We start from the raw sequence: 56,178 nt of genomic DNA, 5'->3' as shown, positions 1-56,178 counted from the left end.
CATCGGCGTACTCTCCCAGCTCCGCCAGCAGGGGCGGGAAGGTCTCCGGCGCACCCTGGGCATAGATCTTGCTCAGGGGCAGCCCCTCCCGCTCCAGGACAGCGCCGGGGCTTCCCTCCACCCGCTTGCACCGGTGGAACCCGGCGCTGGGATAGGTGCGAAAAATCTCATCCCCCTTGGGATTGACCAGCAGCTCCTCCCCAGCGAAGAGCATAAGGCCCAGCTCCTCCCGCTCCAGCCGCTCCACCAGGGCCAATCCGGTCTCCCGGGGCATGTCCCACCGGCGGGTGTTGCGCCGCAGACCCAGATCGGCCAGGGCCGCGCCCCCCTGGCAGACCAGCACGCGGTCGCACCCGGCCTGGTCGGCCACATCCTCCGACTCCTGCCAGGAGCGGCCGGTGCACAGCACGACCTTCATCCCCGCCGCCCGGGCCCGGGCGATAGCCCCCCGATTGGCGGGACTCACCCGGCCGTCCGGACCGATCAGGGTCCCGTCAATATCCAGTGCGATGAGCCGATACATACCCCACGTCTCCTTTTCTCCGCTCCGTGCACTCAGGCCACGGCCAGCGCCAGCAGGCCGATCACCCAGAGATGCAGCGGGTAGAATCCATAAAACAGATATTTGGACGCCGCTGTTTTGGGTCCACGCTCCCCATTATAGAGCATCAGAAAGGGAATCGCCAGGACAAAGAGAAAATCGGAATTATATCCCAGCATGACCAGCGTCTCAAACCGGGTCGGATAGGGCACATAGGACAGCGCCAGCAGCACGGCCGAGCCGGCCAGCCACAGCCCGTTGCGCAGAGCGACCCGGTCCCGCAGGACGTAGGCCGTGAGCATAAAGGGCAGGACTATGATCCCTCCCTCTGCCAGAACGGCCCCCAGGACCAGGACGGCGGCCACACCGCCGATACACAGGACCTTTTTCCCCCGGTGCGAGGTGCTCCTCCCCTGCTCCAGGATGTTCAGCATCAAAACGCCCAGCGCCAGTGTGAAGAAAATGTTATTGGATATATACAGCCCCTTCGAAGCGCCCAGCATGTGATAGAGCGCATTTCCCGCCGCAGCGCGCAGCAGGGCCGATTGTAACAGGTCCGGTCATGCTCCGTCAACACACCCAAGGGAATCCATCGCTTTTCTTTATGAAAACGTAAGACATTCTCCCTCCACACGAAAAAACTGCCGCTCCCCGGAGTGTTCCGGAGAGCGGCAGTTTTGCTTCAGCTTCTCATGTTGGCGGCCTGATCCCACCCGGTCGGGAGGGCTCAGCGCATGGTATAGAGCATGGTGGCCACTTCGCCGCGAGTGATGGACTGGTTGGGATTGAGCTTGTTGCCGTATCCCGACACCACGCCCTGGCCCACCAGGATGCGGACATAGTCCAGGGCCCAGGCGGGCACGTCTCCCGCGTCGGCCGCGGTGAGGGCGGGGGCCTCATATCCCTTGGCCTGAGTCCGGCCCAGAATGGTCATGACCTCCACACGGCTGATGTTGGCATTGGCGTTCAGGTAGAGCTTTCCGCCGCTCTCGCTGCCGCTGAGGATGCCCAGGCTGTACATGGCCTTGATCTCCCCCAGGGCCCAGGCGGGCGCCTGATCGGCGTCGGCAAAGGGCAGCTCCACATCGGCGTACTGCTCCAGATCCAGGTCCAGCCAGCGGGCCACCAGGGCGAAAAACTCACCCCGGGTGATGTTCCGGTCGGGGGCAAAGGTGAGGGGCTCGCCCGGCGCCCCGGTGCCGGAGGTCACGCCGGTATCATAGAGGTAGGTGGCGTACTTGGCCGCCCAGTGTCCCGTCATATCGGTAAAGACATTGGCATGCGCTGCGTCGGGGGCGATGTCCGCCGAGGCCCGGGCCAGATTGCCGCTGGCGTCGCTGGCGGTCACGGTGACCCGGTGGGCCTTCCCATCCGAGGCGGGCAGGGTGGCGCTCACGCTGTTGGTGCTCTCGTTCCAGGTCACCTCCAGGGGCGTGCCGTCATAGGTGGCCTCCACGTTTTTGGCGTAAATGGTCTTATCCACATCGTCGGTGACGGTGGCGGTGAGCTGGCTGCCCGAGACCTTTACCGTCACATTGGGTGCGGCGTTGTCCTCCATCTGCTGGTTGGCGGTGGTCAGCTGGTCCACCCAGATGGTGCCCTGGCTCTGCGCTCCGCCGCCGTAGATGATGTTCAGTCCGCTCAGCGCGGTAGCGCCCTGCGGCAGCTCCACCGAGATCTTCTTCCAGCCGGTGAAGTCCAGTCCGGTGAGAACCACAGGCTCCACCGCGGCTCCCTCGCCGCTGCCCACGGTCACGCTGGCGGTCAGGCTGTTGCCCGAGCCGTCGCCGTAGACCCACAGGTCCAGTCTGCGCTCCCCGTCGGTGATGGGCAGGTTCACGCTCAGGGCGGCGGTGCCGTTCTGGGCGGCGTCATAGTCCAGACGCACGCTCTGGCGGCCAAAGCGCACGTGCTCCAGTCCGGTCTCGGGAGAGGCGGTGACGGTCTCGCCGCTCACAAAGGCGGACAGGTCGCCCTCACAGTTCTCCAGGGGCAGGATGTGTCCGGCCACGCTGACGGGGATGCTCACGCTCTTCCCGCCGGCGCTCACGGTGAGGGTGCCGCTGGCTCCCTCGCTCCCGGCGGTAAAGACGCCGTTGGGGTCCACGGTGCCCACCGCCGGATCACAGGTCCAGGTGTAGCTGCTGTCCTGGGAGACCAGGGAGAGCTTCCGGTAGACCGCGTCGGCCTTCAGGTTGACCTGCTCTCTGGGCGCCACATTGAGGGAGGTCACAGACTTTCCGCTGCTCTCATTCCGCAGGGAGATGGAGTCGGGGGTCTTGACCACCGTCATGGTGGCGCTTCCCTCCGCGCCGCCGCCGCTGGCGGTGACCTGGGTGGTGCCGCTCTCACTGCCGGCGGTAAAGAGGCCGTCTGTGGTGACCAGTCCGTCCCCATTCTGGATGAAATAGCTCACCGGTGTGGTGTCGCTCATGGGGTAGTAGGCGGTGTCCAGGGCCTGGGCGGAGAGCTGGATGCTGCTGCCCGCCAGGAGCATAGCGTCGCTGGGGGTCACATAGTAGGAACCCAGGACTCCGGTGGCCGTCAGGGTGGTGGTGAGGAAAATGGCGGTGCTGTTGGCCCGCTGGGAGCCGCCCGAGGGCTTGTTCACCACGCCCAGGGTGCTCTCGCCGGGATAGGTGGCGCCCAGGGTGGTGGAGCCGCCGCCGTCCAGAGCCACTGCCTCCACGCAGCCCAGCTCGATCAGGCGCATGGCCACCTGCTCCAGCGTCGCGCCCACGCTGTACCCGGACTGGTCCCCGTCAATGGTGTAGAAGACGACGCTGCCGTCTGCCTTCAGACCGATGGCGGTGCGGGCCCGGCGGGTCTTGGCGTTGGGGTCGTTGATGAAGCTGGCGTAGTCCACCTGTCCGGCGTTCACCAGGCGGCTGGGGGCGCCGGTGGCCGCCACTGCCTCGGTCCAGCGGGTGTCGCTGGTGGCAAAGTCCACCTCCACCGTGTCTCCGGCCTTGAGGGCCTTGAGGGGGGCGGTGGCCGCCTCGCCGCTCTTATTGTTGACCGTCAGGACATATTTCCCGCTGGGGATGGCGATGGAAGAGTTGGATTCCAGCACCTGGTCCACGGTGAAGGTCATGCGGCTCATCACCGCGGGGGCCTCCCGCCGGGTGAGGACCGCTCCGTCCTCCCGGGTGACGGTCTCGCCCACTCCGTCCAGCACCGGGGTGAGGATCACGTCCACGCCCGCGCTGGTGTTGTTGGTGGTGCTGCCGAAATCACTGTTGAGGAGCACATACCCGCCCGTATCGCTGCGCACCTTATTGAGGCCGCCGGCGATGTTGTAGGTCTGGCCCCCGAAGTTGGCCCGGACGGCGATCTTGGGCTGGCCGATGAAGGCCGTCCCGTCCTCCCGGAAGCCGATGCCGTAGTACCAGGAGCCGCCCCCCTGGGAGCTGTCGGCCGACGGGGTGGAGCGCAGGATGCCATCGGTGATGATGACCCCCTCGGGCGCTCCGGTGGAGAAGGAGTAGTAGCCCCCGTTGATGCCGCCGACCACCCGTTTGCCCTGACTCTCCAGGGTCTTGGCCATGGTGGTGAGGGTCTCCCGGCTGGTGATGCTCTTGCCGTAGGCCATGGTGGGCCGCACGTCGGCGTTGGGGGTATAGGTCAGATAGTTCTCGGTGCGCAGGTCGGAATAGGTGTCGCTCCAGAAGATCTGGAAGTCCACGCCCGTCCCGGGGGAGAGTCCCACGCTGCCGCTGTGGATGTCATGTCCCAGCGCCACCGACGCAGAGGCCGCGGTACTCCCCACCATGACCAGGGCCATGGCCGCGGCGGCGGCGCGCTTGCTCCAAATGCTCATGTACAAAAAACCTCCTTGGCTGTTCACAGCCGGTCCAATCCCGATTCCTCACCGGCCGGAGAGGCCCCCTCCGGCCAGGAAAAGGCGCCCGGGCAAACCGCTCCGGGCGCGCCAATACTTTGTTATGTTAACACATCGCCGCTCATTTGTAAACCGAAAGCCGTCTTTCTCCCCGATTTTCTCAGGATTGGCCCGGTTCCGTGTCCCGGACGTTCCGGCGCAGGCGGGGAAGCAGGGTGTCCAGGGCCGCCTTCTCCTGGATCTCCAGCAGGGCGCCGATGAGCTGGTTGGACACCAGGAACCCCTGGGGCGTAAAGTACCACCGCCGGTCCTGCCGGGCGGCCCAGCCCCGGCGCTCGTACTCCTCCAGCTTCTGTTCGATGGGGTCGAAGTTCATAAAATACTCCCGCCGGTACTCCCACTCCTCGATGCCCCGGGTGGTGCGCAAGCGGAGCATCAGATACTCCCCGCCCCGCTCCCGCTGGGGGATGAGCTCGGACTCGTCCACGATGTTCCCGCCGTGGAGCACCCCCTCGATATAGGCGTCCAGGTCCCGCACGAAGGAGTAGCGCCGTCCTCCGAAGTCGGAGTGGGCCCCCGGCCCGAAGCCGATGTAGGGCCGTCCCATCCAGTATTTCAGGTTGTGCCGGGACTGGAAGCCGGGCCGGGCGAAATTGGAGATCTCATACTGCTTGTATCCGGCCTTGGCCAGCCGCTCCACCATCCACAGGTACATGTCGGCCTGCATGTCGTCGTCGGGGAGGATCTCCCCCCGCTCCACCCGGGTGTAGAGGGGGGTCCCCTCCTCCACCTTCAGGCCGTAGCAGGAGAGGTGCTCCGGCTCCAGGGCCAGGGCGCTCTCCACGCTCTCCTTCCAGGCCTCCATGCTCTGGTGGGGCAGGCCGTAGATGAAATCCAGGCTCACATTTTTGATCTTGGCCTCCCGGGCGGCCTGGACCGCGGCCTTGGCCTGGGCAAAGGTGTGGGGCCGGTGGAGCCCCTCCAGGTCCCGGTCGCAGCAGGACTGCACCCCCAGGGAGATGCGGTTGACCCCCGCCCGGCGCAGGCGGCAGAGCATCTTCTTCTCCACGCTGTCGGGATTGCACTCCACGGTGACCTCGGCGTCCCGGGCCACGTCAAACCGGCGGCAGACCTCGCCCAGCAGCTCCCGCAGGCGCTTCTCGCCGTAGTAGCTGGGGGTGCCTCCGCCAAAATAGATGGTATCGACCTGATGGCCTCGGGCCAGAGGGGCCGTCTCCCGGATGTGGGCGATCAGCGCCTTCTGATAGTCGTCCATCCGCCCCTCCCGTCCGGCCAGGGAGTAAAAGTCGCAGTAGTCACATTTGCTGCGGCAGAAGGGGATGTGGATATAGATTCCGAGTTTTCCAGCCATACAGGTACACCTTCCGATCAGGGTCTTTCTATTTTCTATATTTTTTTATTATACCCTTTTTCTCCCCAGTTGAAAAGCGTTTCCAGCTTCTTCCGTATCCGGCAGGGCGGCGGCCTTGACTTTTCCGCCCCCCCTGCTATACTTCATATACCCGCTCCCGCTCGGCCGGGAGCCCTTTGCACACAGGAGGAATCGGCATGGAAGATCATTCTCCCCGGCGGCTCACCCTCACCGTCTCCCCCGCCCAGGAGGGGAGCACCGTGGACACCCTGCTGCGGCGGACTCTGGGCCTGTCGGGCACCTCGGTGAAGCGGGCCAAGCGCGTGCCCGGCGGCATCCAGCTGGACGGCGTGCCCGTCTTTGTCACGGTCCGGGCCCGCTCCGGGCAGCAGCTCTCCGTCCTGGTGGGGGACACCGAGGCGGATGAGACCCTCGTCCCCACCCCCGGCCCTCTGGACATCCGCTATGAGGATGCGGATATTCTCCTCCTCAACAAGGCCCCCGGGGTGGCGGTCCACCCCAGTCCGGACCACTTTGACCATACGCTGGGTAATTTTGTGGCCTATTATTACAAAACGTCAGGACAGATCGCCCGGTTTCGCCCGGTCAACCGGCTGGACCGGGGGACCTCTGGCCTCATGTGCGTGGCCAAGCACGCCCACGCCCACGAGCTTCTCAAGGAGCAGCTCCACACTCCCGCCTTCCGCCGGGTCTACCTGGCCGTGTGCGAGGGGTGCCCCCCATCCGACCGGGAACGGGTGGATGCCCCCATCGGCCGGGCGGAGGACTCCCTCCTCCGGCGGGAGGTCCGCCCCGACGGCGCCCCCGCCCGCACCCGGTATGAGGTGCTCTCCCGGGGCGAGGGTCGGAGCCTGGTACGCTTGGAGCTGGAGACCGGGCGCACCCACCAGATCCGCCTCCACATGGCCCACCTGGGCTGTCCGCTGACGGGGGACTTTCTCTACGGGCGAGAGGACCCCCACCTCATCCCCCGTCCCGCCCTCCACTCCTGGCTTCTCTCCCTGCGCCACCCCATCACCGGGGACGTGCTGGAACGGACGGCCCCCCTGCCCCCGGACCTGCTCCGCCTGCTGGAGATTTCTTCCCTCTCTCCCTCTCTTGAAGGCCCGGAGCGGGTATGATAGAATAAGGGGCAAACTCTTTCCCCGGAGGACAATCGTGAATCAACTTGAACAGCTTCCCATCCCTCTGCTCCAGTGGTTTCAGGAGCACGCCCGGGTGCTCCCCTGGCGCAGCGACCCCACCCCCTACCACGTGTGGATCTCGGAGATCATGCTCCAGCAGACCCGGGTGGCGGCGGTGCTGGACTACTACCACCGTTTTCTGGACGCCCTCCCCACCGTGGCCCATCTGGCCGCCGTGGAGGAGGATACCCTTCTCAAGCTCTGGCAGGGGCTGGGCTACTATAACCGGGCCCGCAACCTCCAGAAGGCCGCCCGGCAGATCATGGAGGAGTTCGGCGGGGTCTTTCCCGCCTCCTACGAGGAGATCCTCTCCCTGGCCGGGGTGGGGGAGTATACGGCAGGGGCCATTTCCTCCATCGCCTTCGGCATCCCGGTCCCCGCGGTGGACGGCAACGTCCTGCGTGTGGTGGCCCGGATTACCGGTGACCGGGGGGACATTCTGAACGCCGCTACCAAGGCCCGGATGCGCGCCGCCCTGCTGGAGACCATGCCCAAACAGTTCCCGGGGGCCTACAACCAGGCCCTCATGGAGCTGGGCGCCCTGGTGTGCCTGCCCAACGGCGCGCCCCTGTGCGAGCAGTGCCCCGCCGCTTCCTTCTGTACTGCCTATCAGGAGGGGCTCACCGGCGAGCTCCCGGTCAAGGCCCCCAAGAAGGCCCGCCGGGTGGAGAAACGGACCGTGTTTCTCCTCTTCCACGGCGGCAGGGTGGCCCTCCGCCGCCGCCCCAAACGGGGCCTGCTGGCGGGACTCTGGGAGTACCCCAACGAGGTGGAGGCCGGCCCCGCCGCGCTGGAGGCCTGGGGCGTCACCCCCCGCTCTCTGGAAGCGGGGGGCGCAGGAAAGCACATCTTCTCCCACATCGAGTGGCACATGCATGCCCTGTTGGCCGAGACGGCGGACGACACCCTCCCCGACGGCTGGGTCTGGGCCGACGGGCGGGAGCTGGAGGAGGTCTATGCCATCCCCAACGCCTTCCAGGCCTTCTCGGATACCGTATCCGCCCGGCTGCGTTCCATTTAAGGCGGTGAATCACTTCCATGCAGACATCGATGGATAAGGTCGCAATTGGACTGCAAAAATATTGCAATATTATGTCCACACTAAACAGGACAGATGTATCTTTGGACCGCGACTTTCAAAGACGCTTCAACGGCTTTTATCGAATTCGGCAGCGGTCTGCTCTGTTCTACACTTCTTTTTTTCAGTTTCTTGAATTACACAAACAGGATGCCGCTCTTACCTTCGAAGCAGTCATACGCTATCTTTTTGAAACGACCGGCTCTGTCTGCCCCTCCTTTGCCAGCAAACTGGTCGCCACTGTACGTCCGGAATTGCCTGTATGGGACCGGTATGTCCTTACAAATCTCGGTCTCAAAGCCCCCGGCTATTACCTGCCTCCCAGTACACGCATACAGCGGTGCGTTGATCTGTACGCCAAAATCTGTGCCTGGTATGAAACGCCGGCGGCGCAGGAAAAGCTGGAACTCTTTGAGTCAATCTTTCCAAATTGCCCGATTAGCAATGTAAAAAAGATCGACCTGATCCTATGGCAGACACGTGATATATAACCTTTCGCACCGTTCCATTTTGGGAGCGGTATGCCACCTACCAAAGGAGCGACTATGAATTTTACCGCCTTAATCGCCGCCCAGCGGCGCTACTTCAACGAGGGCCTGACCCGGAGCATCTCCTTCCGCCGGGAAATGCTCCTGCGCCTGAAACGGGGCCTGGAGAAACATGAGGATGCCCTCCTCTCCGCTCTGGAGCAGGACCTGGGCAAGTCCCGCTTTGAGGCCTACGAGACCGAGCTGGGCATCGTCCGCTCCGAGCTCCGGGACGCCTGGAAGCACCTGGAGAAATGGGCCCGCCCCCGCCGGGTACCCACCCCCCTCTCCCAGTTTCCCGCCGTCAGCCGGGTCTACCGGGAGCCCTTCGGGGTGGCCCTCATCCTCTCGCCCTGGAACTACCCCCTCCAACTCACCCTGGTTCCCCTCATCTCCGCTCTGGCGGCGGGGTGTACCGCGGTGGTGAAGCCCTCGGCCTATGCCCCCGCCACCTCCCAGGCGGTGGCCGACCTGCTGGGGGAGGTCTTTGAGGAGCGCTATGTGGCCTGCGTCCAGGGCGGACGGGCCGAGAACGCCGCCCTGCTGGAGGAGCACTTCGACTTCATCTTCTTCACCGGCAGCACCGAGGTGGGGCGCACCGTCATGGCCGCCGCCGCCCGGCATCTGACCCCGGTGGCCCTGGAGCTGGGGGGCAAGTCCCCCGTCATTCTGGCCCACGACGCCGATCTGGACCTGGCGGCCCGGCGCATCGTGTGGGGCAAGTTCCTCAACGCGGGCCAGACCTGTGTGGCCCCCGACCATGTTTGGGTCCCCGCCGAGGCCAGGGACTTTTTTGTGGAGAAGCTCAAGACCTGTATCACCCGCTTTTACGGGGAGCGGCCCCTGGAGAGCCCCAACCTTCCCCGCATCATCAACGACAAGCACTTCGAGCGTCTGCTGGGCCTGATGAAGTCGGGAACCACCGCCTGCGGCGGCGCCTGGGACGCCTCTTCCCGGCGCATCGAGCCCACCGTCCTGGTGGACGTCACCGAGGACATGCCGGTCATGGGGGAGGAGATCTTCGGCCCCATCCTGCCGGTGCTCACCTATGAGGATCTGGACGAGCTCGTCCTCCACCTGCAGAGCAAGCCCCGGCCCCTGGCCCTGTACCTCTTCACCCGCAACCACTACCGGATGGACCGCATCAGCGCCCTACTTCCTTTCGGCGGCGGATGCGTCAACGATACCATCGTCCACCTGGCCAACGGAAACCTGCCCTTCGGCGGCATCGGGGAGAGCGGCATGGGCCGCTGCCACGGGGAGTGGGGCTACCGCACCTTCTCCCACGAGAAGGGCATCCTGCGCAAGTTCTCACTGGACATTCCGGTGCGCTACCCGCCCCACAAGGGCAAGAGCCTGAGCACGCTCAAGAAACTCATGTGACCATATCAGAACCTATACAGAGAAAAACGGGGGAATGGAACGACCATGGCAAAGCTGTATTTTCGCTACGGCGTGATGGGGTCCAGCAAGACCGCCAACGCCCTGATGGTGCGCTATAATTACGAGGAGCGGGGGCAGGACGCCCTCCTGGTCAAGCCTGAGCTGGACCAGCGGGACGGGGCCCGCTTCGTGGCCTCCCGGGCGGGACTGAGCCATCCGTGCATCTATTTTACCGACCTGATGAAAAAGACCCCGGAGGAGCTCAAGGCCTACGCCTGTATCATTGTAGACGAGGCCCAGTTCCTCACCCGGGAGGAGGTGCGCTACCTCACCGACCTGGTGGATGAGCAGAACATCCCGGTCATCTGCTACGGCCTGCGGGCCGACTTCAAGGGGGACCTCTTCCCCGGCTCCCAGGAGCTGCTCTCCTGCGCCGACATCATCGAGGAGATCAAGACCATCTGCTGGTGCGGCAAGAAGGCCACCTGCAACGCCCGCTTTGACGAGCATGGCAACGTCCTCAAGGAGGGCGAACAGGTGGTGCTGGGGGCCAACGACCGGTACATCGGCCTGTGCCGCAAGCACTGGAAAGAGGGCAATCTAGGGCCGAAGTAACTCCCCGGCGGTGCTCTCCAGCATGAGGAGTACCCCCAGCCGGAATCCCTCTTCAAAGGCGTAGCGGCTGTGTCCGGCCACGGGGTTGTCCCGCAGCTCCTCCGGCCAGCGCTCCGGCTTGGGATAGCCCACAAAATAGTCGTAGAGTAAGTTAATCATCAGCGACATATTTATCCCTCCACAATATACAGTCAACTGTGTATTGTGATTTTAACACACAGTTAACTGTGCGTCAAGGAGGCCGCATATGTTTTCACAGCGGATTCGTCAGCTCCGCCAGGAACGGGGACTGACGCAGACTGAAGTGGCAGAGGAAGTTCACCTCTCCATGCGGGGGTATCAGGACCTGGAATTGGGCCGAAAGCCAAAATATGATACCCTCCTCCACATCGCGGATTTTTACGGCGTATCGGTGGACTGGCTGATGGGCCGCACCGCGCGCCGGGAGGTCTGGAAGGAATGAGAAAGGAAGGAGCGCCATGATCTGCAATCTCTGTCCCCGGAAGTGCGCCGCCCTGCGCACCGACACCCGCGGGGAGGGACGCTGCGGCATGCCCTCCCTTCCCGTGGTGGCCCGGGCCGCCCTCCACCAGTGGGAGGAGCCGCCCCTCTCGGGCACCCGTGGGGCGGGCACCGTCTTTTTCTCGGGCTGCCCGCTGGGGTGTGTGTTCTGCCAGAACGAGTCCATCAGCCACGAGAACTTCGGCCGCCCCATCTCGGTGGAGCGGCTGCGCGCCATCTTTCAGCAGCTCATCGGCCAGGGTGCCCACAACATCGACCTGGTGAATCCCACCCACTTTGCCCACGCGGTGCTCCAGGCCCTGGAGGAGCCCCTGCCCGTGCCGGTGGTGTGGAACTCGGGGGGGTATGACGCGCCGGAGACCCTCCGCGCCCTGGAGGGGAAGGTGGACATCTACCTCCCCGACCTCAAGTACCTCCGCCCCGAGACGGCGGCGCGCTACTCCGACGCCCCCGACTATCCGGAGGTGGCCTGTGCCGCCATTCTGGAGATGTACCGCCAGACCGGCCCCTGTGTCTATGACGAGGAGGGCCTGCTCCGGCGGGGGGTCATCATCCGCCATCTGGTCCTCCCGGGGCGGCTCAGTGAGGCCAAGGCCGTCATGGACTGGGTGGCCGAGCACTTTGAACCCGGTCAGGTCCTCTTCTCCCTCATGAGTCAGTACATCCCCTGGGGCCGGGCGGCGGAGTTCCCCGAGATCAACCGGAAGCTGCGCCCCTCTGAGGCCCGCAGCGCCCGGCAGTACATGGATGCCCTGGGCCTTTCGGGCTTTACCCAGGAGGACTCCTCGGCCGCCAGTACCTTCATCCCCTCCTTCGATCTCACCGGGGTGGAGAAGCCTGCCCTCTGATTTTCCCGCAATTCCCGAAAACGTTTCGTATATTCGACTTTATTTTCAACTGTTAGGAGTGAATTTATGGCCCTGAGTCGTTTCGGCTCCAACCCGCGTATGAAGGTCATGTGGCATCTCTCCTGGCCTGCCATCATCGAGCAGGTGCTGGCCACCATGGTCAGCTATGTGGACACCGCCATGGTGGGCGTGCTGGGCGCGGCGGCCACCGCCTCGGTCTCGGTGAACGCCTCCTCCATCTGGCTCATCAACGGCATTCTGGCCGGGATCGGGGTGGGCTATTCGGTGCAGGTCTCCAACGCCATCGGCGCGGAGGACGACGCGCGGGCCCGGCGCATCATCCGGCAGGGCATCCTGGCCACGGTGGTATGTGGTATGGCCGCCCTGCTTCTCTTCCAGCTGCTGGCCCCCTTCATTCCGGTCTGGCTGGGCGCGGAGCCCTCTGTCCGTCCCACCGCCACCGCCTATCTGCGCTGGTACACCCTCTGTATGCCCTTCGCCGCGGCCAGTGCCATTTTCTCGGCCATCCTGCGCTGCATGGGCAACACCAAGACCCCGCTGATCTTCAACTTCTCGGCCAACCTCATCAACCTGATTCTCAACTTCTTCCTCATCTATGAGACGCGCACCGTCACCGTGGGCGGATTCTCCCTCACGGTCCCCGGTGCGGGACTGGGGGTGGCCGGAGCGGCCATTGCCTCGGCGGTGGCCTGGGCCTTTGCCGGGTCCATGCTGCTCTACGTGGGCATCCGCCAGGGCCCCCGCTTCCAGGTCCGGTTCCGGGAGGGCTTCCGGCCCGACAGCAGCATCATCCAGATGGCCCTCCACCTGGGCCTCCCCTCCGCCCTGGAGCGTGCCACCATCAACCTGGGCCAGATCGTCATGACCGCCCTGGTGGCCTCCATCGGCACGGTGGCCCTGGCGGCCAACCAGATCGCCACCACCGCCGAGGGCCTGTGCTATCTCCCGGCCTACGGTATCTCCTACGCCAGTGTGGCCCTGGTGGGCCAGTCGGTGGGGGCCCGCTCGGCGGAGAACGCCCGGGCCTACGGCTCCCTCTCAGCCAAGGTGGCCCTGATGCTCTGCACCGGCCTGGCCGTCCTGCTCTTCCTCTTCGCCCCGGCCCTGGCCTCCCTCTTCAACTCCGATCCCCAGGTGGTGGAGCAGTCCGCCCTGATGCTGCGCATCGTCTGCTTCGCCGAGCCCTTCTTTGCCCTGTCCATCGTGCTCTCCAGCAACCTGCGGGGCGCCCACGATGTGCGCTATCCCATGGTGGTGGGGCTCATCTGCATGTGGGGCGTGCGCATCGTCCTGGCCCCCATTCTGGTGATCTACGGCAAGCTGGGCCTGGCCGGCGTGTGGATCGCCATGAGCGTGGACCTGATCCTCCGGGGCATCCTGTGCACCCACCGCTGGCACAGCGGAAAGTGGGTCCATATCGCCGGACTGGACGCCCAGCCCGCGGTCCACACCACGCCCTCCTGATGTGGATAAAAAGAAAAAACACCGCCCGTCTCCTGTTGTGAAGAGACGAGCGGTCTGGCTGTCGATAACGTGTATTTCTGCGCTTTGTGCTGCAAGCGCCTCGCAGAGTTCCGCCGTCCGCAGACGGCGGAAGAGGGTCAAATCGTGTTTTCCGGCGGCATGTACGTCGGAAAACACACTTCTCAGGCCACAAGTGTGCGAGCGAAAGCGAGTGCGCGCAGCGGCCTGTATCCCCTCGAAAAAATGCTTGCATTTTTGAGAAGCGTGTCGAAGTTTTTCGACACGCTAACTGCCCGTCTCCTGCTGCACAGGAGGAGACGGGCGGTATTTTTATTTCATCCGGTTGCGGAGCGGTTCTCCGGCCAGATAGCGGCGCAGGTTGTCCAGCGCAATTTCCACCAGCCGGTCCCGGATGGCGGGAAGGTGATCGCCCCCCGCCACGTGGGGGGTGATGAGGCAGTGCTCGGCCCGCCACAGGGGATGGTCCTCGGGCAGGGGCTCCGGGGAAGTCACATCCAGGCCGGCCCCCCAGAGGTGTCCCTCCTCCAGGGCCTGGGCCAGGGCGTCGCAGTCCACGGCGCTCCCCCGTCCGGCGTTGAGGAGGATGGCGTCCTCCTTCATCCGCCCGATGCGGGCCCGGTCCATGAGCCGGTCGGTCTCCGGGCTGTGGGGGAGGACCAGGGCCACCACGTCCGCCTTGGGCAGCCACTCGTCCAGCGCGGACAGGGGGTGCATCTCGTCGATGCCCTCCGCCCCCCGCTCGGGGGAGCGGCGCAGGCCCACGGTATGTGCCCCCATCCCCTTGACCAGCCGGGCAAAGGCGGAGCCGATGTCCCCGGTGCCCGCCACCAGTACGGTGGATCCCGCCAGGGTCTTGACCTCTCCCAGCGGGGCCCAGCAGTGCCGGTTCTGGGCGTCCCGGTACTGGTGCAGGCGCTTGCACAGGGCCAGAAGGGTGGCGAACATATGCTCGGACACCGCCTGCCCGTAGGCCCCCACGGCGGAGGTGAGCATGGCCCCCTCCCGCAGCACCCCCTCCTTCAGATAGGGGTCCACCCCGGCGCTCCAGGTCTGGAGCCAGCGGAGCTGTCCGGCCTTTGCCACCCGGTCCGTGGGGGCACAGCCCAGAATGACGGTGGCCCGGGCATACTCCTCCTCGGGGGCCTCGGGGGAAAAGCGGGTGGCCGCCACCGGGCGGAATATCTGTTCTACGCCGGGCGCGGCCGCTGCAAAGGCCGCGCGCTCCTCCCCGGTCAGGGGCAGAAAATTCAAAATCGTTTCCATGACGGGACCTCCTCCCTATGATGCGTCCTGATGGCGCAGGCGGGATATTTACTCTTCCAGCAGGTCCTGGAGGATCTCCACCGCGTCGTAGACCATCCGGTCGCAGTGGGGCTTGCGCTCCTCGCCGTTCTCCTTGGCCCGCTGAAGGAGCCCCGCGCAGTCCAGCACCTGGTTCTTCTCCCGGAAGCGGCGCAGCAGCTCCCGGCTCTCGGCCTCTCCCTTTCCGGCCATACCCAGCACCATGAGCGCGCCGGTCACGGCCCCGCAGGTGGAACCGTGGCGCATCCCGGCACCGAAGTGGGCCCCCAGCTGGAAGGCGGCCTTCTCATCCAGGCCGCACTGATCTGCAAAGGGCAGGAGCACCGCCTGGGCGCAGTTATAGTGTACGTTGGTATCGCCCCGCAGCGCGCGGCAGGCTTCCATTCGATCCATACAATGATTCTCCTTTTCTCACAATTGGCTTAGGCCTGGAGGTCGCCCTCCAGCACCATCTGGCGGTAGTCCAGGAACTGGAATCCCAGCCGCTGGTAGAGCCGGATGGCCCCCTCGTTCACGTCGGTGACCTCCAGACGGATGCGGGGGTAGTTGGGGTACTGCTCCTTCACCCAGCGGAACACGGCGGTGCCGTAGCCCTTGCCCCGGCAGGCGGGGGTGAAGTACATCTCCTCAAAAAAGACGCAGCGGCCTCCCACCTCGCCGGAGTAGCACTCGGTGAGGTAGGCATAGCCCACGGCCTGCCCGTCCTCCACCAGGAGCATACCCCGGAGGAGAGGCTCAGCCGGGTCCACCGCGTCCCGGAAGGTGCGCTCCAGGACGGCGGGGTCGGTGTCGTGGTCCACGGCGGGACTCTGGTAAAAGGCCTGGACCATGGGCATGACCACATCGTGGTCAGCGGCGGTCATGGCGCGGATCTCAAACATATGGATTTCCTCCTGTGTGATCGTGATTTGAATTTGTTGTTCGGTCCATCAATTAAAGATGTCGGCGTGCTCGGTGAAGAGCCGCCGGATCTGCTCCTTCAGGGGCTGGTGCTCCGGCCGGTCCAGGGTGGGGTCCTCGGCCAGCAGGGCCTGGGCGGCCTCCTGGGCCTCCTTGAGCAGGCGGGTATCCCCGGCCAGGTCGGCGATGCGCATCTGGGGCAGGCCGTGCTGCCGCTTGCCGAAGAAGTCACCGGGCCCCCGGAGCTTCAGGTCCTCCTCCGAGATGCGGAAACCGTCGGTGGTCTGGGTGAGGACTTTGAGCCGGGCACGGGTCTCCTGGTTCCGGTTGGAGGTGATGAGCACGCAGTAGGACTGGTGCTTTCCCCGGCCTACCCGGCCCCGGAGCTGGTGGAGCTGGGAGAGGCCGAACCGGTCGGCGTTCTCCACGATGATGAGGGAGGCGTTGGGCACGTCCACCCCCACCTCGATGACGGTGGTGGAGACCAGCACATCCAGCGCGCCCCCCGCAAAGGCGGCCATGGCGGCCTCCTTCTCCCTGGGCTTGAGCCTGCCGTGGACAAAGCCCACCCGCAGGTCGGGAAAGACCCCCTCCTGGAGGTCCTTGGCGTAGGCAGTGACCGCCTTCAGGTCGGCAAAGCCGGGGGGCGGCTCCACCCCCTCGGGGGAGGGCTGGGCCTCCTCCACCGCGGGACAGACGATGTAGACCTGCCGCCCCTCGGCCACCTGCCGCCGGACGAACTGATACATACGCGCCCGCTTGTCCTCCCCCACCAGGAAGGTCTCCACCGGGGTGCGCCCCGGGGGGAGCTCGTCGATGACGCTCACATCCAAATCCCCATAGATGATGAGGGCCAGGGTGCGGGGGATGGGGGTGGCCGACATGACCAGCACATGGGGGGAGAGCCCGCCCCCCTTGGCCGCCAGGGCGGAGCGCTGCCCCACGCCGAAGCGGTGCTGCTCGTCGGTGATCACCAGGCCCAGCCGGGCAAAGTCCACCCCCGCGGAGAGGATGGCGTGGGTGCCCACCAGCAGGTCGATCTCCCCGGCGGCCAGGGCGGCGCGGACCTTCTTCTTCTCACTGGCGCGCATGGAGCCGGTGAGGAGTCCCACCCGCAGACCCGCCGGGGCGAGCACCCCCGACAGGGTGCGGAAGTGCTGCTCGGCCAAAATCTCGGTGGGGGCCATCAGGGCGGCCTGCCACCCGGACTTCCAGGCCAGGAAGCAGCAGGCCGCCGCCACCATGGTCTTGCCCGAACCCACATCGCCCTGGACCAGCCGGTTCATGGGGCGGCCCGAGGCGCAGTCCTCCGCCGCCTCCCGGATGGCCCGCTGCTGGGCCTGGGTGAGGGCGAAGGGAAGGAGCGCAAAAAAGGGCTCCAAGCTCTCCCGCCGGAAGGCGGGGCCGGACGCCCCCTCCCGCCGGGAGCGGAGAAAGGCCAGACCGCAGGAGAGGTAGAAGAGCTCCTCAAAGATGAGCCGCCTCCGGGCCAGATCCAGTGCCTCCTCGGAGACTGGAAAGTGGATGTTCTGGTAGGAATAGCCGCAGGCGGCCAGGGCGTGCTCCTGCCGCACCCGGAAGGGGAGGATCTCGGGCATCTCCTGGGCGCAGTCCTGGGCGCACCGGAGGGTGAGCCCCGAGAGCAGGTTGTTGGAGATCCCCGCCGTCAGGGGGTAGATGGGCATGATCCGCCCGGTGAAGCGGGGGCGGTCCTCCGGCTCAAAGACCGGGTTGGTCATCCTCCGGCGGGGAGGCAGGCCCTCCACCATACCGTAGAAGATATAGCTCTCCCCGGGGACCAGGGCGTTTTTCACATAGCCCTGGTTGAAGAAGGTGATCTCCATGGAGCCATGGGCGTCCACCACCCGCACCTTGGTCAGCTCCAGCCCCTTGCGGACGTAGGAGCGGCGGGGCGGCTCGGCCACCATGGCGGCCACGCACACGGGGATCCCCACCGGGGCCGCCGCGATGGTATAGTGCTTCCGCCGGTCCTCATAGTCCCGGGGGAAATAGCGCAGCAGATCCTCCACCGTGGCCAGGCCCAGCTTCTCCAGCCGGGCAGCCCGCGCCTCCCCGATCCCGGGCAGCTCCCGCACGCCGGAGCCCAGGGTCAGTTCCATGCCGATCACTCCTCTCCCCGGGCAATATCTTTTAGTTTACCACAAATCATCGGACAGCGGCAAGGCCGTCCCCACCGCCGGAAGACTCTGGTGGTTTTTCCCAAGGGTTTCTTCCTTCGGGCACGGAATCCTGTCTCTTCTGCCAAAAATGCAATTTTGACATAAAAGGATTGCAAAACCAAGAGTCTAGACTTATAATATTCGTAAAACAAATGGCTGTTTTGAAGGAAATAAAGGCAAATTCACCGAAGCATCCCAAGAATGCACAGCAAGGTATTGCAGGAATTCCTTCATATTAATGCAAGAAAGGACGGTATTCCCCATGGCAGAACACTCCTTCGGAAAAGTCCTGGTGGCAAACCGCGGCGAGATCGCCATCCGCGTCTTCCGCGCCTGCTACGACCTGGGACTTCACACGGTGGCCATCTATTCCAATGAGGATACATACAGCCTTTTCCGCACCCGTGCGGACGAGGCCTATCTCATCGGGGAGAACAAGAGCCCCCTGGGCGCTTACCTGGACATCCCCGCGATCATCGACCTGGCCAAGCGGCGCAATGTGGATGCCATCCACCCCGGCTACGGCTTCCTGAGCGAGAACGCCGACTTTGCCCGGGCCTGTGAGGAGGCGGGGATCGCCTTCATCGGCCCCTCCTCCAAGATCCTGGGCCAGATGGGCGACAAGCTCACCGCCAAGGCCATCGCCCACGCCTGCAACGTCCCCACCATCCCCGGCTCCACCCAGCCCCTGAAGGACGGGGACGAGGCGCTGGAGAAGGCCATCTCCTACGGCTTCCCCATCATCCTCAAGGCGGCCGGCGGCGGCGGCGGCCGCGGCATGCGCCGCTGCGACAGCCCCGAGGAGGTCAAGCCCGCCTTTGAGCTGGTCAAGAGCGAGGCCAAGAAGGCCTTCGGCAACGAGGACATCTTCATTGAGAAGTACCTGGTGGAGCCCAAGCACATCGAGGTGCAGATCCTGGGCGACCAGTACGGCAATGTGGTCCACCTGGGCGAGCGCGACTGTTCCCTCCAGCGCCGCTACCAGAAGGTGGTGGAGTTCGCCCCCGCCTGGTCGGTGCCCGAAAAGACCCGTCAGGCCCTCTATGAGGATGCCGTCAAGGTGGCCAAGCACGTGGGCTATGTCTCGGCCGGCACGGTGGAGTTCCTGGTGGACAAGGACGGCAACCACTACTTCATCGAGATGAACCCCCGCATCCAGGTGGAACACACGGTCACCGAGATGGTCACCGGCATCGACCTGGTCCGGGCCCAGATCCTCATCGCCGAGGGCAAGCCCCTCTCCACCCCCGAGATCGGCATGGCCAGCCAGAGCGATCTGAAGATGAACGGCTACGCCATCCAGTGCCGCGTCACCACCGAGGACCCGGCCAACAACTTTGCCCCCGACACCGGCAAGATCACCTCCTACCGCTCCGGCGGCGGCTTCGGCGTGCGTCTGGACGGCGGCAACGCCTACACCGGCGCGGTGATCTCCCCCTACTATGACTCCCTGCTGGTCAAGGTGACCTCCTGGGACTCCACCTTTGAGGCGGTCTGCCGCAAGGCCCTGCGCGCCATCAGCGAGGAGCATGTCCGCGGCGTCAAGACCAACATTCCCTTCGTCACCAACATTCTGAACCACCCCACCTTCCGGGCTGGCAAGTGCCACACCAAGTTCATCGACGAGACTCCCGAGCTCTTCGAGTTTGAGAACAGCCGGGACCGTGCCACCAAGGTGCTCAAGTACATCGCCCAGATCCAGGTGGATAACCCCTCCGCCGAGCGGGTCCAGCGGGACATCCCCCGCTTCCCGCCCTTCGAGCAGACCCCGCCCAAGTGCACCGGCCTCAAGCAGCTTCTGGACGCAAAGGGCCCCGAGGCCGTGCGGGACTGGGTGCTGGATCAGAAGAAGCTCCTCATCACCGACACCACCATGCGCGACGCCCACCAGTCCCTCCTCTCCACCCGGGTGCGCACCCGGGATATGCTCAAGGGGGCCGAGGGTACCGCCGAGATCCTGAACGACTGCTTCTCCCTGGAGATGTGGGGCGGCGCCACCTTCGATGTGGCCTACCGCTTCCTCCACGAGTCCCCCTGGGAGCGGCTGGAGATGCTGCGGGAGAAGATCCCCAACATTCCCTTCCAGATGCTTCTGCGCGGCGCCAACGCCGTGGGCTATACCAACTATCCCGATAACCTCATCCGGGCCTTCGTCCGGGAGGCCGCCCGCACCGGCATCGACGTGTTCCGCGTCTTTGACTCCCTGAACTGGATCCCCGGTATGGAGGTGGCCATGGACGAGGTCCTCAAGCAGGGCAAGCTCTGCGAGGCCACCCTCTGCTACACCGGCGACATCCTGGATCCCAAGCGGGACAAATACACCCTGGATTACTATGTAAAGATGGCCAAGGAGCTGGAGCGCCGGGGCGCCCACATGCTGTGCATCAAGGATATGTCCGGCCTCCTGAAGCCCTACGCCGCCAAGAAGCTGGTCACCACCCTCAAGAACGAGGTGGGCCTGCCCATCCACCTGCACACCCACGACACCTCGGGCAACCAGGTGGCCGCCTACCTGATGGCCGCCGAGGCCGGCGTGGACATCGTGGACTGCGCCATCGACTCCATGTCCTCCATGACCAGCCAGCCCTCCATGAACGCGGTGGTCTCCGCCCTCCAGGGTCAGGAGCGGGACACCGGTCTCGATCCCGAAAAGCTCCAGAATCTCTCCGACTACTGGGCCGACGTGCGCCTGCGCTATGAGAACTTTGAGGCCGGGATTAAGAACCCCTCCACCGACATCTACCGCTACGAGATGCCTGGCGGCCAGTACACCAACCTCAAGAGCCAGGTGGAGAGCCTGGGCCTGGGCCATCAGTTCGAGGACGTCAAGGAGATGTATGTGAAGGTCAACCACATGCTGGGCGACATCGTGAAGGTGACCCCCTCCTCCAAGATGGTGGGCGACCTGGCCATCTTCATGGTGCAGAACCAGCTCACTCCCGAGAACGTCGTGGAGCGGGGCGAGGCCCTCACCTTCCCCGACTCGGTGGTGTCCTACTTCAAGGGCATGATGGGCCAGCCCGCCTGGGGCTTCCCGGAGGATCTCCAGAAGGTGGTCCTCAAGGGCGAGGAGCCCATCACCTGCCGTCCCGGCGAGCTGCTGGAGCCCATCGACTTCGACAAGGCCCGGGAAGAGGTCCAGAAGTTCTACCCCGAGGCCTCCGAGCGCACCGTCATCTCCTGGTGCCTGTATCCCAAGGTGGTGGAGGAGTTCTGCCGCCACCGGAAGGAGTACGGCTACATCATGCGCATGGGCAGCCATGTGTTCTTCAACGGTCTGGCTCTGGGCGAGACCAACAAGATCAACATCGAGGACGGCAAGACCCTGGTCATCAAGTACCTGGGCCTGGGCGACCTGAACGAGGACGGCACCCGCAACGTGCAGTTCGAGCTCAACGGTATGCGCCGCGAGGTGGCCGTGCCCGATAAGCACGCGGTCTCCCAGGTGCGTCCGGTCACCATGGCCGACCCCGAGGACAAGAGCCAGATCGGCGCGTCCATCCCCGGCATGGTCTCCAAGGTGAGCGTCAAGCCCGGCGACACCGTGGAGGAGAACCAGGTGGTGGCCGTTATCGAGGCCATGAAGATGGAGACCAGCGTGGTGGCCCGCAAGGCCGGCACGGTGGACCAGGTCCTCATCCAGGAGGGCTCCTCCGTCAAGGCGGGCGAGCTGCTCATGACCATCAAGCTCAAGTAAATCGATCTGTCCATAAAAGTGGGGCATGGCCAAAAGGCCATGCCCCTTTTGTCGTTCTGCTCCGCTATTGCAGCGTGACCTCCATGGGCTGCTCCAGCGTATTGCGCCGGGAGAAGTGCAGGTCGATCTCCACAGTGTCCGGGCAGTCCTCCAGATTCCAGATCTCCGCAAAATAGCCCTCCGGGCAGGGTGTCCCGGGCCAGATCTCCCCTCCGCTCCTGCTGCTGTGGCTCCAGGCGGTCTGCTCTGCGCCGCTGACGTCCTTCCAGCGCACCTCTTGGGCCACCTGGTACAAGACGATGTTTGTCTCGCTGCTCTCCGGGGGATTGGGGGCCAGGAAGGCCACCTCGGCCTCCTTTTCGCCGACCCGGCGGGCATATACACTCACCCCTTCGGGCGGCACGCCCTCCACCGTTCCGGTCTCCAGATCCACCGTCACACGCTCCCGGCCCTGGTCCAGCCATTCTAGCCGGGTGATGTAGAGCGTCAGATGAGCGGGATCGGAAAAATAGGTGGTGTCGCACATGCGGCGGCTGCCGATGGCCGCTACCGAACCGGCGGGATCGTCCTCGTACCGCCGCCCGGTCTCATCCTCCAGATAGAAGTCCATCCCGGCCAGACGGGCGGTGTTGTCCGGGTGCTCCTCCACCGTCAGGCGGCCGTGGGTGGGATAGCTGTCCAGGCCAAAGCGCAGGCGCTGTCCGTCCACCTCCACCCAGTCCCCCACAGGGAGGGAACAGCAGTCGTTCAGGCTTTGGGTGTCCATCGGGAAGGTAAAGACGAAGGTGGCCTCCGGCTCTTCCCCATCCGCACTCCCCGTCCCGGGCGCTGCCTCCGGAGCGATTCCGTCGGTCTGGCGCTGCCCTTCCACCCGACACTCCATCCGCATCTCCTCCGGGAACTGGAAGGAGTCGTCGGCCACCAAGCTCACCGCATTGGCCAGGGTATCTCCCGCAAAACTGACGCTGGAGATCCCCAGTCCCCCCTGGAGTTCCTTCCCCGCTCCATCCAAACATTTGGCCTTCACCAGGTAGCTCTCATAGGGCCCCTCCGCCTCCATGAAAAAGCTGATCTGCCCCTGGTCCAGGATCAGGTATTCCAGACGCAGGGTAATGCCGTTGTCGGTCTGGCTCTGGCCGATATACTGGGCGTAGTCGTGCTCCACTGCCGCCTTCAGGCTGGGCGAGAGGGCCACAGCCGCCATCAGCTCCCGCAGCCCCGGCACGCCGCTGCACGCCATGGCAAAGGGCATGGAGGTGTTCACCAGCACCACAAAGGCGGTGAACACACCTGCCAGACTGGCCGCCGGGATCCCCAGTCTCCTCCCCCAGCGCCGGCGGCGCCGGCGGGCGAGTGAGCGCTGCACCGTGTACTCCAGCGCGGGCGGGATCTCCTCCAGCTCCCGGAGGAGGGCCTCATATTCCTGTCTCCGATCCATGCTCACACCTCCTGTTCACTCAGTTCCAGCCGCAGCAGCTCCAGGGCCCGCCGCTGCCGGGTGGATACCGTTCCCGCCGGAAGCTCCAGCGCCCGGGCGGTCTCCGCCAGGGTATACCCGGAGAAATAGCGCAGCACGATGACCGCCCGCAGCTCCCGGGGGAGTCGCTCCACTGCCTCCCGCAGCGGAAGGGCGTCAAAGGCCTCCACCGCCGTCTCGGGCAGCTCTTCCATGGCCCGCTCCCGCTTGCGCCGGCGCAGCTCGCTGTTGCACACGTTGATGAGGATGCGGGTGAGCCAGGTGTCGAAGTAGGCCGGCTCCCGCAGCTTTCCACAGGCCAGCAGGCCCTTGTAGACCGCCTCGTCCACCGCGTCCAGAGCGGCGTGCTCCCCGCCCAGATAGAGCCGGGCCGTCCGGTAGAGCCGCACCTTGAGCTCCTCAGCCCGCCGGATGTATTCCGCTTCCTTCACAGCCCTTCCCCCCTTTCACCCATTAGACGCGGTTCCGGCTCCCTTTCATTGCCCTCAAGCAAAAATTTTCTTCCCGAGACAGCAGAAAGCCCCGGCGGACCTCCGCCGGGGCTCAGCTTTTCGGTATGCTTCTCTCAGCGCTTCCACTTGGGGTCGCCCCGGAGGATGGACTTGGCCTGCTCCCACAGCTCGTCGCTGACCGTCTGGTCCACCACCACCTGCTTGATCTCGGGCAGGGCCTCCATGAGCTCGGCCTGGATGACGCTCTCGGTGGTCAGGTAGGCCGATGGGCAGTTGGAGCACTGGCCCAGGAGCTGGATGTGGACCACGCCCCCCTCGTACTTGAGCACCTTCAGGTCCCCGCCGTGCTCGGCCAGCTTGGGGCGCACCTTTTCATTCAAAACTGCTTCGATCTTCTCCAGCATCGTTGACACTCCATTTCCGGTCACATAGTTCCCTTTTACCATACCATTTCCGGCCCAAAAATACAATTCCAAAATTTCCGCCGCGCCTTGACATACCTCGATTATCTAGGTAAAATATACCTAGATAAGAAAGGTATCCGAAGAAAGGAGGTCCCACATGAAACCCGACAAAAATCTGCTCTCGGGCAGCACCACCCTGCTGGTCCTCTCCCTCCTCGCCTCGGGGGACAAGTACGGCTATGAGATGATCGCCGCCCTGGAGGAGAAGAGTGACCACACCTTTACCCTGCGGGAGGGCACCCTCTACCCCATCCTCCACGGTCTGGAGCGGGAGGGAGCGGTCACCGCCTATGAGAAGGAGGCCCCCTCGGGCCGCAAGCGCCGGTATTACCACATCACACGGACCGGTCTCACCCTTTTGGGGGAGAAGCGGGAGGAGTGGCGCACCTTCCGCCATCTGGTGGATGCCATCGTGGCCGAGGGGGAGGGCTCCCTCTCCCCGGCATAACGGGGGTGCTCCTATGCTGAATCCCTTTTCCCGCTACTGTGAGCAGGTGTGCCGTCTCATCCATTCCAAGGACGGCCGCGCCGCCGTGACGGAGGAACTCACCGCCCATCTGGAGGACCATGCCGCCGCACTGGAGGACCGGGGCGTCCCGCCCGACGTGGCCCGGGAACGGGCCGTGCAGGCCATGGGGGACCCCTACGCCCTGGGCGCCGCATTGGACCGGCTCTATCCCTACTGTCCCCGCCGTCTCCCCATCCTCTTCACCGCCCTGGCCCTTCTCTTTCTTCTCTTGGGCGCGTTTCTCCTCTCCCACGGCTTTCCACTGGAGGAGCGGTTTCTCTTTCCGGGAGATTACCCCTCTCCGCCGGAGGAGCCTGTCCTCTCCACCGGCACAGCCCGAGGCACCGGACGGCTGGGGATCTACACTATCCGCGCGGAGGGAAGTGCCTCCCTGGTCCTGCCGGACTACGAGGATGCCCGGCGGGAGGTCCATATCCCAGTCACCATCTCCCACCCCCAGTTCTGGCTGGAACACCCCGGCGACGGGCTGGAGTATGCCAACGCCACCGAGCTCTCGCCTTCCTCTTATCGGCTGAACGTCCGCTTTTCTCCCCAGTGGTCCCGGCTGCTGACCACCGGCGGGGAGCTGATCTTCTCCCTGGAGGAGGACGCATCCCCCACCGCCCCCCTGTCCCTCCGGGCCTGGAACGGCGAGCAAGTCACGTTCACCGTGACCTGGGATAAGGAGGTGGGTGCAAAATGAGACGACGGATTCTCTGGCTCCGGGCCTACTGGCCCCTTCTGGCCAGCCTCCTGTTTCTGGTCTTCTCCCTGCTCTTCCTGTGGGCCTGCACCGGCTTTGCCATGCCCACCCAGGAGCTGGCCCTGGTCCGTCTGGAACAGCAGGCCATCCTTCCCCGGGGCACTACGGTCGCCCGGGGCAGTGTCCGGATGGAACACGCCTTCCCGGCGGACGATCCCCCCAGCTCCTTCACCTGGGTCCTCCGGCAGTATGAGGACGGATACCGGCTTTTCAAACTGCAGCACTTCCTGGGTCTCTGGCGGGATACCTCCACTCCGTGGCTGGATACCAACTTTCCCCTCTCCGAGCCGCTCTGTCTGACCATATTGGAAAACTCCATGTATAACGAATCTCTGGGGTGGAAGGACGGCATGCCAGATTGGACCTGGTATTCCGAGATCTGTGCCCTGGCCTTTACCACCGACCCGGCGGTGGAGCGGGTGGAAGCCACCGTGGGCTGGCGGGGCGGAGCTCAAAACGGGGACCATCTCACCACCCTCTCCCTCACCGAGACCGCCCCGGACAGCGGGATCTGGCTCCTCCAGACCGATGTCTCCATGCCGGACAGCGGTTCTCTCTCCTATACCTGCCGGGCCTACGATGCCGCCGGTACCCTTCTCTGCACCTACTCCAACGAGGATTGATCGCTTTTATGATAAAAGCCCTGATCCCGGACGTGAATATGTCCGGGATCAGGGCTTTTGTTATAGCAGCTGGTAGAACAGTCCGTGCTCCGTGCAGTAGTGGAGCAGCTTTCCATGGCCTCTGCGCGGAATGCGCACCTGCATCTCCCACTCCGGATAGGTGCGGATGAGCAGGCACCGCTCCCCCGTCACAAAGGCCACAAAGGAGAGAAAATGCCCCTTCTCCATGGGGTGTTCCGCTGTGAGGAACCACTCATCCTCCACCGCCTCCGCGCGAAGCCGGTGGACACCCTCCGCTCGCTGGGGCGTAAGGGCCTCCAGCCTCCGACCGAAGCAGGAGACCGAAGCCTCCCCGGTGGCTGTCACCACATTGCCGCAGTGGGGGCAGACAAAAAAACGAATTCGCTTCATACTGTCTCCCTTCTCCCGGCTGGGCTCCAGATCTCCCGAGAGCATCCGCTCCAGGTCCACTCCAAGCCGGGCCGACAGGGCGGGCAGCAGGGACACATCGGGACACCCCTGGGCACACTCCCACTTGCTCACCGTCCGGTCACTGATGTGCAGAGCCTCCCCCAGCTCTCTCTGGGTCATGCCCCGCTCCCGCCGGGCCGCCCGGATCAGGGCGCCGATCTTTTCACAGTCCATGTGCTGCTCGCCTCCTCGTCCCTCTCAGTATACCCTATGCCGCTCCCCGGCGCAATCAACGCTGCGTGGAGTCCGCCTGCCACACGCCCGGGGTGTTGGGCGGCCACACATTGCCGTCCACCAGAGAGACATAGACCGCGCCCTCATACTCCACCTTTGCCCCCTTGGGGTAGGCGTCGTGGGCCCCCAGAGGCTGCCGCCACAGGGGGATGGCCTCCGGGTCCTCCTCGGTCACCCCCAGAGGGGTGTAAAGGCTGGGCGTGGAGGAAATCGGCCAGTCGGCCTGGGAGGTATGGTCCTGCTCCACCCGGTAGAGATTTCCCTCCCCGTCGGCAATGCGCCCCCCTCTGGCGTAGTATATCCCCGGGCTCCACTCGTCGAACAGATCAGCTACCGTACTGGCGGTGCCGTCATCCAGCTGTGCGGCCCGGATGCGGGCCAGACGCTCTATGGCCTCCTGCACCCGGTCGCTCTTTTCCTTGGTATAGCGGATCACATGCCGCCCCTCTTGTTCTGCGCGCACTCAGATCTCCTCCTTCACCAGTTTCTCCAGCTCTCCCCAGCTCAGTCCCATTGCCTCGATCTCCCCCCAGCAGGAAAACCGTTCCTCCAACATCTTCCAGGTAATATACCAGTACACATATCGGATGAGCAGATGGCAGGGCAGGATGTCCTCTAAAATTTCCCGGATCTCGTCAAATCCATCCGGAATGCCCGGCACATCGGGAAAGCGGACCTCCACGGTCCCGGGGGTATCTGTCTCGCTGACCACCGCGTTGACGCCGCATCCCCGAAGGTTGTCGTTGATGGCCGCCAGGGTGAAGCTGTCCCCGCCGATCCGCAGCAGGGCAGCCAGGGCCTCTCGCCGGTCCTGGGGGGTCTGTGCCACCGGGCGGCGGCGCAGAAGGGACTCGATCTGGTCCAGTCCCCAGCTCTCCGCCGTGGTGAGGAGCATCTCCCGTTCCAACTCCTCCAGCGCCCCGGTAGGACCGTCCAGCGCCATGCCGATGCTCTCCAGCTCGGCGCCGTTGAGGGTCCCTTCCAGCCGGTAGACCCGCAGGGGAGCCAGCATCTCTTTCAAATAGCGGGCACAGCTCATGGCATCTCCTCCACGGTCACGCCGCTCAGCCGCGGCAGTTCCTGGGGCTGAAGGACCACGTCGGCCTGGGGCGCCGTCACCGTGCAGTTGCCCACGGCGGGGACGGAGAAGACCCGTCCGCTCAGCTCAGCCCGCAGGACGCTCTGGCCCAGCCGGGTCCCGTCAAACCAGCTCTCCACCGCCTCTTTGGCCCCCGCCTTGGCCTCCTCCATGGAATAGCCCTGTGCGGGAGCCACCTGGACCGACACGGCCACCTCTCTGGGCGTCGGGGCTTTCACCTGCACATCCACGGCGATCTCCCGCCGGAGCTGGAAATAGGCCCGCACTTCTTCCAGCAGGTCCTCTCCGGGCAGTCCCTGCCGGGTGGAAATCACTACGTCCACCGTCCCCACGCCCCGGCTCCGGGGAAGAACGGCGGCGGCGGCCACCTCCTCAAAGGACATGGCCCCCTGCTCGTAGAAGGCGGCGTTGGCCCCATTTGGCATCCGCCGGAAGGTCTCCAGCACCCGGGCGCGGAGCTCCTCATCGGTCTCAGCTGCGCTTCCCCCGGTAAAGGCCTGGGGATTGCTGCACCGGCTCACCCCCACCGGCGGGAGGGCCATCATGGTCACCGTCTCCGCGCCCACATTGCCGCCGCTCCCGGTCTCCACCGCGCGGGCAGGCACATCCACCTGGAGGGAGCCTGCCGGGACTGTGGCGTCCTCCAGCGTCTCAAAACGGATCAATCCCGCCGTCATACACACCGTCCCGGCTGGGATGAGCACACCGGTCTCGGCGGCGGCCGCCAGGAAAAAGCGGATGATCCCCTCTGCGGCGGCCGCCTCCCGCCGCTCCACCCCACGCAGCTGGGCGTGCTGATCCAGCCATTCGCCTGTGGCCGTCTGGGGGAAGCACTGCCGGGTCACCCAGTCGCTCTGTACATACAGGGCGTGGACCTGGGCCGCTACCGCATACAGACGCACCGCCAGATCGCTCTCCCCGGTCATGGCCGTCCCGGTCAATCTCTGGAACTCCGCGAGCATCTCGCGGTAGAGTTCCTCCATCTCTTTCATGTCCTCTCCCCTCTCATAGCGCGAGTTCCGCCTCCAGGGGCGTCCCTTGCCAAGTCAGGCGCACGGTGAGCCAGGGCGTTCCTTCCCGCTCCTCCAGTACGCACTCATCGATCTCCAGATCCCGCTCCCCGGCTAGTGCCTGGGACACATACTGCGCCGCCAGAGCCGCCCGCTGCTGTTCTTTTGCCCGGGGAAGCCGCCACAGCTCACTCCCCACCTGGGGCAGCAGGGGAAAGGCTCCCCGCCGGGCACTGAGCTGGAAGAGGACCCGCTGGAGGATCTCCTCACCCCCCTCGCTCCGCTTTACGCCGCCCCGTCCGTCGGATACATAGTCCCCGTTCTGCATCATCAGCTCCATATCTCTCCCCCTCCCGTCCCCGGCAGGTGGACACCGTTGACCAGTACGTCACCCTCCAGCCGGATGGTACCGTCCGCCCCCAGGGTGATGGAGGCGCCGCCCTCACTCTGGATCCGCACCTCTCCGGGCGCTACATTGGCCGTTATTCTGGTACCTGCCACACAGGCCCCCTCCCCCTGGGCGCCGGTCTTGAGGACCAGGACCTCTGCGCCCAGGGCGGGCCGCCAGCAGTAGCCGCCCGGGGCAAAGACGGGCAGGTCCCGCCGCTCACCGCTCTGATAGACGGCGGCCGGGTCCCCCTCCAGGGTGACCACACCCACCTGGGCGGGACTCTCCCACCGTTCCGGCCTTTTCTGGGACAGCCACATCATATCACTCCTCTCGTATCAGCTTCAGCTCAGTAAAGCCGCCCTCCCGGCCCACACCGGTCTCACAGGCGCGTACCCGCCAGCACCCGGTCAGCCGCGGGCGGAGCATATCCAGGTTCAGGCGGTCTCCCACCCAGGCGGCCCCGGTCCCGGCCAGACGCAGGGTGAGGACCTCCTGTTCCCGGGCAGACTCTCCAATCTGATAGGACCCGCTGTACCGCATGGCCTCATAGCCCCGCGTTCCGGGCAGGGTGAGGACCTGTCTGCACCGCCCGCCCCGGGCCAGAAAGAACTCGTTCCGCACCGTCTGGGACACGGTCCCCATCCGGTCCCGCACCAGCACCTCGGAGAGTACCCCGTACCGCTTTTCCCGCCAAACTGCGGAGATCAGGGGGAGCTTCCCGCTCAGGGTGCGCTCGGTTCCGCTCCTCCATCCATCCAGGTGGAGGACCCCCTGCCGGTCAAACCAGGGTTCCACTCCGTTGCAGCGATGGACAAAGGTCTCCACCGCCGTCCAGGCGCTGGCGCCATTTTCCACCGTGAATCCTTCCACCGCCCGCAGGCTCTCTCCTCCGGTGCAGCGGATACCGTAGGGCTCCACATACCCCCGCCGGATATCCTCCCAGACGGCGGCCTGATACTGGGCCCCCACTGTCTCATTGTCCAAGAGCAGCGCTGCCATCCCCCGTCCACAGAGGGTGAGGAGGCCGCCCCGGGCATCCCAGCTGGTCTCCACCTCGTCCAGCCGCCCGGTAAAAAGTCGTTCTCCTCCCTCCTCAGCCCAAAAGGTGACCCCCTCTCCCCAGAGTGCGCTGTGGCTCTCCCCCCAGGCGCACTGGAGGGTAAAGCTGTCGCAGGGGGTCCCCACACCGTAAGAAAAGGTCCACTCCAGCGCCTGGGGCAGCCTCTCCTTCCGGCCGTCCCAGGTCTCAATCCAACACTCCATCAGGAAATCCGCACCTTCTCTCCCACCCGGATATAATTGGGGTTTTTGATCTGGGGATTGCGTGTTATCAGATCTGTGAGGGATATCCCGTAGGCCTGGGCGATGCTCCACAGGCTCTCACCCCGCTCTACCGTGTGCCAGGTCTCCCCCGTTCCGGTATTGGTGCTCCCCTGGCCGCTCGAAGAGGCACTCCCCGTCCCGGCCATGGTGATGCCGTTGTTCTCCTCCTCAAAGGTCTCCCAGAAGGTAAAGGTATAGCTCACATAGTCTCTGCGGGGCTCCTGCCGAAGAGACAGCTCCACAAAATAGGCCTTTGCACACTGCCACACCGGGTGGACCAGCAGTCCCGGCCCCTCCCGGTAAAAGACAGAGGCCAGCTTTTGGAACTGGGCATAGGCGTCCTCCCCCACGAACTCCCCCTCTCCCCGCATCACCCGCCGGGTGGGTCCCAGATCCTGGAGGTGATAGCGCCCGAAGGGCACCTTGTTCACCGCCATACTCCGCTGGTATTCAATCGTATAGGTCCTGGGATTGTGGGGCCAGGTAAATTCTTTGTAGCGCATGGCGCTCAGCATGCTCCATCCTCCTTCTCTCCGCTCAGTAGAGTGGACGGGCCCCGTCATAGCGCCGGGCGTCCCGCTCCACCAGCCGGTCCAACTCTCCCACCGGGAGGGGGGCGGCCCCTTCCTCCGGCTCGGTCCGGCTCAGCAGCAGCCCCCCTGCGTTTCCCCGCTGACGGGCATAGGCCACCGCCGCCTGTCCCATCTTCAGCTGAGGATAGATCCCGCTCTCCCGGTGAGCAGTCCCTGAACTGTATCGGGGGGACGCCCAACGGGGAAATGGGGATGTGTTTCCACTCCGGAGCACTTCCAGGACGCTCTCCTCCCCGGAGGCTCCCCCCTCCGGAAGGGCTTCCTCCGCCTGGGCAGAGGGCTCCTCTTTTTCCTCCCAGACAGGCTCCCGCTGCACCGCCGCTCTCTCTGTCTCCAGCCACGCCGGAAAGGTGTCCGCCGCTTCCGGTGCAACCATTTCCCCCTCCGGAGCGCGCTCTGCCCTTCCTTTTTTCCACACCGTGCCGCCCTCCGGTGGAAGTTCCAGGGAAGCGGTCTCCTCCTCGTCCTCCCAGACCTGTTCCTCCAGGAGCATCGCCAGATAGTCGATCATGGCCTCACCCCCCGGCTCAACGCCGCAAAGCGCTCAGGATCAAAGGCCACATTGTGGCTCTCCTCCCAGAGGCCCGTGGGCTCCCCGCACACGGGACAGCGGCCCTCCTGGGCCTGGCTGCGGCAGGTGGGACAGAGCCGGGCCAGCTCCTCCTCGTCGTCCAGCATCAGGTGGAGGGCGCACCAGAGGTAATCCCGCTCCAGCATGGCTGCGGCCCGCTCCTCGCAGGGCAGCACGCCGAAGGTCTTGAGCACACGCCAGCGCAGCCGTTCTTCCGGCGTGTGCTCCAGGCTTTTTTTAGGGCAGCGGCCCTCTCTTCCTCCCGGATGGAGGGATTTTCCGCCCGGTCAAATTCGGCCCATCGGCGGGCCAGGTCTCCGATGCGCCGGGCACTCAGCCCCTCCAACACCGCGCCCCCGTCTGGAAAAACCGGAACGCCGTCCTTCTCCAGCGCCCGGGCCAGGAGGCAGGCGTTGGCACAAAGGGCCTTCTCCCGGCCATTGCGCGCCAGCTCTTCACTCTCCCGCCCCGCCTCCAGGGTCTCCCGGGCGGAGAGGAGGCGCAGGGTATACCCCTCCCCCGCCTCCAGCCGCCGGGCGCCGGCGCTCAGGATCTGCCACAGCCCGCTCATACAGTAGTCTCGATGCGCTTGGCGGCCACCACCGTGATCTTCTCCACCACCATAGCGCCCAGCGCGCCGCTCTCCTGGATGCTGCTCCACTGGCAGCCGGAATAGAGGATCTTCCGGTCCGGCTTGCAGATGACCAGGCTGAAATCCTCCAGGGAATGGAAATCGATGCCGTCCCGGATGGCCTCGTCGGTGGCATAGAGCCGGGTCAGCTCGATCACATGGGTGCGCTGGCCCGGGATGGCGGCCACCGGCTGATCCTCACCGAAGGCCTCCACATTCTTGCTGGTCTTGCTGCTCTTGGCGGCGTAGCTCTGCACCACCGCCACCTTTTTGCCGTCCACCTCCAGATAGATGTCGCTGCTGGTGGGAAATCCCGCTACATTCATCGCCCTTCCTCCTCTCTTACACCGTGATATGGGCGCTCAGCCAGATCTGGTTGAGGCCGTGGGCCACGGTAAAGGAGAACTCCACCACACACACGTTGGGATTCTCCTCATCCGCCCGGGCCAGCACCTCGCCGTAGTCGGTGATGATCTCCCGGCTGCGCTTGTTTTCCAGTTCCAGCACCACCTGGGAACGGATGGCCCCCCGGCTCTGCTCCGTGTTTTTGGCCCGTCGGAACTTGGCGCGCAGGGCGTTGCGCACGGCGGGGATCACATCATCCACAATCCGGATGGTGGTCAGCTCCCGCCAGGTATTGTCGGGGGCCTCTCCGGTGGTAGTCCGGGTGGTGACCCCGCGTACCACGGAGCATATGCCCCCCACCTCCTCCACCGGGGTCACGCCGCCCCGGACCAGCAGATCGATCTCACTGTCTCCGTATGCGGCGCTCAGGCCGCCCACTCCGGTCAGCTCCGCGCCGCCCAGGGGCACGGCGGGATCGGTCTCCCCCGCAATGGCCCCTGCCACGGCGGCGGCCAGCTCCGCGCCCTCTCCTTCGGAGAGCGCGGGGGCCACCAGTACGACCCGTTCGCAGTTGAGGGCTTGGGCCCGCTCGGTGAGCTCACTGACGCCCTCCGCTCCGCCGCTGACGACGGCAATGCGCTCCCGCCGGGCGGCCGAGGCCTCCAGCACACTCTGCCGCAGGGCCTGCTGCACGCTCAGCTCGGTGCTGTCGCACACCACGGCGGTCAGTCCCTCGGCCTGTTCCAGCAGGGAGAAGGCGGTGTCATAGCCCTCCTCCCCCGCCGCCACGGCATAGACTGCCGACGCGCCGTTCTGAAAGAGCAGGCGGATGAGTCCCGTCAGGGTATCCCCCTCCCCAAAGGTACTCACCGCCTCCTCATACCGGCTGAGCCGGTAGAGGGTATTTTTGTGCTCGCTGCCGCTCTTGGCCGCGATGCCTACCACGCCGCCCCTCCGGCTGGCGCTGACCAGTGTGGACGCCTCGTAGGAGGAGTAGACTCCCGGGCGCTCATGGCTTGTGATCTGGTTCAAAACTGTGCCGCTCCTTTCACCTCAAATTCCAGGAAGGTCCCGCCCTCGTCGGCCACGGCATAGAGGAAGGCCTCACACACCGCCTCCGCCGGGCAGCGGTAGCGGTCCGCCGTCCTGTCATAGTCGGTCTCTCCACAGGAGAGACTCTTGATCTTCAATCCGTCCGGTCCTCCCCGGTGGAGGGCCTCGGCCATGCGGTCAAAGGCCGCGCGCACCTGCTTCTCTCCCTCCGTCCCGCCAGTCCCGGCGTAGAGGTCCAGCCCAAAGGTCAGGGTGACCCGCCGGCCATATAATTCCTCCCAGCGGCCGCTCTCCTGGTTGTAGCGCTCCCCCAGGTAATTCTGAAACCCCGCGTTTTTTCCCTCGCATGCCCGGAGGGAGACCGCCGCCACCGCTCCCTGGGGGCGTGCCCGGTTCTCTTCAGGCCAGGCGGTGATGGCGGCCACGCCGTTTTCATTCAGATACCGGGCCATGGTCTCCCGGATGGTATCCAGTGCTGTCATTGCTTCACTCCTCCGGCCGGAGCATCCCCCACCAGTGGGAGACCGCTCCGCCCACATAGATGGCCTGGGCAGAACAGACCCGGTAGTACTCCTCTCCGCACCGCAGGCGGTCTCCCCAGCGCAGGGGGAGCTCGGCCGCCCCCAGGTAGAGGAAGCGGTCGGCCCGCCTGCGCCCCAGCGGGGTGGGCAGGACCTGGTCGGAACGCTCACTGCGCTCCAGGATGGGCTGCACAAAGGCCATGCCGGTGCGTCCGTCCTCCAGGACGACCTGTCGTCCGTACCGCCGCAGAAGGCCCGGCAGAACATTCCTTCTCATCCTCTCACCCCTCGGAAACAGAACCCGTCATCCTCCAGATAGGGGCTCAGGGTGCGCTGGGCCTGGGCATAGTACCAGGCGCTCCCCTCACCGCTTCGGGCGGAAATGCGCATATCTCCCGCGGAAAAGTCGGTTACTCCGCCCCGCAGGCCCTCCAGTCCCCCCAGCGCCAGCCATGCCGCCGCCAGCGGGAAGCATTTTCCGCAGCTCTCGGGGGTACAGCCGGAGCGCAGCCGCAGCCGCAGTTCCTCCTCTGCCCCGGCACACAGGGTGCGCAGGGCCTCCTCCTCTCCCTCGCTCACCTCGCCCAACTGTCGGGCCAGCTGGTAGATCGCCTCTTCCATCCCGTCTCTCCCCCTCTTCTCCGGATTTTTATACGTTCAGCACCTTGGCCGCGTCGGCAAAGAGCTTGGCAAAGCCGCTGATGCTGGTGATGGCGGCCCGCTCCAGCTGACGGTCGATGAGCTTGTCGTATTCCACCATCACATCGCTGCCCTGCACCATCTCCAGGGCATAGTTCTTATCCAGGCCGATGATCTGACCGCTTCCCAGGGCGGAGGTGCGCAGCAGGTTGGCGCCCAGGGGGCTGACCAGCTTGCCGGTGCCCTGGAAGTTGAGGCCGGTCAGGGGATTCTGGAACTCCTCCAGCTTGAGCATCTTGAGCATCACATCGCTGGAGACCAGCAGGGTGTTCATCTCATAGGGATCGAACTGGGCCCAGAAGTCCACCAGATCCTCGTAGGTCAGGGTACCCTTGGAGCCTCCGATGGGCGAAGTGCCCACGGTGAAGGACTGGGCAGGATTGTCGTTTCCGTCCCCGTGGAGGAGCACGTCAATGGCGTCCTCCAGATGCATCCGGTTGATGTGGGCGCCGATCTGGCGCAGGGTCACGGAAAACAGGTCCAGCTTCTGATAGCGCACCGCCTCATAGGAGGCCACCAGCATTCTGCCCCGCTTGTGCAGGCGCACCAGATTCTCCTGGGTGCGCACCTCGGTCTGGGGAATCTCGGCGCCCTCGGCCACATGGCGCAGCTCCTTGTCCTTCTCCTGGGGGACCGAGGCGATGGAGCGGTAGTCCATCCCATCAAACCGGGTGACCGCCGCGGTGATGCTGGGCAGGAGATTGCTCTCCTCCATGCCCTGCCGTACCGAGCGGGCAATGTACTCGGGGAAGAGCACCGCCGACTGGGAGGTGGCAAAAAATTTCTCCACCACGTCACTGGCCGGTCCCTTCACCTTGATGTCGAAGCGCTTGAGCTGCCGCTGGTAGGCGTCCAAACCCTCCAGCGCGGTGCCCTTGTACTGCTCGGAGGGATCCTCCTGCTCCAGCACCTGGGCAAAGGAGCGCCCGGCCTCCCGATACATGCCCTTTTCCAGTCTCAGATTGTCATACTGACGACCCATGATTCATCCCATCCTTTCTTTCTGCTTAGAGGAGCACCGCAATGGTGCCCGCTGTGGTGTCGGCCTCGGCGACCAGATAGGGGGTGCCCCCCTCCTCATCCGTCTTCATGCCGCCGCTTGCGTCGGCCGAGAGCTTGACCCGCCCGGCGGTCACGCCGGTGGCCTTGACCGTGGCGAAGCCCCGCACCTGAACCGCGGCGCAGCCGTTTTTCACCACCACGGCCACGCCGTCCACGCTGCCGCCATCGGTGCAGGGCTCCACCATTCCGTTTCCGCTGACCCGGACGGTGTGGCCCTCCACAACACCCTCGCCGACCTGGAAGGTGGCCAGCACCTGGCCGATGCCCTCAAAGGATACCTGTTTCATCTCGTTTTCTCCTTTCTCCGCCCCTCAAACGGGGGTATATCTGCTCAGATTCGGAATACCTCGTCGCTGCCTTCCCTCCCGGTGCGGGAGGAGGCGTAGCTCAGCTGACTTCCCTGCGGGTATGCCTCTTCCACTCTGGCCTCATAGAGGCGTTTGAGGGCGGTCAGCTCCTCCTCCCCCAGCCGCTCCACGATGGAGCGGAGGGTTTTCTGCCGCAGCCCCGGCTCGGCCATTCCGCCCAGGCGGGCCACCTCTTCCCGCAGGGAGGAGAGATAGCGCCGTCCCCGGGCGGCCTCCTCCTCCAGGCGCTCCAGCTCGGAGCGGCACTCCGGATGGGACTGTACCAGATCCTTCAGGGTGGGAGAGAGGCCCTTGATGACCCCCGCCCGCTCCTGAGCGGGCACCGCCACAAAGGACCACTCGTAGGCGTCGGTGGCCTGGAGGAGCTCGGCCCAGCAGCGCTGTCCGTGGTACTCCTCCCCCTTCACATGGGTACAGCGGCTCCGGTCCTCCAGATCGGCGCCGCAGATGGAGCACACCCGGCGCGCCACGCTGCACCCCACCGACACCTCCCGCTTGATGCCCCCCTCGATCTCGGCAATGAGATCCCGGTTGCTCTCGGTGCGCATCATGTAGGCGTAGCCCTTCAGGTAGCAGCGGCCCTCGCCGCCCTCGGCCGTGCCCTCCTCGTCCACCACCTCGGTGCGGTAGATGCGGGCCACCTGTTCCCGGGCGCTCCACCGGTGGTCAAAGATGCCGCACTTGCCCACGAAGAGGGGGGCCAGCTCCTCCAGTGTCTGCCGGGGGAAGCGCTCCCCGTCCCGGTCCACCCGGTTGTCGCACAGGCGCACCGCGAAGGGGTAGATCTCCTCTGCCGTCAGCGGACTGCGGCTCTGGGCATGGATGAGGGCCAGATCCTCTTCTGAGAGGTCCACCCCTTCCTTTACCTGCGCCCTTTTGGATAGCTTCATGGTTCTCCTTCCTTTCTCTGCCGGTCTTGCGCACCGGCCTGTTCCATCTCCAGACGGAGCTTCTCGCTCTGCTGCCGGTAGAGCTCCGCCCGGGCCTCTTCCACCAGGTCCTGGAGGTTGATGTTGTCCCATGTGACCTCCACGCCGGTCTCATACCCGTGGACCCGCAGCCAGATCTCGCAGATCCGCTCCACCACCGGGGTGAGGGAGCGGCGGATGGCGGTGATCTCGCTGGTCATCATATCGGCCTGCTGGGTGCTCATCCGCTCGGTGGAGGACCAGCTCAGCCCCAGCAGAAAGGGCGGGATGCCGGTGCGGGCCACCAGCTCCTCCAGGATCTGCCGCACGGGCACCTCGCTGTCCAGGACCTGGTTGTCCGCGCCGATCACTTTGATGTCCACATCGCCCACGGCCACGAAGTCCCGGATGCTGCCCTGCTTTCCCTCCTGCATGGCGGCCGACCACTCCCGGGCGATCTGCATGCCCCGCTCCTGAGCATAGGCCCGCTCCATACCGTCGCTCCCGGGCTTGTAGACCACGGCAAAGCGCACATTCCCCATCCGCTCCCAGTTCATGCCGATGGCCTGGTAGATCTTGAGCAGAATGCCCGTGAGGAAGGGCATGGAGCGCAGCAGGGACACCCCGTAGGGGCTGTCGGTCTCCGGCTGAAAGGGGGTGAAGAGAAGCAGATCCTGCCGGGGCAGCTCCACCGGCTCTCCCCCACTCTGCCGGGCGCACAGGGCAAAATCCAAGGGACTTTCCCCCTCCCGGATCTCGATGTCGGCCACATTGGCGCACAGCAGAGCGGCCACCTCTCTGTGCCGCCGGTCCAGCACCACCTCCCCCACGGCCCGGCCGCAGGTGAGAAGGGAGTCCAGATAGCAGTCCAGAAAGGACTCCAGTCCCCGCTGTCCCCGCCCGGTGGGGACCTGGCTGAGAAAGCGCCGCAGGCCCGCCCGGGCCGCCGGGTCTGCCGCCTCCACCTCCACGCCGCCCACCAGGCGGATGAGCTTCAAAATAGCGGCGTCCACGATGGGGACCGCCTCCCGGATGCTCCGGTACAGGGCAGTCTCACCGCTGTGCAGCGGCACATACCCGTCCCACGCCCCGAAGGGATGTTTTTCCGGCTGCCGCAGCTGTATCTGCGGCACAGCCTGCGCCGGTTTTCGGCGCCTGTCCAGCCAGCCCATGCTGATTCCTCCTGTCCATCAAAATACCCGCCGCTCCACAAAGCCGCCGCTCAGGCATCCCGCCTGCTCCCGGCGCTTGACCAGGGCGGCAAAATAGCGGATGTCGTCCATGGCGTGGTCAAATTCCTTGCGCACCTTGTCCTCCGTCCCCCGCCGGTCCCAGCAGTAGAGGGAAAATTCCCGGATGCTGTCCCGGCAGGCGGGTGTGATCACCAGCCGTCCGCTGCGCAGCAGCTCGGCGGTGATGCGGATGCCCCACAGCACGTCGTTCTCCGCCTTGACCACCCGCCAGCCCGCGCGGCGCAGGGTCTCCAGAAAGCTGGCTGCCGAGGGGTCCACCACCACGCAGGAGATCTCCCGTCCTCCGGCCAGCCGCTCCAGGTCCTGGGCATACTCCCCGTCGGTTTTCTGCCGTCCCTCCCGGCGGGAGTCATAGTAGTACTCCTCCACCCGGTACCACACTCCGTCCTTCCGGCCCCACAGGCCGAAGGAGGCGGGATTGACCGTGCCGTAGTCGCAGGAGATGCGCCACTCTTCCATCTCCCCCTCGGGGGACGCTCGGACATAGCTCTCGTCAAAGAAGTCGTATACCCGCCCCTCAGCGGCCGCCCACTCCCCTAAAACAAAGCGGCGGTAGAAGGTGCCGCTGTACAGCCGCTCATAGCGCTGCCGGATCTCCAGGGAGAGGGAGGGGTTATCCGCCATGGTGAAGTGGAGGTGGAGGGCTCTGCGCTCTTCGGCCCTGCAGATCCACTCCCGGTAGAACCAGTGCTCCGGCCCCTCCGGGTTGCAGTTGAACCACAGCCGGCTTCCGGCCACGGAGCAGCGGGCGCAGGCCTGCTCCACAAAAGAGCGCGGCATAAGGGTCACCTCGTCCAGCAGCACCCCCGCCAGGGTAATCCCCTGGATGAGGGAAGCGCTCCCCTCGTCCTTTCCTCCGAAGAGGGAGAAGCGGTTCTCCCTTCCCCCAAAGCGCACGGTGATCTCGTTGCGGCTCACCCGCTCCTCACAGTGAAAGCCCAGCTCCCGCAGCACCGGCAGCAGCTCCCGCACCAGATTGCGGCGCAGGGACCCCACCGTCTTGCCGCACAGGGCAAACTGTCTCTGGTGAAAGCTGCCCATGGCCCAGCAGAAAAAGGAGAGTCCGCAGCACAGGGTCTTTCCGCTGCGCACCGCGCCGTCACAGAGGATGGCCTCCTTCTCTACCCACGGGGAGGAGGGGCACCACCAGGTCAGTACGGTCCGCTGCTTCGGGGAAAAAGTCTCAAAGCGCATCCTTTCCTCCCGCTCCATTTTCCAGCGCCCGGTAGAAGGACTCGGCGGGACTGGTCTCTCCCTCCCGCAGGACGGCCAGCAGCCGTTCCATGGTCTGCAGCGGGTCGCTGAGTTTGACCTCCACGCCGCCGTTTCCGCTCCGTTTCAGCTCCGAGAGCAGGAAGAGATCCATCCCGTCGATCTCCTCCACCTGTTCTTTGTCCAGAAAGGCCAGCTTGACGGCGTCATTGGGCCGGCTGCGCACGATCCGGCGCATCTGCTCCAGGACCTCCTTTTTCTCCTTCCGTCCTCGTTCCATATCTGTGTTCTCTCCTCCTTCTCACCCTTGGAGCCCCAGGGCCAAATGTTGCACGTTTGCGTACACCAATCCGGAGAAAAAGAAAAAAAGAGCGGTATACCCGCTCTTTGCAGGTATACCGCTCTCTCCGTGCCGGCTGATGGCTCTCAGATTCCAAAATCCACGCACAGGTGTTTCACTTCTGTATATTTCAGCATGCCCTCGGCACCGCCCGCCCGGTCCATGCCGCTCTGTTTGTACCCGCCCGTCTCGCACTCGGGCAGGAGCTTATTGTAGCAGTTGACCCAGGCCGAGCCCGCCCGCAGGCGGCGCGCCACCCACATGGCCTTGTCGATGTCCCGGCTCCACACGGCGGAGGCCAGTCCATAGGCCGTCCCGTTGGCGATGGCAAGGGCCTCCTCTTTTGTTTTAAAGGTCTGCACCACCAGTACCGGCCCAAAGATCTCCTCCTGGACCACGCGGGCGTCCATGGGCGGATTGAGGAAAATGGTGGGTGCCAGGTAGAACCCCTTGTCCAGGCCCCCTTCCGTCAGCCGGTACCCGCCGGTGATCAGCTGGGAGCAGGCCTTCCCCTCCTCCATATACTCCAGGATGGTATCCAGCTGGGTCTGGGAGATGACCGGCCCCAGGGTAGTACTCTCCTCCATGCAGTAGCCTGGGCGGAGCTTCTCCGCCTCCTCCTTCAGTCGGGGCAGGAAGGTATCCACCAGCGACTCCTCCAGCACCAGGCGGGATCCCACCGTGCACAGCTGACCGGCATTGGTGAAGATGGCCTTGAGGGCAAAGGGCAGGGCCTTGTCCAGATCGGCGTCGGCAAAGATGATGTTGGGGGACTTGCCGCCCAGCTCCAGGGAGACCTTCTTCATGGTGTCGGCGGCCGTGCGCATGATGGCCTGCCCAGTCTCCAGTCCGCCGGTGAGGGAGATCATGTCCACCTCGGGATGCTCGGCCAGGGCCTGACCGGCCGTTCCGCCCCGGCCGGACACGGCGTTGACCACGCCCTTTGGGAAGGCCGGGATCTGATCCAGCAGCTCCAGAACCGCCAGAGTGCATCCGGTGGTCTGGGCAGCGGGCTTGAGCACACAGGTACAGCCTGCCGCCAGCGCGGGCGCCATGTCCCGCATGAGCAGCGTCACCGGGTAGTTCCAGGGGGTGATGACCGCCACCACGCCCACCGGTTCCCGGGCCAGCACCGAGAGGAGCCCCGGCTCCACCGCGGTGCTCGTCCCGTAGAGGGTCCGGGCCGCGGCGGCATAGTATTCCACATAGCCGATGGAGCTGTTGAGTTCAAAGCGGGCCTCATTGATGGGCTTGCCGGTCTCCAGCGCCAGCCGGGTGGCCAGCTCCTCCAGATTGGCCCGCATGGCGGCGCCCCACGCGCTCAGGCACTGGGAGCGGAGCCGGGGATTGAAGGCCCAGTTCTCCTCTTCAAAGGCTCGCCGGGCCGCGGCCACCGCCCGGTCCACATCCACCTGCTCCGAGGCCGGTACACGGGAGACCAGTTCCCCATCACAGGGGCAGAAGATCTCCATAGTCTGTCCGCCGGCAGCCTCCTGCCAAACGCCGTCCACCAGGTTCCGATAGGTACGCACTTGCATCGAATGTCCTCCTCTCATCTCTCAGCGGGTCTGATCGGCCAGGATCTCCAGATAGAGCTTCTCACACTGCTTCTGGCTGATGGCGCGGGGGTTGTTGGCCAGCAGGAAGCCGGGGAGGTTGCTGGCCACCAGTTCGGCGTCGCTCTCCTTCATGCCGAAGGAGGCGAAGGGCACCCGCACGCCGGTCTCGTCGAAGAGGCGCTCCACCGCGCGTACCGAGGCCTGCGCCGCTTGGTAGGGGTGCATTCCGGCGGTGTTTTCCCCCAGAAGGGCGGCAATGTGTGCAAAACGTTCGGGCCGTGCCATCAGGTTGAAGTCCATGCAGTATTTCAGCAGCACGGCATTGGCCTCGCCGTGGGCCATGTGGAAGAAGGTGCACAGAGGGCTGGAGAGGGAGTGGACCAGGCCCAACCCCGCCTGATCCATGGCCACGCCGGCCAGCACGCTGCCCATGGCCATGTCCCGCCGGGCCTCCAGATCCTTCCCGTCGGCACACACCCGCCAGAGCGCCCCGCCGATCAGCCGGATGGCCTCCTGGGCCATGGCATCCGTGATGGGATTGGCTCCCTTGCCCACATAGGCCTCCACCGCGTGGGAGAGGGCGTCCATACCGGTGGTCGCCGTCAGGTAGAGGGGCAGGCTGGCCATGAGCTCGGCATCCACCAGAGCCACCGCCGGGAAGAGGGCGGGGCTGTTGATCCCCTTCTTGCAGTTGCGGTCCACAATGACGGCACACATGGTCACTTCACTGCCGGTTCCCGCCGTGGTGGGAATGGCGATCAGGGGCAGCGCTGTCTGGGAGAAGGGTTTTCCGTTCCACTGGTAATCCACCAGCGGTCCCTCATTGGTGGCCAGAGCGGCCAGGACCTTGGCCGTATCAATGGAGGAGCCGCCGCCCAGGGCCACCACCTTGGTGGGACGATAGTCCCGCACGGTCTCCATGGCCTGCTCCACCAGCGGGGCGTCCGGGTTGGGGGAGACCGCGTCGTACACCAGGTGATCCGCCCCTGTCGGGGTGATGACCCCCTCCACCCGCTCCACCAGGCCCACCGCCCGGAGGCCCGGGTCGGTAACCAGCAGCACCCGGTCCGAGGGGCTCAGAAAACCGCCCAGCTCTTTCAGGCATCCGATCTCAAAGTGGATATCCACCGGCATGTGGTACTTGGTAATCATCTCAAAAACCCTCCTAAAAAATAAAATCAGCCGTCCACACGGTATCTCTACCAGTGTTACGGCTGCGTTCTCCGCGCAGGGATCAGGCGGTCTCCCGTCTCTCCACTGCGTTATCCCACTCGGGGACTATTTTATTTTCGCCAGAGCTTCTGTGGTCATTATGCCACACTCTTATAGTCTTTGCAAGTCTTTTTTTATAAAATTTTACTCCCCTCTCCAAAAACAGGAGAGGGGAGTAGGTCAAAGAGCGTCTCTCAGTTCTCCGGTTGGCTCCACTGGATGTACTGCATCAGCAGCATCGCCACCTCCGCGCGGGTAATGGGCGCCTTGGGCGCAAAGCGTCCCTCGCCCTGTCCCCGCATCAGTCCGGCCGCCTGTACCGAGGCCACCGCATCCCGGGCATAGGAACCGATCTCATCCTGATCGGTGAAATCCAGCGTTCCCTCCGGCAGAGGGGTCCCCTGCACCGCACAGAAGCGGCTCAGAAGGGCAGCGGTCTGCTCCCGGGTGACGTTCTGATCCGGGGCAAACTGCCCGGGCAGGACCCCCATGGCCACACCCCGGTCGTAAGCCCAGGCCACCGCTTCACTGTACCAGGCATCGGCCGGCACATCCGTAAAGACACCTGCGGCATCAGGGGCCTTCTCGCCGGACAGACGGTAGAGGACGGTCACCAGCATGGCCCGGCTCATGTTGGCCTGGGGCGCAAACTGGGTCTCCGACTGTCCGTAGAAGAGCCCGCGCTCCACCACGAACTCCACCGCTCCGGCATACCAGTCTCCCGGCTGCACGTCGGTGAAAGAGGGCGTGGAGGGCTTTGTCTCCTCCCGCTCGAAATAGACCACCAGCCGGTCCTTCCCGGACAGCCCGGTCAGCACGTTGGTCACCTGGATCTCCTTCCCGTTGAGCAGGATGCGGGCAATGCGGTATCCGGAGTCAGGCGTGATGACCACCCGGCCGCCCCGCTCCGCCCGGACCTGTCCGCCCTCTCCCTGTACGGTGATTTTGGGGGTAGAGCTGCTCTCCCCATCACTCCCGTCCTCGGAGGAGGATGCGGTATCCCGCTTTACCTCCAGGGCCAGGTCGGCCCACTCGGTGCGCTCCAGGCTCCGGTCCAGGACCACCGCACGGGAGGCCTTGGTGATTTCCGTGCCCGAACTCACCTTCAGGGTCCCCATCTCCAGCCGGCCATCTGCACGGCTCAGCGGATTGCGGTCGGCGGCATACAGGGTGATCTCCCCCTGGTCGGCCCGGACGGTCATAGCATAGCTCTCCGCCCGGCCGGTAAACTGGATGTCTTTGGTCTGTGTCACGCTGAGGGTGACCTGGGCGGCATAGCGTTCGGAGGCCACCTCCGTCAGCGTCACGCCGGCGTTCTCGCCCGCCCGGTCAAAGGACAGCTCCACCCCCGCCGCCAGGGCGGGGAACTGGAGCATGGCGCCCATCGTGAGGGCGCAGATTCCGGTACGAAACCAGGAATGCATGAAATGGTTCCTCCTTCTGATCTCCCGCTCACTCTTCCGTCGTGAAACGAATGGCGGGCATACTGTCATAGCGCGGCACGCTGATGAACAGGGTATCGCTGGTCATGCGCTCCCCGTTCCCCTCGATGTCCTCACCGCGGTAGAGCTGGGCTTTGAGCTCAATCAGTACCGCAGTGCCCGCGCTGGGCTTCTCTCCGTGGTCCTCATTGACAGCCTTGAAGAGGTCCTGATCCAGGGGCACAAAGAGGAAGAAGCCGTCGCTGATGTCGCTCACCGCTCCATCCTTGGGGATCTCGGCAAAGAGCAAGGCATCGCCCTCCAGGATCTCTTCCCGCAGCACAGGGGCCTCGTCGGAGGCAGGCTTCCGCTCCTGGAATTTACCCAGGATGCGCACCTTGTTGTACAGGGGATCTCCCCGGTAGCTGCCGGTGATGATCACCGTTCCGGCCGGGATGCTCTCCTTCCCCTCCTCGGTGTCATAGGTAAACTCCTCCTCCAGCACGCCAATGGATGCTCCCGGTGTGAACTCGATGTTGTCCCCCGGATAATCCAGCAGCTGGATGTCCTCCAGCGCCATCTCCTCCGGGATTCCGGTGAGGATGATCTGGGCCGCGTCATAGATCCAGATCCGGGTATCATCCGCGTCGGCCCCCGGCTTCTGGAAGTAGCACAGGAAGGTCTCGCCCCCCTGGAAGCTGGTCTCCCGGGCCAGCGTCCAGCCCTCCAGGGGCTGGGCCCCGGCGTCATCGGTGACCCAGGCCTGTACATTCCCCTCGGCCGGGATCGCTTCTCCGGTGAGGAGCAGTCCAGCCGTGGAGAGCAGGCCCTCCCGTGCCGTGATGTGGACCCGTCCCATCTCGTCCCGGCGGATCTCGTAAAGCTCGGGCGAGAGGGTCTTCTCGTAGGAGATGCGTACCTGCTGTTCCTCGGACACGCCGGCCTCATAGCCCAGCTTGTCGATGGCGCGCACCTGGTAGGTAAAGACCATGTGATTGGCCGCACCCACCTGGTCCGTATAAGTCTGTACTGCCGTACCGTCCGCGCACAGGAAGGCCACCGGCGTTCCATTGCGCAGGATCTCATAGCCCTGCACCATAGCGGGGTCGTCCACCGAAATGGTCAGCTCCACCGTTTTTCCGCCGGAGGCGGTGCTCTCCAGCGTGGGGGTCACATGGGCCCGCTCGGCTCCATCCAGGCGCAGGCGGCGGGACTCGTCGCTCAGATACCAGATCTCCCGCTCCTCGGGTTCGCCCTGGGCGGCCAGATACGCCAGGGTCTCCTGGCTCAGCTCCATGCCCCAGTGCTGGAAGAAGGCGGAGAGATCCTTCCCGGCGACCTGGCTGGCCAGACGGGCGATCCGGTCGTTGACCGGGACGTTTTTCTCTGCGTCCGACTTCCACAGGGTAAAGAAGCGGTTGTAGAAATCCAGGGGACCACTCCCCTCCAGAACGCTTCCGCCCTCATCGTAGGCCAGGTGGAGCTGCCAGTACATGCCCAGCTGTACAAAGACGTTGGCGGCCTCGCCGGGCTTGCCCAGGGCGGTCTTCTGGAAGATATCCGAATAGAATCCGCTCTCCTCCAGACGGGAACGGCCGGTCAGCTCGCCGGTCTCCTCGGCGGTCTGGGCCACCAGAGAGTAGATGTTGTTGGTGATCTCGGCCTTTCCGATCTTGTCCATGTTGTGGCCGATCTCATGGGCGATGCCCCAGCCGAAGAGGGCGTTGGCGCCCGTCCCGGTCTCGGCCAGCGGAGCACCGGTCACCATGCCGCTGGTCTCGCTGAACTCGATGCCCACATAGCTGCCGGCGGCAAACATGAACGCACCGGAGAACATTCTGGAGAAGCGGATATTGTGCCGCGTGCTCATGGGATACTGGTAGTCTGCAAAGGAAGTATCGGCGCTTATGATTCCCTGTGTCTTATTGGCCAGGAAGAGCAGCTCCTCCCACGCGCACAGCGCGTCATAGAGCTTGTCCGTCATGACCTCCACAGAGGCCTGGGCGCCGCCCAGACCGGCCAGCACCTGGGTGGCGGGCAGGGAGAGGAGCATACCGGGACCTCCCACCTCGGTCATATTGCGGATGCTGGTCTTTTTCGCCTGGTCATTGCTCAGGTTCAGCCCGGCCACATAGGTCTTGAGGGCCTCCACATAGGGTTTGAGCTGTTCCTTGCGCTCCTGCTCGCTGTGGCCGTACCAGTCCGCTCCGCTCAGATCCAGCGTGGGAATGACAGAGATCACAGTTTTGTTCTCCGACACATCCCGGATCTGGAGCTGAATGTCTTCCCCGTGGGAACCGGCGTACTCCACATACAGGGAGCCGCCCCGCTCTCCCAGGCCGCTGTTGCCGATGACCTGGAGCCAAATCTGGTTGCGTCCGTTCCGGAGCGCATACTCCGCCCGGGTGGCATTGGTCTCGGAGTACTGCTGCCACTGCACCAGCTTGACCGACTCGCCGGGCTGGATGCCCTGGACGTAGACGGTGATCCAGGCGCCCGAGCGGGCGGACACGCCCAGGGGCTGAAGGGCCGACGCGCTCTGGCCGAAGGCAGCCTGGTCGGCTCCGGCGCTTCGGCTCTGAAGGCCGGAGTACACCATCAGCTCATTCCGGCGGCCCTCCAGGAGCTGCTGGGCATTGTCCAGCTCGTCCAAGAGGATCTTCCGATCCACATAGTAGGCCTCGGCACGGCTCGCCCGGGTGCGGAGCGCCTCAATGGTTCCTTCCTCCACACCCTGCGCCAGCTCGGTATGGCTCTCGTTGGCAAAGAGGGCGTTGATCTCATCGGCCAGTCCGTCATACTGATAGAAGGCGATCTCGGACAGGCTGATGTTGCCTGCGCCAGCCCACTGAGAACCCTCCACCGTAATGGTTTTCACGTCCGAACGGGGGAACTTGACGATAAAGTAGGTGTTATTCTCCCCCTTCTCAAAGGAGACCTGATCTTCCGGTACAGCCTGCCCGTTGATGCTCACATTGAACTTGTCAAAGAAGTTGCGGTAGGGACGCTTTTGTCCGCTGGGCTCGTTGCCCAGGTCGGGGACATAGATGAGATAGTCCATGGAATAGGCCTGATCAAAGGTAAAGGTAAAGGCCCTGGACCGATTGTACGTGCTGGCGACCCAGCTGGTGCGGTAGTCCCCATCATATACGGATCCCGGCAGGGTTCCCTTGCTCACCGTCCAGTCGGTGTTGCCGGACGGATAGTCCGCCGAGACGATGATACTCTGATTATCCAGCTGGTTTGCGGTGGGCAGATCGGGGGTCTCAAACTCTGCGGCCTTGGGGGTACCCAGCACCGTCTCGGAATAGGGGCTCTGTCCCAGCTCATTGACGCCGTAGACTCTCACCTCATACTCCGTTCCGTTCTCCAGGCCGCCGATAACAGCGCTGTTATTCTGGAAGGAGCCGGACAGCGTCTGGAAAGCAGCCTCCCCCTTCTTGCGGTACTCAACCCGCACATACTGGGTACGCTTGCCCGGCTGCCAGCTCACGGTGAGCAGGCTGTCTCCCGGCTCCACCTGAAGGCGGTCGGGCCGGTCCGGGCGGCTCTCCACCTTGGGTGTGGCCGTGACCACTTCCGAGCGCGCACCCTCCCACCGGCTCCCGCCGGCATCCGAGATGGGGGTCACGGCAAAATAGTAGGGCTTAAGCGCCTCCAGCTTGGAGATCACACAGGTGGTCTCTCCGCTCTCCACGGACTGGTTCAGCGCATCGGGGCTGGTGCCATAGTCCACCCGGTAGCCGGTGACATTGGCTACGCCCTTCCAGCGCAAGGTGACCGACTCCACACCGGCCTCTGCCCGCAGCTGCTCCACCTTCGGCTTATGGACCGCGGGCTCCTCGGGCACGATGTCCTGGAGGAAGCGGATCTGCTCCACGACCACCGGCTCATCGCCCTTGGTCTCCACCCGGATGGTGATCTTCTTGACCGGCACCCGGTTCCCCAGGGAAATGGTCACCGTTCTGCGCCCGTCATCGGTCCGGGTAATGGCGTACACTCCCTCAGGCAGTGCCTGGGAGAAGGGGATCTCCAGTGTCTCTCCGCTGGCTGTCTCAGCCACGACAACGCCAGTTTCCACCGGATAGGCCGCCGAGCTGACGATGGCCACCTCTTCCATCTCTACCCCTTCCTCGGTGAGCGGGATGGGCAGCGTGATGGTATTCTCCTCTCCCTTGGGGGAGAGCTTGACGCTCTGGCCATTGTCCGCAAAGAGGTCGGACACGGTTCCCTCTACCACAGCTGCCGCCGTCACGGCTTCCTGGATGCGCTCCAGATCCAGCGTGTTGGCGGGGATCAGCGCGGTCTGGAAGATCTGCGCCGTGCCCTGGGCATCCTGGGCCATGGTGACGGTAGCCAGATCGGAAATATCCACCACGCCGTCCCCATTGAGGTCACATGCGGCATCCGCGGTGTCCAATGCATCCCGCACCCGGGCTACATCCCGCTGATCGGCCAGGCCGTCGCCGGTCACATCACCCAGCGTAAAGGTGGCGTCTCCCGTTCCCAGGACCACACCTTTGGAGTGGGTATCCAGGGTGAGCTCCGGGGTGGTATAGGGGCAAAAACCGGTTCCCTCCAGAGAGAGCGCATAGGTATTCTCCCCCTCCCGGGCAGAGAGCCCGGCAAAGGTCATATCCACATAGCGTACCTCTTCTCCCTCGGTGCGCAGTGCGATCTCTACACTTCCCTTCCCGCCGTCCGGGAGGGTCTGCGCTTTCTCCAGGCCGGCCTGGAGCAGGGCCGCTCCATCCCGCTTGAGCGTGACTTTCGGGGCTCTTGCCTTCCAGCCGGAGACGGTCATGGGGTAGTCCAGACGCAGCGTGACTGTAATTTCTCCCTCTGCGTCCTGCACAGTGCCGGCGCCGCGTGTTTCCGCCGCCGCAGCCACCGGAGCGGTCCCCAGCAGGGATACGCCCATGGCGCCTGCAAGCAGTCCAGATAGCGCTCGTCGATACCAGTTCATGTCCACATATCTTCCTTTCCTGATCTTCCTGTTCTTTTCTTATGGCGGCAGCTCTTCTCTGCCTGCCCCAATCGGATGGGAAATATTTCAGCCGGCGTATTGTAACATAAAACACATAGGTTTGGTAGACTTTATATTAAAATGTAACCATTTGTTTCTTTTTTCTTTCTGCCTCGCAGCCATTTCTCCAATTTATTTCTCTATTTACAGCTCATTCCGTGTCAAAAAGTACAAAGCTCCTCCATTTTCAGTCCTGAAAACGGAGGAGCTTCCCCTCTATTATATTCCATTCTTCCGGCACTGCTCCGCATAGGCTTTGGGGGAAAGTCCCTTGACCCGCTTGAATGCGCGGGAAAAGTAGAGCGGATCCTCAAATCCCACAGAATTGGAGATCTCCTGTACCGAGTACATCCCGCTGGAGAGGAGGCGGCAGGCCTGTTCGATCCGGTATTCCACAATAAAATGTTTGGGGGATACCTGGAACCGTTCCTTAAAACTGCGGTAGAGACTGTTCTGGCTGGTGGAGACAAACTCTGCCAGCTGCTCCACCGTGATGGGCTGTTCATAGTGACTCATCACATAGCGGGCGGCCTGTTCCGCACAGTCCTCCCTGTCCCGCTCCCCGGCTGTTCCTCCACGCCCATGGTCAACCAGAAACGCCAGAAAGAGATAGAGCCTCCCGGTAAGCGCGCAGCCGCTCCATGCAGTCGTTCCGTAGTCTGAATAGAGCTCCAGCAGCAAACGGCTGATCTCTTCGGGATAAAATCCCCGCAGTACCGGGCGGTCTGGAGCAAACGGGGTCTGCTCCACCAGTCCGCCGGCCTCCCGTCCTTGGAATCCCACCCAGACATACTCCCACGGCTCCTGCTCATCGGCATAATACAGAATGCTTGTATTGGGATAGACCAGAAAGGTATCCCCTGCGGAGAGGGTATAGTGCTGCTCATCCACCACAAAGTCTCCCCGCCCGGCGAGAATGTGGTGAATCAGGTAATGGTCCCGTACGCCCGGTCCCCAGCGGTACCCAGGTACACACTGCTGCCGGCCCGTATTCTGTACAAAGAGCGAGCCGACTCCGTGTTCCAACTTAAAAGAATGCTTATAGAAATCGTCCGCTCGCATGATTTCTTTCACCGCTTTCTGATCTATGCTTTATGATTTGATTTTGTTATACCATAGCTTTTTCCGGTGTGTCAAACCACTTTCTGCATTCTGTTCTCAGTCGTTTTTTGTCTCTTTTTATCCGGTCACCTTATTAATTTTTATATTGGAGAAAGTAAATCCAGACCAAATCGCAGAAATAAGTTTCATATTGTTTCATCTCTTTTGATTCAGACCATCAAGTTTACAACATTTTATTCTAAATTTTCTACTTTTCACTCCGTTTTTTATTGTATCTTGACAAATCCAACCAAAGCGGTTATTATAATCACGTTAAAATGTGCATCCATAAAAGGAGCGCATTTTTTAAGCATCATCTCCCGAAATGTGATTCCGCATAGCGGAATCACATGGAGATATGCACGGCAGGTCCACAGTTTTCGACTGTGCACAGAGGAAGGAGGAGTGTCTCAAACGTACGGAAACCCTACAGGAGGATACAGAACCCTATGTACCTCCGGTAATCCCATCGATTGGTCGAGCAACCGCGCATCCTGACCCGGTCCCGTCTGCATTCTTAGAAGGTTTTGCAGATGGGCAAGCGTTTGTTATGGAAAGGGAGTTTTTTGAGTGTCTGCTGTATTATTTCTCATTACTCTCGTAATCGCCATCGCCATTCTGGTGGTGCTGATTATGAAGGTAAAGCTGCATCCCACGTTTGCATTGTTCCTGGTTGGTCTGGGTATGGCTCTGGTCAACGGCTTCCCCTTCATGGAAGCCATGGGTCTTCTGACCAAGGGCTTTGGTAATACCCTTGGCAGCCTGGGTATCCCCATCATGCTGGGTGCCATTCTGGCTATGGGCGTACAGGATACCGGCGCCGCCAAGGCCATTGCCAACTTCTTCATCCGCCTGTTCCACGGTAAGAACCTGGAGCTGGCTCCCGCGCTGACCGCCTATGTGGTCTCCATCCCCGTGTTTGGCGATATCACCACCATCCTGTGCTCCAACATCGCCAACGTGCTCTCCAAGCGTAAGCACATCTCCATGTCCACCATGGCTTCCTTCACTCAGACCGGTCTGAACCTGACCCACGCCATGGTTCCCCCCACGCCCGGCATCCTGGCTGTGTCTGTCGCTCTAAGCGCCGACCTGGGCATGGTTATCACCTGGGGTATTGTCATCACTGCGATCGCCTTCTTCCTGACCTGGCTGGTCCTGAAGAAGTGGTGTGAGAAGGAATGGATCGAGCCCGTGCCCGCCGTGGTCGAGGGCATTGAGGAGACCAAGTCCAACAGCGTCTCCGACATCCTCATCAACGAGCCTGATCTGCCCAATACCTTTGCCGCTTTCCTGACCATCCTGATCCCGGTGGTCCTGATCGCCGGCGGCTCCTTCATCAACATGTCCATTCCTGAGAGCGTGGCGGAAGACGCCATGATCCGCACTGTGGCCGCCATCATGAGCGACAAGGTCGTGGCTCTGGGCGCCGGTGTGATCTACACCATGATCCTGGCCACCTTCCACAAGAAGTCCGTCCGTGCGAGCAACCTGGAGTCCACCGGTTCTGATCCCAAGGGCTTCAACGAAGTGGTGCTCAACAGCTGGATCGCCCGTGGTCTGGAAGTGGCTCTGGCCGCTCTCCTCATCACCGCTATGGGCGGCGCCTTCTCCGAGGTTATCAAGGCCTGCCCCGCCATCGGCGAGCTGACTGAGCTGATCGACAAGCTGCCCATCCCCGCCATCCTGATCCCCTTCTTCTGCGGTGCTATCATGATGACCGCTGTGGGCTCCATGACCACTGCCGGCATCACCGCCGTGGGCGTGGTTGGCCCCATGATGGCCACTCTGGGCCTGAGCCCCGTGGCCGCCACTCTGGCCATCGGTGCCGGCACCCTGTGCTTCAACCACGTGAGCAACAGCGGTTTCTGGGTGGTCAGCCGCTTCTTCAACCTGGGCACCATTACTCAGGGTCTGAAGTACATCACCATCCCCGATGCCGTGGCTGGCGTCTTCAGCATGATCCTGCTGCTGATCTGCAATATGATCGGAATCATCTGATCGCCTGCTAAGTAAAACTCTTCCAATCGAACACGTTTGAAAAAGCGAGGAGCCTTTCTCCTCCCACCAGAAAACCTGCCAAAGGAGAAATGGTCTGCTGCTTGCTTTACCGAGCATGGGGCAGGCCATTTTTTCCTCTTTTATTTCCGATTTGTTTTCTATGCCCAAAGGAGGACGCATTTATGAATCAGAAAAGCCATGCCGACCGTATGCTGTGGGCCCAGTTCGACGCTCTGGAGATGGGCACCGGCTGGGACGATCTTGATATCAACAAGCCCCAGATCATGGTGGAGAGCGCTTACGGCGACTCTCATCCCGGCAGCTGGCATCTGAACCAGCTGGTGGAGCAGGCCGTCTACGGCGTGTACGAAAAGGGCGGCAAGCCTGCCAAGTACTATGCCACCGATATCTGTGACGGCTGCGCCCAGGGTCATGACGGCATGAATGCCGTTCTGGCCTCCCGTGAGGCGCTGGCCAACATGGTGGAGGTCCACGCTTCCGCCGTGCCCTGGGACGGCATGATCCTCTCCTCCAGCTGCGACAAGTCCATCCCCGCCCATCTGAAGGCGGCCGCCCGTATGGACATCCCCACCATCTTTATGCCCGGCGGCTCCATGCGCCCCGGCCCCAATCAGACCACTTCTCTGGTGGCTGGCGATATCTCCCTGCGCCAGAAGCGCAAGGACGCCATCACCGAGCAGGAAGTCCGGGACTACAAGCTGACCGGCTGTCCCTCGGTGGGCGCCTGCACCTTCCTGGGTACTGCCTCCACCATGCAGTGTGTGGCTGAGGCCCTGGGTCTCACCCTCCCCGGCGCCGCGCTGGCTCCCGCTACCATGCGTGACGTGATCCAGTACGCCCGCTATGCCGGCCGCAAGATCATGGAGCTGGTGGAGAAGGACATCACTCCCAGCAAGATCATGACCCCTGCCGCCTTCCGCAACGCTATCATTGTTCACAGCGCCATCGGCGGCTCCACCAACGCCACCATCCACCTGCCCTCCATCGCCCGTGAGCTGGGCTATGACCTGCCCATCGAGCTCTTTGACGAGATCAACCATCAGGTGCCCCACCTGGGCAACATCAATCCCTCCGGCCAGCATCTGACCGAGTCCTTCTGGTTCGCCGGCGGCGTGCCCATGGTCCAGTGGATGCTGCGCGACATGCTGGATCTGGATGTGATGACGGTCACCGGCAAGACCCTGGGTGAGAACCTGGAGGATCTGCACAAGGACAACTGGTTTGAGCGCAACCTGGGCTACCTGCACAACTACGGCCTGACCCGCGAGCAGGTCATCTTCCCCGTGGAGAAGGCCCCCGAGAAGGGCTCTGTGGCCATCCTCAAGGGCAACATCGCCCCCGAGGGCAGCGTCCTGAAGTACTCCGCCTGCGCCATGAACCAGCGCGAGGTGGTCAATGCCGTGGCTCGTGTCTTCAACCACGAGGAGGACGCCCACGACGCCGTGGTCAACAACCAGATCAATCCCGGCGAGGTGGTCATCATCCGCTACGAGGGTCCCCGCGGCTGCGGTATGCCTGAGATGCTCATGACCACCGAGGCCATCGTGTGCGACGAGCGGATCAACGGCTCGGTGGCTCTCATCACCGACGGCCGTTTCTCCGGCGCCACCCGCGGCGCGGCCATTGGCCATGTCTCTCCCGAGGCGGCTGCCGGCGGTCCGATCGCCTTCATTGAGGAGGGCGACCTCATCTCTTACAGTGTCAAGGACCGCACCATCAACCTCACCGGTATCCACGGCAAGCCCTGCACCGTGGAGGAGGCCACCAAGGTTCTGGAGGAGCGTGCCAAGGCTGGTATCCTGCCCCGTGAGAAGCGCAAGGGCTTCTACAAGCTCTATACCGACCATGCTCTCTCTGCTATGAAGGGCGCCGGTCTGGAATAAGTTCCATCCCCATCCCCCCGTCTTCTGGACGGGGGGATTCTTTTTCCGTCGGGATTTGTCCCGGGCCCTTGACAAGGTTCCAAAAGCGCGCTATCATAAGGACAATTCCAGAAGGCGTTTTGGTTTTGTATTTTCAATTCGGAAAATGATTTCACGATACGGAAAATATGCGCATCGCGCAGAAAAGAGAGGGTATGAAAATGAAAGCAGCTTATTTGACCCCCGCGATCACCATGTTCCACGCCGACGGCAGCCTGGACCTGGACAGCCAGAAGAAGCTCTATGAGAACCTGATCGCACAGGGCATGGACGGCATTCTGGTCGAGGGCAGCAGCAGTGAGTTTTTCGCCATGAATATGGAGCAGCGCCGCGCCATGGCAAAGTTCGCCATCGATACCATTGACCATCGGGTCAAGCTCATCGTGGGTACCTCCAGCATGGTGGCTGATGAGATCATCTCCTTCTCCAACTACTGCCTGGAGCAGGGGGCCGACGCGGTTATGATCCTTCCCCCCTACTACTTCCACTTTGACGATGAGGCTCTGCTTCAGTATTACGATCATCTGGCCGGCGCCATCGACGGCCCCATCTACATTTACAACTTCCCGGACAACACCGGATACACCATCTCTCCCCATACCGTGGTCAAGCTGGCTAAGCTGCACAGCAACATCGTGGGTATGAAGGACACCATCTCCGGTATGGACCACACCCGCGAGCTGATCAAGGTAGTCAAGTCGGAACTGCCTGACTTTGAGATCTACTCCGGCTTTGACGATAACTTTGCTCACAACGTCCTCTCCGGCGGTGACGGATGCATCGGTGCACTCTCCAATGTGGTGCCTGAGCTCTGCGCCGCCTGGGTCAAGGCCTTCCGCAACAACGATCTGGACGGAATCGCCAAGGGCCAGCAGACCATCAACCGCCTGATGGATCTCTACACCGTCCGCAGCCCCTTCCTGCCCGTGCTGAAAGAGGCCCTGAAGCTGCGCGGCATTGCTGCCTCCAGCTCTAGCACCTTCCCCATGCCCAATGCCACCGTTGAGGATGACGCCCAGATCCGCGCCCTCTTCCACCGGGAGGGGATCCGCTGATGAATACGGCAGAATATCTCCACAGTCTCTTTTCTCTGGAGGGCAAAACCATTCTGGTGACCGGCGCGGCCGGCGGAATCGGCGCTGCCATCAGTGCCGGCCTGGCCCGTGCCGGCGCGGAAGTCGCCCTGTGCGGCCGCACGCTTTCCAAATGTGAGGAGCTGGTAAACCAGCTGAGCGCGGAGGGCTGCCACGTGTCGGCCCACCTTCTGGATGTGGCTGACCGCTCCAGCATCCAGTCCTGTGTGGACGAAGTGGTCGCCCGCTATGGAAAGATCGATGTGCTCTTCAATGTGGCCGGTATCAACAAGCGCGAGGGTCTCCTGGATGTGGAGGAAGAGACCTACGATCGCATCATGGACACCAACCTGAAGGGGCTTTTCTTCATGAGTCAGGCCGTTGCCCGGGAGATGTACAAGCGGAAGAGCGGACACATCATCAACATCGGCTCCCACAATGACGAGGGGATGCTGGGCGGCTGTTCGGTCTATGGCGCGGCCAAGAGCGGTGTGATCGCCCTCACCCGTGCCATGGCGGTGGAGTTTGCCCAGTATGGCATCCGCGCCAACGCCATCAGCCCCGGCCATATTTTGACCGAGCTGACCCAGGTAACCTGGGATCATCCTACCCGTTCCGTCTATCTGAAGGACCGGATCGCCATGGGACGCCCCGGCCGTCCGGACGAGTTGGTCGGTATGGCCATTATGCTGGCCTCCGACGCCTCCAGCTATATGACTGGTCAGGCCTACCATGTGGACGGCGGCTGCCTGTGCGGCGGCGCCCCCTGGGAGTATGACACCAAATATTGATCTGCTTATCAAGAAAAGAAGCGGGAGCACAGATGGTTCTGTGCTCCCGCTTCTTTCTATTTTATGCTGCTGTGAAAGGAAAACGAATTACTTGGAGGCCTTCAGGGCCTTGATGGACTCGATGAGCATGGGGGTGACCTTGAAGAGGTCGCCGGTGATGCCG

At 63.7% G+C, this 56,178-nt stretch carries 56 protein-coding genes (1 of these 56 only partly in view); 17 read left to right on the top strand and 39 right to left on the bottom strand.

Annotated elements, in window-relative coordinates; genetic code table 11:
- The 4 genes from I2C21_RS11530 to hemW form a co-directional block, all read right to left on the bottom strand.
- Nucleotides 1-523 carry the 5' portion of a Cof-type HAD-IIB family hydrolase gene (locus I2C21_RS11530; RefSeq protein WP_195279350.1) on the bottom strand. Its footprint begins 284 nt before the window's first position, so only the first 523 of its 807 coding nucleotides appear in the window; its start codon is at nt 521-523; its stop codon lies beyond the left edge, outside the window.
- A gap of 32 nt (nt 524-555) precedes the next feature.
- The gene (locus I2C21_RS11525) at nt 556-1,077 is read right to left on the bottom strand and encodes a TraX family protein (protein ID WP_502709458.1); all 522 of its coding nucleotides are present in this window, start codon (nt 1,075-1,077) and stop codon (nt 556-558) included.
- A 191-nt stretch (nt 1,078-1,268) separates the two neighbouring features.
- The gene (locus I2C21_RS11520; RefSeq protein ID WP_195279348.1) at nt 1,269-4,361 is read right to left on the bottom strand and encodes a phosphodiester glycosidase family protein; all 3,093 of its coding nucleotides are present in this window, start codon (nt 4,359-4,361) and stop codon (nt 1,269-1,271) included.
- A gap of 181 nt (nt 4,362-4,542) precedes the next feature.
- On the bottom strand, nt 4,543-5,754 hold the full coding sequence (gene hemW, locus I2C21_RS11515) for a radical SAM family heme chaperone HemW (protein ID WP_186963517.1): 1,212 nt from the start codon (nt 5,752-5,754) through the stop codon (nt 4,543-4,545).
- 197 nt (nt 5,755-5,951) lie between these two features.
- On the opposite strand from hemW, the gene I2C21_RS11510 reads away from it, so the two are divergent.
- Genes I2C21_RS11510 through I2C21_RS11490 form a run of 5 tightly spaced genes read left to right on the top strand, consistent with a single transcriptional unit; the run spans nt 5,952 to nt 10,562 of the window.
- Nucleotides 5,952-6,896: an RluA family pseudouridine synthase gene (locus I2C21_RS11510; RefSeq protein ID WP_195279347.1), complete on the top strand. Its 945-nt coding sequence runs from the start codon at nt 5,952-5,954 to the stop codon at nt 6,894-6,896.
- A gap of 37 nt (nt 6,897-6,933) precedes the next feature.
- On the top strand, nt 6,934-7,980 hold the full coding sequence (gene mutY, locus I2C21_RS11505; protein WP_195279346.1) for an A/G-specific adenine glycosylase: 1,047 nt from the start codon (nt 6,934-6,936) through the stop codon (nt 7,978-7,980).
- A gap of 29 nt (nt 7,981-8,009) precedes the next feature.
- On the top strand, nt 8,010-8,528 hold the full coding sequence (locus tag I2C21_RS11500; RefSeq protein WP_207730628.1) for a hypothetical protein: 519 nt from the start codon (nt 8,010-8,012) through the stop codon (nt 8,526-8,528).
- A 54-nt stretch (nt 8,529-8,582) separates the two neighbouring features.
- A complete protein-coding gene (locus I2C21_RS11495) occupies nt 8,583-9,947 on the top strand; it encodes an aldehyde dehydrogenase (RefSeq protein WP_195279344.1) in 1,365 nt (454 codons plus the stop codon).
- Between the two features lie 45 nt (nt 9,948-9,992).
- Entirely contained in the window at nt 9,993-10,562 is a 570-nt protein-coding gene (locus I2C21_RS11490) for a thymidine kinase (protein ID WP_101691638.1), read from the top strand.
- Here the strand turns inward: I2C21_RS11490 and I2C21_RS11485 are convergent.
- The gene (locus I2C21_RS11485) at nt 10,548-10,730 is read right to left on the bottom strand and encodes a hypothetical protein (RefSeq protein WP_101691637.1); all 183 of its coding nucleotides are present in this window, start codon (nt 10,728-10,730) and stop codon (nt 10,548-10,550) included. The two genes, I2C21_RS11490 and I2C21_RS11485, sit on opposite strands and share 15 nt — an antisense overlap.
- A 79-nt stretch (nt 10,731-10,809) precedes the next feature.
- Here I2C21_RS11485 and I2C21_RS11480 point away from each other — a divergent pair, with 79 nt between their 5' ends.
- The 3 genes from I2C21_RS11480 (at nt 10,810) to I2C21_RS11470 (ending at nt 13,417) form a co-directional block, all read left to right on the top strand.
- A complete protein-coding gene (locus I2C21_RS11480; RefSeq protein ID WP_195279343.1) occupies nt 10,810-11,025 on the top strand; it encodes a helix-turn-helix domain-containing protein in 216 nt (71 codons plus the stop codon).
- A 16-nt stretch (nt 11,026-11,041) separates the two neighbouring features.
- Nucleotides 11,042-11,932, top strand: coding sequence for a radical SAM protein (locus I2C21_RS11475; protein ID WP_195279342.1), 891 nt, complete (start codon nt 11,042-11,044; stop codon nt 11,930-11,932).
- A 66-nt stretch (nt 11,933-11,998) separates the two neighbouring features.
- On the top strand, nt 11,999-13,417 hold the full coding sequence (locus tag I2C21_RS11470) for an MATE family efflux transporter (protein ID WP_195279341.1): 1,419 nt from the start codon (nt 11,999-12,001) through the stop codon (nt 13,415-13,417).
- Nucleotides 13,418-13,747: 330 nt separating this feature from the next.
- Here I2C21_RS11470 and I2C21_RS11465 read toward each other — a convergent pair whose 3' ends face one another.
- From I2C21_RS11465 to recG, 4 genes are read right to left on the bottom strand one after another with little or no spacing between them, the layout of a single operon-like run.
- Nucleotides 13,748-14,701, bottom strand: coding sequence for a D-2-hydroxyacid dehydrogenase (locus I2C21_RS11465; RefSeq protein WP_195279340.1), 954 nt, complete (start codon nt 14,699-14,701; stop codon nt 13,748-13,750).
- Between the two features lie 48 nt (nt 14,702-14,749).
- Nucleotides 14,750-15,133: a C-GCAxxG-C-C family protein gene (locus I2C21_RS11460; protein ID WP_186963526.1), complete on the bottom strand. Its 384-nt coding sequence runs from the start codon at nt 15,131-15,133 to the stop codon at nt 14,750-14,752.
- 29 nt (nt 15,134-15,162) lie between these two features.
- Nucleotides 15,163-15,621, bottom strand: a complete 459-nt coding sequence (locus I2C21_RS11455) for a GNAT family N-acetyltransferase (RefSeq protein ID WP_101691631.1) — start codon at nt 15,619-15,621, stop codon at nt 15,163-15,165.
- 48 nt (nt 15,622-15,669) lie between these two features.
- Nucleotides 15,670-17,760, bottom strand: a complete 2,091-nt coding sequence (recG, locus tag I2C21_RS11450; protein ID WP_195279339.1) for an ATP-dependent DNA helicase RecG — start codon at nt 17,758-17,760, stop codon at nt 15,670-15,672.
- A 322-nt stretch (nt 17,761-18,082) separates the two neighbouring features.
- On the opposite strand from recG, the gene I2C21_RS11445 reads away from it, so the two are divergent.
- Nucleotides 18,083-21,517 carry a pyruvate carboxylase gene (locus I2C21_RS11445; protein WP_195279338.1) on the top strand — a complete coding sequence of 1,145 codons (3,435 nt, stop codon included), beginning with the start codon at nt 18,083-18,085 and terminating at the stop codon, nt 21,515-21,517.
- A gap of 64 nt (nt 21,518-21,581) precedes the next feature.
- Here I2C21_RS11445 and I2C21_RS11440 read toward each other — a convergent pair whose 3' ends face one another.
- From I2C21_RS11440 to I2C21_RS11430, 3 genes are all read right to left on the bottom strand, one after another.
- Nucleotides 21,582-22,955, bottom strand: coding sequence for a DUF4179 domain-containing protein (locus tag I2C21_RS11440; protein WP_195279337.1), 1,374 nt, complete (start codon nt 22,953-22,955; stop codon nt 21,582-21,584).
- A 2-nt stretch (nt 22,956-22,957) separates the two neighbouring features.
- Entirely contained in the window at nt 22,958-23,425 is a 468-nt protein-coding gene (locus tag I2C21_RS11435) for a sigma-70 family RNA polymerase sigma factor (protein WP_195279336.1), read from the bottom strand.
- A gap of 134 nt (nt 23,426-23,559) precedes the next feature.
- Nucleotides 23,560-23,850, bottom strand: a complete 291-nt coding sequence (locus tag I2C21_RS11430) for a NifU family protein (protein WP_101691626.1) — start codon at nt 23,848-23,850, stop codon at nt 23,560-23,562.
- A gap of 157 nt (nt 23,851-24,007) precedes the next feature.
- On the opposite strand from I2C21_RS11430, the gene I2C21_RS11425 reads away from it, so the two are divergent.
- From I2C21_RS11425 to I2C21_RS11415, 3 genes are read left to right on the top strand one after another with little or no spacing between them, the layout of a single operon-like run.
- Nucleotides 24,008-24,358, top strand: coding sequence for a PadR family transcriptional regulator (locus I2C21_RS11425; RefSeq protein WP_186963536.1), 351 nt, complete (start codon nt 24,008-24,010; stop codon nt 24,356-24,358).
- 13 nt (nt 24,359-24,371) lie between these two features.
- Entirely contained in the window at nt 24,372-25,121 is a 750-nt protein-coding gene (locus I2C21_RS11420) for a permease prefix domain 1-containing protein (protein WP_195279335.1), read from the top strand.
- Entirely contained in the window at nt 25,118-25,804 is a 687-nt protein-coding gene (locus I2C21_RS11415; protein ID WP_101691623.1) for a hypothetical protein, read from the top strand. The genes I2C21_RS11420 and I2C21_RS11415 overlap by 4 nt, the downstream gene beginning before the upstream one ends.
- Nucleotides 25,805-25,864: 60 nt before the next feature.
- Here I2C21_RS11415 and I2C21_RS11410 read toward each other — a convergent pair whose 3' ends face one another.
- The 27 genes from I2C21_RS11410 to I2C21_RS11280 form a co-directional block, all read right to left on the bottom strand.
- Nucleotides 25,865-26,449 carry a helix-turn-helix domain-containing protein gene (locus tag I2C21_RS11410; protein ID WP_195279334.1) on the bottom strand — a complete coding sequence of 195 codons (585 nt, stop codon included), beginning with the start codon at nt 26,447-26,449 and terminating at the stop codon, nt 25,865-25,867.
- Nucleotides 26,450-26,504: 55 nt separating this feature from the next.
- Entirely contained in the window at nt 26,505-26,972 is a 468-nt protein-coding gene (locus I2C21_RS11405; RefSeq protein ID WP_195279333.1) for an alpha-amylase, read from the bottom strand.
- Nucleotides 26,973-27,548: a DUF2313 domain-containing protein gene (locus I2C21_RS11400; protein WP_195279332.1), complete on the bottom strand. Its 576-nt coding sequence runs from the start codon at nt 27,546-27,548 to the stop codon at nt 26,973-26,975.
- Complete coding sequence (locus tag I2C21_RS11395; protein ID WP_195279331.1) at nt 27,545-28,600, bottom strand: baseplate J/gp47 family protein; 1,056 nt, start codon at nt 28,598-28,600, stop codon at nt 27,545-27,547. Before I2C21_RS11395 ends, I2C21_RS11400 begins: the two co-directional genes overlap by 4 nt.
- A gap of 13 nt (nt 28,601-28,613) precedes the next feature.
- A complete protein-coding gene (locus tag I2C21_RS11390; protein WP_186963544.1) occupies nt 28,614-28,958 on the bottom strand; it encodes a hypothetical protein in 345 nt (114 codons plus the stop codon).
- Nucleotides 28,949-29,329 carry a hypothetical protein gene (locus tag I2C21_RS11385; protein ID WP_286167284.1) on the bottom strand — a complete coding sequence of 127 codons (381 nt, stop codon included), beginning with the start codon at nt 29,327-29,329 and terminating at the stop codon, nt 28,949-28,951. Before I2C21_RS11385 ends, I2C21_RS11390 begins: the two co-directional genes overlap by 10 nt.
- Nucleotide 29,330: 1 nt before the next feature.
- Entirely contained in the window at nt 29,331-30,272 is a 942-nt protein-coding gene (locus tag I2C21_RS11380) for a hypothetical protein (RefSeq protein WP_195279330.1), read from the bottom strand.
- On the bottom strand, nt 30,272-30,835 hold the full coding sequence (locus tag I2C21_RS11375; protein ID WP_195279384.1) for a LysM peptidoglycan-binding domain-containing protein: 564 nt from the start codon (nt 30,833-30,835) through the stop codon (nt 30,272-30,274). The genes I2C21_RS11380 and I2C21_RS11375 overlap by 1 nt, the downstream gene beginning before the upstream one ends.
- Before the next feature lie 34 nt (nt 30,836-30,869).
- Nucleotides 30,870-31,436, bottom strand: a complete 567-nt coding sequence (locus I2C21_RS11370; protein WP_195279329.1) for a hypothetical protein — start codon at nt 31,434-31,436, stop codon at nt 30,870-30,872.
- Entirely contained in the window at nt 31,433-31,642 is a 210-nt protein-coding gene (locus tag I2C21_RS11365) for a molybdopterin oxidoreductase (RefSeq protein WP_101691615.1), read from the bottom strand. The genes I2C21_RS11370 and I2C21_RS11365 overlap by 4 nt, the downstream gene beginning before the upstream one ends.
- The gene (locus I2C21_RS11360; protein WP_235964326.1) at nt 31,603-32,067 is read right to left on the bottom strand and encodes a hypothetical protein; all 465 of its coding nucleotides are present in this window, start codon (nt 32,065-32,067) and stop codon (nt 31,603-31,605) included. Before I2C21_RS11360 ends, I2C21_RS11365 begins: the two co-directional genes overlap by 40 nt.
- Nucleotides 32,064-32,453 (bottom strand): hypothetical protein, encoded by a 390-nt coding sequence (locus I2C21_RS11355; RefSeq protein WP_101691614.1) that lies wholly within the window; start codon nt 32,451-32,453, stop codon nt 32,064-32,066. The genes I2C21_RS11360 and I2C21_RS11355 overlap by 4 nt, the downstream gene beginning before the upstream one ends.
- 16 nt (nt 32,454-32,469) lie before the next feature.
- Complete coding sequence (locus I2C21_RS11350; protein ID WP_207730627.1) at nt 32,470-33,504, bottom strand: phage tail sheath C-terminal domain-containing protein; 1,035 nt, start codon at nt 33,502-33,504, stop codon at nt 32,470-32,472.
- Nucleotides 33,501-34,007 carry a hypothetical protein gene (locus I2C21_RS11345; RefSeq protein WP_195279328.1) on the bottom strand — a complete coding sequence of 169 codons (507 nt, stop codon included), beginning with the start codon at nt 34,005-34,007 and terminating at the stop codon, nt 33,501-33,503. The genes I2C21_RS11350 and I2C21_RS11345 overlap by 4 nt, the downstream gene beginning before the upstream one ends.
- 4 nt (nt 34,008-34,011) lie before the next feature.
- Entirely contained in the window at nt 34,012-34,323 is a 312-nt protein-coding gene (locus tag I2C21_RS11340) for a hypothetical protein (RefSeq protein ID WP_101691612.1), read from the bottom strand.
- A complete protein-coding gene (locus I2C21_RS11335; RefSeq protein ID WP_195279327.1) occupies nt 34,320-34,667 on the bottom strand; it encodes a hypothetical protein in 348 nt (115 codons plus the stop codon). The genes I2C21_RS11340 and I2C21_RS11335 overlap by 4 nt, the downstream gene beginning before the upstream one ends.
- 28 nt (nt 34,668-34,695) lie before the next feature.
- A complete protein-coding gene (locus I2C21_RS11330) occupies nt 34,696-35,727 on the bottom strand; it encodes a phage major capsid protein (RefSeq protein ID WP_193538543.1) in 1,032 nt (343 codons plus the stop codon).
- A 25-nt stretch (nt 35,728-35,752) separates the two neighbouring features.
- A complete protein-coding gene (locus I2C21_RS11325; protein ID WP_193538541.1) occupies nt 35,753-36,094 on the bottom strand; it encodes a hypothetical protein in 342 nt (113 codons plus the stop codon).
- Between the two features lie 44 nt (nt 36,095-36,138).
- Nucleotides 36,139-37,065: a hypothetical protein gene (locus I2C21_RS11320; protein ID WP_195279326.1), complete on the bottom strand. Its 927-nt coding sequence runs from the start codon at nt 37,063-37,065 to the stop codon at nt 36,139-36,141.
- Nucleotides 37,062-38,255 (bottom strand): phage portal family protein, encoded by a 1,194-nt coding sequence (locus tag I2C21_RS11315; protein ID WP_101691607.1) that lies wholly within the window; start codon nt 38,253-38,255, stop codon nt 37,062-37,064. The genes I2C21_RS11320 and I2C21_RS11315 overlap by 4 nt, the downstream gene beginning before the upstream one ends.
- A gap of 18 nt (nt 38,256-38,273) precedes the next feature.
- Nucleotides 38,274-39,530, bottom strand: a complete 1,257-nt coding sequence (locus tag I2C21_RS11310; protein ID WP_195279325.1) for a PBSX family phage terminase large subunit — start codon at nt 39,528-39,530, stop codon at nt 38,274-38,276.
- Nucleotides 39,520-39,828 (bottom strand): XRE family transcriptional regulator, encoded by a 309-nt coding sequence (locus I2C21_RS11305; protein ID WP_101691605.1) that lies wholly within the window; start codon nt 39,826-39,828, stop codon nt 39,520-39,522. Before I2C21_RS11305 ends, I2C21_RS11310 begins: the two co-directional genes overlap by 11 nt.
- A gap of 146 nt (nt 39,829-39,974) precedes the next feature.
- Nucleotides 39,975-41,426, bottom strand: coding sequence for an aldehyde dehydrogenase family protein (locus I2C21_RS11300; RefSeq protein ID WP_195279324.1), 1,452 nt, complete (start codon nt 41,424-41,426; stop codon nt 39,975-39,977).
- Between the two features lie 21 nt (nt 41,427-41,447).
- Entirely contained in the window at nt 41,448-42,599 is a 1,152-nt protein-coding gene (locus tag I2C21_RS11295; RefSeq protein ID WP_193538533.1) for an iron-containing alcohol dehydrogenase family protein, read from the bottom strand.
- Between the two features lie 254 nt (nt 42,600-42,853).
- Nucleotides 42,854-44,083 carry an S-layer homology domain-containing protein gene (locus I2C21_RS11290; protein WP_195279323.1) on the bottom strand — a complete coding sequence of 410 codons (1,230 nt, stop codon included), beginning with the start codon at nt 44,081-44,083 and terminating at the stop codon, nt 42,854-42,856.
- 28 nt (nt 44,084-44,111) lie between these two features.
- Nucleotides 44,112-49,046 carry a fibronectin type III domain-containing protein gene (locus I2C21_RS11285; RefSeq protein WP_195279322.1) on the bottom strand — a complete coding sequence of 1,645 codons (4,935 nt, stop codon included), beginning with the start codon at nt 49,044-49,046 and terminating at the stop codon, nt 44,112-44,114.
- A 279-nt stretch (nt 49,047-49,325) separates the two neighbouring features.
- Nucleotides 49,326-50,180 (bottom strand): AraC family transcriptional regulator, encoded by an 855-nt coding sequence (locus tag I2C21_RS11280; protein WP_145996815.1) that lies wholly within the window; start codon nt 50,178-50,180, stop codon nt 49,326-49,328.
- 597 nt (nt 50,181-50,777) lie between these two features.
- Here I2C21_RS11280 and I2C21_RS11275 point away from each other — a divergent pair.
- The 5 genes from I2C21_RS11275 to I2C21_RS17455 form a co-directional block, all read left to right on the top strand.
- Nucleotides 50,778-52,208: a GntP family permease gene (locus tag I2C21_RS11275; RefSeq protein WP_193538526.1), complete on the top strand. Its 1,431-nt coding sequence runs from the start codon at nt 50,778-50,780 to the stop codon at nt 52,206-52,208.
- A 182-nt stretch (nt 52,209-52,390) separates the two neighbouring features.
- Entirely contained in the window at nt 52,391-54,112 is a 1,722-nt protein-coding gene (ilvD, locus tag I2C21_RS11270) for a dihydroxy-acid dehydratase (RefSeq protein WP_101691598.1), read from the top strand.
- Between the two features lie 194 nt (nt 54,113-54,306).
- Nucleotides 54,307-55,206 carry a dihydrodipicolinate synthase family protein gene (locus I2C21_RS11265; protein WP_286167282.1) on the top strand — a complete coding sequence of 300 codons (900 nt, stop codon included), beginning with the start codon at nt 54,307-54,309 and terminating at the stop codon, nt 55,204-55,206.
- A complete protein-coding gene (locus I2C21_RS11260; protein ID WP_101691596.1) occupies nt 55,206-56,015 on the top strand; it encodes an SDR family NAD(P)-dependent oxidoreductase in 810 nt (269 codons plus the stop codon). The genes I2C21_RS11265 and I2C21_RS11260 overlap by 1 nt, the downstream gene beginning before the upstream one ends.
- A partial coding sequence (locus tag I2C21_RS17455; protein ID WP_207730626.1) for a hypothetical protein occupies nt 55,999-56,178 on the top strand: 180 nt, incomplete at its 3' end. The genes I2C21_RS11260 and I2C21_RS17455, both read left to right, overlap by 17 nt.

This window comes from Clostridium sp. J1101437_171009_A5, from assembly GCF_015547905.1.
Taxonomy (GTDB): Bacteria; Bacillota; Clostridia; order Oscillospirales; family Oscillospiraceae; genus Pseudoflavonifractor_A; species Pseudoflavonifractor_A gallinarum.
The sequence above is the reverse complement of the archived record's forward strand: the minus strand, read 5'-3'. Positions and strand labels throughout refer to the sequence as shown.

Coding starts and splice junctions, on each gene's coding strand:
- I2C21_RS11520 (WP_195279348.1), bottom strand. CDS start 4,361: ATGAGCATTTGGAGCAAGCGCGCCGCCGCCGCGGCCATGGCCCTGGTC.
- hemW (WP_186963517.1), bottom strand. CDS start 5,754: ATGGCTGGAAAACTCGGAATCTATATCCACATCCCCTTCTGCCGCAGC.
- I2C21_RS11510 (WP_195279347.1), top strand. CDS start 5,952: ATGGAAGATCATTCTCCCCGGCGGCTCACCCTCACCGTCTCCCCCGCC.
- I2C21_RS11500 (WP_207730628.1), top strand. CDS start 8,010: ATGGATAAGGTCGCAATTGGACTGCAAAAATATTGCAATATTATGTCC.
- I2C21_RS11495 (WP_195279344.1), top strand. CDS start 8,583: ATGAATTTTACCGCCTTAATCGCCGCCCAGCGGCGCTACTTCAACGAG.
- I2C21_RS11490 (WP_101691638.1), top strand. CDS start 9,993: ATGGCAAAGCTGTATTTTCGCTACGGCGTGATGGGGTCCAGCAAGACC.
- I2C21_RS11485 (WP_101691637.1), bottom strand. CDS start 10,730: ATGTCGCTGATGATTAACTTACTCTACGACTATTTTGTGGGCTATCCC.
- I2C21_RS11480 (WP_195279343.1), top strand. CDS start 10,810: ATGTTTTCACAGCGGATTCGTCAGCTCCGCCAGGAACGGGGACTGACG.
- I2C21_RS11475 (WP_195279342.1), top strand. CDS start 11,042: ATGATCTGCAATCTCTGTCCCCGGAAGTGCGCCGCCCTGCGCACCGAC.
- I2C21_RS11470 (WP_195279341.1), top strand. CDS start 11,999: ATGGCCCTGAGTCGTTTCGGCTCCAACCCGCGTATGAAGGTCATGTGG.
- I2C21_RS11465 (WP_195279340.1), bottom strand. CDS start 14,701: ATGGAAACGATTTTGAATTTTCTGCCCCTGACCGGGGAGGAGCGCGCG.
- I2C21_RS11460 (WP_186963526.1), bottom strand. CDS start 15,133: ATGGATCGAATGGAAGCCTGCCGCGCGCTGCGGGGCGATACCAACGTA.
- I2C21_RS11455 (WP_101691631.1), bottom strand. CDS start 15,621: ATGTTTGAGATCCGCGCCATGACCGCCGCTGACCACGATGTGGTCATG.
- recG (WP_195279339.1), bottom strand. CDS start 17,760: ATGGAACTGACCCTGGGCTCCGGCGTGCGGGAGCTGCCCGGGATCGGG.
- I2C21_RS11445 (WP_195279338.1), top strand. CDS start 18,083: ATGGCAGAACACTCCTTCGGAAAAGTCCTGGTGGCAAACCGCGGCGAG.
- I2C21_RS11440 (WP_195279337.1), bottom strand. CDS start 22,955: ATGGATCGGAGACAGGAATATGAGGCCCTCCTCCGGGAGCTGGAGGAG.
- I2C21_RS11430 (WP_101691626.1), bottom strand. CDS start 23,850: ATGCTGGAGAAGATCGAAGCAGTTTTGAATGAAAAGGTGCGCCCCAAG.
- I2C21_RS11425 (WP_186963536.1), top strand. CDS start 24,008: ATGAAACCCGACAAAAATCTGCTCTCGGGCAGCACCACCCTGCTGGTC.
- I2C21_RS11420 (WP_195279335.1), top strand. CDS start 24,372: ATGCTGAATCCCTTTTCCCGCTACTGTGAGCAGGTGTGCCGTCTCATC.
- I2C21_RS11415 (WP_101691623.1), top strand. CDS start 25,118: ATGAGACGACGGATTCTCTGGCTCCGGGCCTACTGGCCCCTTCTGGCC.
- I2C21_RS11410 (WP_195279334.1), bottom strand. CDS start 26,449: ATGGACTGTGAAAAGATCGGCGCCCTGATCCGGGCGGCCCGGCGGGAG.
- I2C21_RS11400 (WP_195279332.1), bottom strand. CDS start 27,548: ATGAGCTGTGCCCGCTATTTGAAAGAGATGCTGGCTCCCCTGCGGGTC.
- I2C21_RS11395 (WP_195279331.1), bottom strand. CDS start 28,600: ATGAAAGAGATGGAGGAACTCTACCGCGAGATGCTCGCGGAGTTCCAG.
- I2C21_RS11390 (WP_186963544.1), bottom strand. CDS start 28,958: ATGGAGCTGATGATGCAGAACGGGGACTATGTATCCGACGGACGGGGC.
- I2C21_RS11385 (WP_286167284.1), bottom strand. CDS start 29,329: ATGATGTGGCTGTCCCAGAAAAGGCCGGAACGGTGGGAGAGTCCCGCC.
- I2C21_RS11380 (WP_195279330.1), bottom strand. CDS start 30,272: ATGGAGTGTTGGATTGAGACCTGGGACGGCCGGAAGGAGAGGCTGCCC.
- I2C21_RS11375 (WP_195279384.1), bottom strand. CDS start 30,835: ATGCGCTACAAAGAATTTACCTGGCCCCACAATCCCAGGACCTATACG.
- I2C21_RS11370 (WP_195279329.1), bottom strand. CDS start 31,436: ATGATCGACTATCTGGCGATGCTCCTGGAGGAACAGGTCTGGGAGGAC.
- I2C21_RS11365 (WP_101691615.1), bottom strand. CDS start 31,642: ATGCTGGAGCGGGATTACCTCTGGTGCGCCCTCCACCTGATGCTGGAC.
- I2C21_RS11360 (WP_235964326.1), bottom strand. CDS start 32,067: ATGAGCGGGCTGTGGCAGATCCTGAGCGCCGGCGCCCGGCGGCTGGAG.
- I2C21_RS11355 (WP_101691614.1), bottom strand. CDS start 32,453: ATGAATGTAGCGGGATTTCCCACCAGCAGCGACATCTATCTGGAGGTG.
- I2C21_RS11345 (WP_195279328.1), bottom strand. CDS start 34,007: ATGACAGCACTGGATACCATCCGGGAGACCATGGCCCGGTATCTGAAT.
- I2C21_RS11340 (WP_101691612.1), bottom strand. CDS start 34,323: ATGAGAAGGAATGTTCTGCCGGGCCTTCTGCGGCGGTACGGACGACAG.
- I2C21_RS11335 (WP_195279327.1), bottom strand. CDS start 34,667: ATGGAAGAGGCGATCTACCAGCTGGCCCGACAGTTGGGCGAGGTGAGC.
- I2C21_RS11330 (WP_193538543.1), bottom strand. CDS start 35,727: ATGGGTCGTCAGTATGACAATCTGAGACTGGAAAAGGGCATGTATCGG.
- I2C21_RS11325 (WP_193538541.1), bottom strand. CDS start 36,094: ATGAAACAGGTATCCTTTGAGGGCATCGGCCAGGTGCTGGCCACCTTC.
- I2C21_RS11320 (WP_195279326.1), bottom strand. CDS start 37,065: ATGAAGCTATCCAAAAGGGCGCAGGTAAAGGAAGGGGTGGACCTCTCA.
- I2C21_RS11315 (WP_101691607.1), bottom strand. CDS start 38,255: ATGGGCTGGCTGGACAGGCGCCGAAAACCGGCGCAGGCTGTGCCGCAG.
- I2C21_RS11310 (WP_195279325.1), bottom strand. CDS start 39,530: ATGCGCTTTGAGACTTTTTCCCCGAAGCAGCGGACCGTACTGACCTGG.
- I2C21_RS11305 (WP_101691605.1), bottom strand. CDS start 39,828: ATGGAACGAGGACGGAAGGAGAAAAAGGAGGTCCTGGAGCAGATGCGC.
- I2C21_RS11300 (WP_195279324.1), bottom strand. CDS start 41,426: ATGCAAGTGCGTACCTATCGGAACCTGGTGGACGGCGTTTGGCAGGAG.
- I2C21_RS11295 (WP_193538533.1), bottom strand. CDS start 42,599: ATGATTACCAAGTACCACATGCCGGTGGATATCCACTTTGAGATCGGA.
- I2C21_RS11290 (WP_195279323.1), bottom strand. CDS start 44,083: ATGCATTCCTGGTTTCGTACCGGAATCTGCGCCCTCACGATGGGCGCC.
- I2C21_RS11285 (WP_195279322.1), bottom strand. CDS start 49,046: ATGAACTGGTATCGACGAGCGCTATCTGGACTGCTTGCAGGCGCCATG.
- ilvD (WP_101691598.1), top strand. CDS start 52,391: ATGAATCAGAAAAGCCATGCCGACCGTATGCTGTGGGCCCAGTTCGAC.
- I2C21_RS11265 (WP_286167282.1), top strand. CDS start 54,307: ATGAAAATGAAAGCAGCTTATTTGACCCCCGCGATCACCATGTTCCAC.
- I2C21_RS11260 (WP_101691596.1), top strand. CDS start 55,206: ATGAATACGGCAGAATATCTCCACAGTCTCTTTTCTCTGGAGGGCAAA.